We start from the raw sequence: 56,163 nt of genomic DNA, 5'->3' as shown, positions 1-56,163 counted from the left end.
AGCGGAACTGCAGCCGGTCGTGCAGCCGGTCGCGCTGGCCCTGCCAGAACTCCACGTGGTCGGCGACGATGCGGATGCCGCCCCAGTGCGGGGGCACCGGGACCTGCTCGTGGTCGGCGTAGCGCCGCGTCACCTCCGCGAGCGCGTCCTCCAGCACCTGCCGCGACCCGGCGACGGCCGACTGCACCGACGCCCAGGCCCCCAGCTGCGAGCCGCGGGGCCGGGTGGCCCAGTAGGCGGCGGTCTCCTCCTCGGAGACGTGCTCGGTGATCCCCCGCACGTGCACCTGCCGCTGCAGCGCGAACATCGGGAAGGTGGCGCTGGCGTAGGGCATCTCGCGCAGCTGGTGGGCCTTGGCCGACGTGCGGTTGGTGTAGAAGACCACGCCGCGCTCGTCCAGGCCCTTGCACAGCACGGTGCGGCTGGACGGGCGGCCCTCGGAGTCGGTGGTGGCCAGCACCATCGCGTTGGGCTCCACCACGTCGGCGTCGGCAGCCTCGCTCAACCAGCGGCCGAGCTGCTCGTACCAGGTGTCGGCGATGGTCTTCTCGTCCAGCTCGGGCACCTGCATCGTCTCCGTGTCGTATGCAATCCGCATGCTCGCCAGGTCCGGGACGACGTCGAGCCCCTCACCCGGTTCCACGGCGCAGACGGTACGCCGGACCGACCGCGCCGACGGTGCCAGGATCCCGACGTTGCACACTTACCTCGTACCAGGGCAGGGTGAGCCACGCCGCGACACGCGCGTGGTGACAGATATTGCAGTGCGACGACCAGGAGGCTTCAGCGGACATGGCAGATTCAGGGCTACCGGAGGGCTTCTCCGAGGGTCTGGAGGGCGTCGTCGCCTTCACCACCCAGATCGCCGAGCCAGACAAGGACGGCGGCGCGCTGCGCTACCGCGGGGTGGACATCGAGGACCTCGCGGGCAAGGTCACCTTCGGCAACGTGTGGGCCCTGCTGGTCGACGGTCGCTTCGGCCCCGGCCTGCCGCCGGCGGAGCCGTTCCCGCTGCCCATCCACACCGGTGACGTCCGGGTGGACGTGCAGGCCGCGCTGGCCATGCTCGCCCCCATCTGGGGCTACGCGCCGCTGCTGGACATCGACGAGGCCACCGCGCGCGACGACCTCGCCCGGGCCTCGGTCATGGCGCTGTCCTACGTCGCCCAGTCCGCCCGCGGGATCTACCAGCCGGCCGTGCCGCAGAAGGTCATCGACGAGTGCTCCACCGTCACCGAGCGCTTCATGACGCGCTGGCGCGGCGACCCGGACCCCAAGCACGTCAAGGCCATCGACGCCTACTGGGTGTCGGCTGCCGAGCACGGCATGAACGCCTCCACCTTCACCGCCCGGGTGATCGCCTCCACCGGTGCCGACGTGGCCGCGGCCATGTCCGGCGCCATCGGCGCGATGAGCGGCCCGCTGCACGGCGGCGCCCCCGCCCGCGTGCTGCCCATGGTCGCCGAGACCGAGCGCACCGGTGACCCCGTCGGTCTGGTCAAGGGGATCCTGGACCGCAAGGAGAAGCTGATGGGCTTCGGCCACCGGGTCTACCGGGCCGAGGACCCCCGCGCCCGCGTGCTGCGGCGCACCGCCAAGGAGCTCGACGCCCCGCGCTACGAGGCCGCCGCCGCGCTGGAGCAGGCTGCGCTCACCGAGCTGCGCGAGCGCCGTCCGGACCGTCCCATCGAGACCAACGTGGAGTTCTGGGCCGCCGTGATCCTGGACTTCGCCGAGGTACCCGCGCACATGATGCCGGCGATGTTCACCGCCGGGCGCACCGCCGGCTGGGCCGCGCACATCATGGAGCAGAAGCGCCTGGGCAAGCTGGTCCGCCCGGCCGCCTACTACGCCGGTCCCGCGCCGCGCCGTCCCGAGGACGTCGAGGGCTGGAACGAGATCTCGCACGCGTGAGCACCCGACACCGGGCGGGCGCCGCACTGCCCGCCCGGTGCGGGGCACCCCTCGGGGAGCCTGCGAGAATGACCACATGACGACACCGGCCATCACCATCCCCGCTGACCTGCTCCCGTCCGACGGCCGCTTCGGCTGCGGTCCCTCCAAGGTCCGCCCGGAGCAGCTGGACGCCCTCGTCGCCGCCGGCAGGACGGTGATGGGCACCAGCCACCGCCAGAAGCCGGTCAAGGACGTGGTGAAGCGGGTCCGCGGCGGTCTGCGCGAGCTGTTCGCCCTGCCCGAGGGCTACGAGGTGGTGCTGGGCAACGGTGGCACCACCGCCTTCTGGGACGCGATGGCCTTCGGCCTGGTCCGGGAGCGCACGCTGAACCTGGTCAACGGCGAGTTCAGCGGCAAGTTCGCCAGCGTGGTCAAGGGTGCGCCGTTCCTGGGCGACCCGGTGGTGGTCAACGCGGAGCCGGGCACCGCCGCCGAGCCCGTGGCCGACCCCTCCTGCGACGTCATCGGCTGGGCGCACAACGAGACCTCCACCGGCGTGATGACCCCGGTGCAGCGCCCCGCGGGCTCCGAGGGTGCGCTGGTGGCCATCGACGCCACCTCCGGTGCCGGTGGGCTGCCGGTGGACGTCCGCGACACCGACGTCTACTACTTCGCCCCGCAGAAGTCCTTCGCCTCCGACGGCGGCCTGTGGCTGGCCCTGATGAGCCCCGCCGCCCTGGAGCGCGTGGCCGAGATCGCCGCCACCGACCGCTGGTCGCCGGAGTCGCTGTCGCTCACCACCGCGCTGGACAACAGCGTCAAGGAGCAGACCTACAACACCCCGGCGGTGGCCACGCTGCTGATGCTGGCCGAGCAGGTGGAGTGGATGAACGGCAACGGCGGGCTGGACTGGTGCGTCTCGCGCACCACCGACTCCTCCTCGCGGCTCTACGACTGGGCCGAGGCCAGCTCCTACGCCACCCCGTTCGTCGCCGAGCCCGCGCACCGCTCGCTGGTGGTGGGCACCATCGACTTCAGCGACGACGTCGACGCAGCCGCCGTGGCGAAGGTGTTGCGCGCCAACGGTGTTGTGGACACCGAGCCGTACCGCAAGCTGGGCCGCAACCAGCTGCGCGTGGGCATGTTCCCGGCCATCGAGCCCGACGACGTGCAGGCGCTGACCGCCTGCATCGACCACGTCGTCGGCAAGCTCGGCTGAGCCGGCTGTAGCACAACCGGTTTCGCTGCCCGAGGCGTGTTGGGTGCCCGGACCTCTGCACGGGTGAATTACACTCGTGTCGTTAACCCTTGCAGAGGCTCCAGGAGGCCGACGTGCGCGCACTTCGAGTAATCGGTCTAGAGGCCGACGGAAAGTCCCTGGTCTGCGAGGACACCGAGAGCCAGGAGAAGTTCAGCCTGGTGGTGGACGACAAGCTCCGGGCCGCCGCCCGCGGTGAGCTGACCCCGCAGGGCAAGGCGGACACCGACCGCCAGAGCCAGCTGCGCCCCCGCGACATCCAGACCCGCATCCGCGCCGGCGCCACCCTGGAGGAGGTCGCCTCCGCCGCCGGCGTCCCGGTCTCGCGCATCGAGCGCTTCGCCTACCCCGTGCTGCTGGAGCGCTCCCGCGCCGCCGAGGTCGCCCAGGAGGGCCACCCCGTGCGCCCGGACGGCCCCGCCGTGCTCACCCTGGTGGAGATCGTCGCCGACGCGATGCAGCAGCGCGGCCAGGACCTGGCCAACGCCACCTGGGACGCCTGGCGCGGCGAGGACTCCCGCTGGGTGGTGCAGCTGCGATGGACCACTGGTCGCTCCGACAACCGGGCGCACTGGCGCTTCCAGCCGGGTGCGCACGGTGGCACCATCGTCGCCCTGGACGACCCGGCCGCGGACCTGATCGACCCGAACCCCACGCGTCCGCTGCGCACCATCCCGACGGTCTCCGAGGCCGCCGAGGCCGTGGCCGAGCCGGCGGTCAAGCCCGTCGCCGACCCCGCCCCCGCCCCCGCCCCGACCGCCGAGGTCACGGTGGAGGTGGACGTCGAGGTGGAGCAGGCTCCCGAGCAGCCCGCCCAGGAGCAGGCGCCGGCCGAGCCGGTGGCCGAGCGCGCCCCGCGCCCCAAGCAGAGCAAGGCCGCCACGTCGCGCAAGGACCGCCAGAAGGCGGCCGTGCCGTCCTGGGAGGACGTCCTGCTGGGCGTCCGCAGCCAGCGCGGCTAGCACCGCCGGTGCGTGATGCCCGCTCGAGGGCGACCTAGGCTGCAACCATGTCTACCGAGCGGCCGGTGCTGCCCCCTCAGGCCCGCGGAGCCACCCCGCCCCGGGGGCTCAGCATCGAGCAGGTGGCCGAGCGGGTCAGCGCCGGGCAGACCAACGACGTCCCGCTGACCGGTGGCCGCACCGTCGGCCAGATCGTCCGCTCCAACGTCTTCACCCGCATCAACGCGATCTACGCGGTGCTGCTGGCCATCATCCTGTCCACCGGGCACTTCCTGGACGGGCTGTTCGGCTTCCTGCTGATCGTCAACAGCAGCGTCGGCATCGTCCAGGAGATCCGCGCCAAGCGCACCCTGGACCGCCTGGCCATCGTGGGCGCGGCCCATCCCCGGGTGCGCCGCGACGGCACCAGCGCCGAGCTGACCGCCACCGAGGTGGTCCTGGACGACATCATCGAGGTCTCCGCCGGCGACCAGATCGTGGTGGACGGCGTCACCGTCGAGGCGGGCGCGCTCGAGGTGGACGAGTCGATGCTCACCGGCGAGTCCGACCCGGTGGCCAAGAACCCCGGTGACGAGCTGATGTCCGGCAGCTTCGTGGTGTCCGGCTCCGGCGCCTACCAGGCCACCAAGGTCGGCCGGGACGCCTACGCCGCCCGCCTGGCCGAGGAGGCCAGCAAGTTCACCCTGGTCAGGTCCGAGCTGCGCAGCGGCATCGACAAGATCCTCAAGTTCATCACCTACCTGCTCGTCCCCACCGGCGCGCTGACCATCTACAACCAGCTCAGCGGTGACCAGGACCTGCCGGACGCCCTGGTGGGCATGGTGGCGGCCCTGGTGCCGATGGTGCCCGAGGGCCTGGTGCTGATGACCTCCATCGCCTTCGCCGTCGGCGTGGTGCGGCTGGGCCAGCGGCAGTGCCTGGTGCAGGAGCTGCCCGCCATCGAGGGCCTGGCCCGCGTGGACGTGGTGTGCGCGGACAAGACCGGCACGCTCACCGAGGTGGGCATGCGGCTGTCCGAGCTGCGCGTGCTCGGCGGCGCGGACCGGGCCACCGTGGAAGCCGCGCTGGGCGCGCTGTTCCACGCCGACCCGCGGCCCAACCTGAGCCTGGCCGCCATCGGTGAGGCCTTCCCCACCGACCCGGGCTGGACGGTGCAGGCGCTCGCCCCGTTCTCCTCGGCCCGCAAGTGGAGCGGCAACAGCTTCGGCCCGGACCAGCGCTGCAGCGACGGCCACTGGCTGCTCGGCGCCCCGGACGTGCTGCTCGACCCGGACAGCCCCGCCGCGGCCGAGGCCGAGCAGGTGGGCGCCCAGGGCCTGCGCGTGCTGCTGCTGGCCCGCAGCGACCGCCGGGTGGACGCCCCCGACGCCCCCGGCGTGGTCACTCCCTGCGCCCTGGTGGTGCTGCAGCAGCGGGTGCGCGACGACGCGCGCGCCACCCTGGAGTTCTTCCACGCCCAGGACGTCACCGTGAAGGTGATCTCCGGCGACAACGCCGTCTCGGTCGGTGCGGTGGCGTCCTCGCTGGGCCTGGTCGACCCCCACGGACCGGTGGACGCCCGCGAGCTCACCGACGACCCGCACGCCCTGCAGGAGCTCGCCGACCGCACCACCACCTTCGGCCGGGTCAACCCGCCGCAGAAGCGGGCGCTGGTGCGGGCGCTGCAGGACTCCGGGCACACCGTGGCGATGACCGGCGACGGCGTCAACGACGTGCTCGCGCTCAAGGACGCCGACATTGGGGTGGCGATGGGCTCGGGCAGCTCCGCCGCCCGCTCGGTCGCCCAGATCGTGCTGCTGGACAACAAGTTCGCCACCTTGCCCTACGTGGTCGCCGAAGGCCGGCGGGTGATCGGCAACATCGAGCGGGTCTCCAACCTGTTCCTCACCAAGACCGTCTACTCGGTGCTGCTGGCGCTGCTGGTCGGACTGGCCCAGGTGCCCTACCCCTTCATCCCCCGCCACGTCACCATCGCCGCCTGGTTCACCATCGGCATCCCGGCGTTCGTGCTGTCGCTGGCCCCCAACCACGAGCGGGCCCGCAGCGGGTTCGTCCGCCGGGTGATGCGCCTGGCCGTGCCCTCGGGCGTGGTCGTCGGCGTCGCGACCTTCGTCTCCTACCTGCTGGTCTACCAGGGCGAGGGCGCCACCCCCGAGCAGGTCACCCAGCAGTCCACCACCGCGCTGATCACGCTGATCACCGTGGGCCTGTGGGTGCTGGTGCTGGTGGCCCGGCCGTTCGCCTGGTGGAAGGCGGTGCTGGTGGGGGCGATGTGCGGACTGGTGGTGCTGGTCTTCGCGCTGCCGCTGGGCCGGCGCTTCTTCGTCCTGGACCCCTCGAACGTGGCGTGGACGACCACCGGGCTGGTCTGCGGAGCGGTGGGGATCGTGGCGGTGACGCTGAGCTGGTGGCTGGCCAACCGCTGGGCCGCCACCCACGACGACGACCAGGACGCCGCCCACGGTGGGTCGCACGGCGGCACCCACGCCGAGGCGGCCCCGCTGCCGGTGTCCTGACTGCTCAGGACAGGGTGCTCAGCGCCAGCCCCACCCAGGCCACGCCCGCACCGACCAGCACGCCCAGCACACCCCAGCGCCAGACCGGCACCGTCCGGAACAGCCACAGCGACGGCAGCAGGCCGCCGACCACCACCAGGTTGGCCGCCACCACGAGCAGCGGGTGGACGGTGGCCAGGCCCGCGCTCATCGCGCCCAGCGCCACTGCCACCACCACCGCCACGAAGGCGGCCACGGTGAGGCCGGTGCCCCACGGGGTCGGCTCCGGCGGTCGGAACAGCCGCACCTCGTCGCCGTCCACCACCGCCAGCTCCAGCCCACCACCCACCGCGTGCCGGGCGGCCAGCTGCTCGGCGCGCCGACGCACGATGCCGCGGGCCTCCCCGCGCGCGTCCTCCAGCGCCCGGCTGACCACGGCCCACTCCGCCAGGTCGGCGGGCAGCCCGGGTGCCAGCTCGCCGGCGGGGTCCTCCACCCCACCGCCGACGCGGAGGACGACGGTCACCGCACCCGCTCGTAGAAGGCCATCGCCGCGGCGGTGGCCACGTTGAGCGAGTCGGTGCCCGGCGCCATCGGGATGCGCGCCCGCACGTCGGTGGCCCGCATGGCGTGCTCCGTCAGCCCCGGGCCCTCGGCGCCGAGCAGCACCGCCACCTTCTCCCCCGTCATGGCCTGCGACAGCGGCAGCGCCGTGGGGTCCGGGGTGAGCGAGATGAGCTGGAAGCCCTGCTGGCGCAGCGCGTCCAGCCCCCGGGGCCAGTCCGGCACCCTGGCGAAGGGCACCCGCAGCACGTGGCCCATGGACACCCGCACGGAGCGGCGGTAGAGCGGGTCGGCGCAGCGGTCGCCGAAGAGCACCGCGTCCACCCCGAGGCCGGCGGCGTTGCGGAACATCGAGCCGAGGTTCTCGTGGTCGTTGACTCCCTCGAGCACCGCCACGGTGCGGGCCTCGGCGAGCACCTCGTCCAGCCCGAGCGCGGGCGGGCGGTCGGCGGAGATCAGCACGCCGCGGTTGAGGTGGAAGCCGACCACCTCGGCCATCACCTCGGCGGTGGTGAGGACGAAGGGCACGTCCACTCCAGCCAGGTCGTCGGCCAGCTCGTCCAGGCGGCGCTGCACCCCCAGCAGGGCGCGCGGCCGGAAGCGGGAGCCCAGCAGCCGCTGGGCCACCAGCACGCCCTCCCCGATGACCAGCCCCTTGCCCGAGGGCAGGTCCGGACGCCGGTCGGAGGAGTTGAGCTCACGGAAGTCGTCGAACACGGGAGCCGACGGGTCGTCACACTCGATGATCACAGCCACCGCGGGCATCTTTCCGTTGCCACCCTGCCGCACGACGGGCGACCCCGGCATGGCACCGTTGCGCTCCGGCACCGCGATCCGGGAGGACAGATGGGCGAGGACGTCACGCACCGCAAGTTCACCCGCGGGGACCGCGCACGCTTCCGCGCCAAGGCGCAGGACTGCCTGGACGCGCTCACCACCATGCTCGCCGACGGTGCGTTCGAGCCCGGCGAGCCGCAGCTGGGCATGGAGGTCGAGCTGAACCTGGTGGACGAGCACATGCAGCCGGCGATGGCCAACGCCGAGGTGCTCACCGCCATCGCCGACCCGGACTTCCAGACCGAGCTGGGCCAGTTCAACATCGAGATCAACGTGGCACCGCGCCCGTTCCCACGGGACGAGACGCTGAGCCTGGAGCAGGACCTGCGGGCGTCGCTGAACGCCGCCGACGCCAAGGCGCGCGAGCAGGGCAGCCAGCTGGTGATGGTGGGGATGCTGCCCACCCTGCGCCAGGAGCACTTCCACAGCCAGTGGCTGTCCAAGAACCCCCGCTACGACCTGCTGAACGAGCAGATCTTCGCCGCCCGCGGCGAGGACATCGAGCTGGACATCGAGGGTGTGGCCATGCCCGGGGCGGCGCGGCCGGAGCGGCTGCGGGTGAGCACCGACACCATCCTGCCCGAGGCGGCGTGCACGTCGGTGCAGCTGCACCTGCAGGTGGAGCCGGACGCCTTCGCCGCGCACTGGAACGCCGCCCAGTGCCTGTCCGGCGTGCAGGTGGCGCTGGCGGCGAACTCGCCGTTCCTGGCCGAGACGGCGCTGTGGCACGAGAGCCGGGTGCCGGTGTTCGAGCAGGCCACCGACACCCGATCGCCGGAGCTGCGCATCCAGGGGGTGCGCCCGCGGGTGTGGTTCGGCGAGCGCTGGATCACCTCCATCTTCGACCTGTTCGAGGAGAACGCCCGCTACTTCCCCGCGCTGCTGCCGGTGTGCTCCGAGCAGGACCCACAGGCCGAGCTCGCTGCCGGGCGGGTGCCGGAGCTGCACGAGCTGAAGATGCACAACGGCACCGTGTACCGGTGGAACCGCCCGGTGTACGACACCGTCAACGGCGAGCCTCACCTGCGGATCGAGAACCGGGTGCTGCCGGCGGGGCCCAGCGTGCTGGACACCATGGCCGACGCCGCCTTCTACTACGGCACGCTGCGGGCGCTGGCCAACGACGAGCGTCCGCTGTGGACGCAGATGTCCTTCGACGCCGCCACCGAGAACCTGCACGCCGGCGCCAGGGACGGGCTGGGTGCCAAGCTGTACTGGCCCGACGCCGGCTGGATGAGCGTGAGCGAGCTGGTGCTGCGCAAGCTGCTGCCGCTGGCGCACGAGGGTCTCACCGCCTACGGGTTGTCCCAGCGCGCCATCGACCGCTACCTCGGGGTGATCGAGGGTCGCTGCGTGACCGGCCGCAACGGCGCGGTGTGGCAGCGCGAGCGAGTGGCGCAGCTGCAGCGCCAGGGCGCCGACCGGCGCAGCGCCCTCACCCAGATGCTGCACGACTACACCGAGGGAATGCACGCCGACCAGGCCGTGCACACCTGGACGCTCTAGCTCACCGGCGGTTGCGCACGATCATCAGCGGGCACTCCGCGGAGTGCAGCAGCGCGGTGCTGGTGGAGCCCAGCAGCAGCCCCCGGAAGCCCCCGCGGCCCCTCGAGCCCACCACCAGCAGCTGCGCGCCCTCCGAGCAGGCGAGCAGGTGCCGCACCGGGCGGTCCTGCACCACCACCCGCTGCACCACCACGTCCGGGTAGCGATCGGTGAAGCCGGCCAGCGACTCCGCCAGCGCAGCCTTCTCCGCCGACTCGATCGACTCCCACGGCAGACCGCGGTCGGGGGTGGCCGGGCGCAGCGACTGGTCGCTCCAGGCGTGCACCGCGACCAGCTCCGCCCCCCGCAGGGACGCCTCCTCGAACGCGATGGCCAGGGCCGGCTCGCTCGCCGCGGAGCCGTCCACGCCGACCACCACCGCGCCCTCGCCCTCGCCCTCGCCCTCGCCCTCGCCCGAGACTGCGGGCGCCACGTCCGTGTCGTGCAGGATCACCACCGGACACTCGGCGTGGTGGGAGACCGCCGAGCTCACCGACCCGACCAGGCCGCTGGTGAGCTCACCGAGCCCGCGGGCCCCGAGCACCACCATCCGGGCGCCGATGGAGAGCTCCACCAGCGCCTCGGCGGGCGCACCGGCCACCAGCTGCTTGTCCAGGCTGACGGGCTCGCCCGCCACCGAGCGCACCAGCTGCTCCGCCGCCTCCAGCTTCCGCCGGGCCTCGGCCACCTGGTCGTCGAAGAACCACTGGGGCATGCCGATCCCGCCGTAGGCGGCCATCGACACCGTCCACGCCGAGACCAGCACCAGCGGGGCGTGGTGCAGCTGGGCGGCCTCCGCCGCCCAGCGCACGGCCCGGTCTGATGCCGGCGATCCGTCGACGCCCACCACGATGCTGGGGTTAGCTGCCACCACTACCTCCTGTCCGCGCTGCACCGGTCGGTGACCGGCTCAGCTCACTCCTCGCTGCCGACCATCTGCTCGATGATGTCGGAGGCCTCGCGCAGGACGCGGCGCTGCGCCCCGGTCAGCTCGGACAGCCGGCTGTCCAGCCAGGCCTCCCGCGCGTTGATCTCCGCCTGCAGGTACTCCACACCGGGCTCGAGCACGCTGACGATCACCTGTCGGCCGTCGGTGGGGTGGGGCTTGCGCCCGATGAAGCTGAGGTCTTCCAGCACCGAGATGATCCGGGTCATCGACGGCGGCTGCACCCGCTCCTTGGCGGCCAGCGCGCCAGGAGTCATGGGTCCGTACACGTGCAAGGTGGACAACGCGGAGATGTGGGTGAGGCTGACCCGAGAGTCGGTGCGCTGGGCGCGGAGCCTCCGGTTGAGGCGCAGCACGGACAACCGGAGATCGCTGGCGAGCTGGCTGTCGCGCTCCTCGGTCATGGGCACACAGTAGCGGTGATCACACCGGGGAGGCTGTGGTTACATGCACCGGTGCCCCACCACCCACCCGCCGCTCCCCCGCTGCCCCGACGGCTGGCCGACCCCCGGCCGGTGATCGCCGTGGGCACCGCCGCCTGGGTGGTGGCCCTGGTCGTGGTGGTCGTCCGTGCCGCCACCGGACACACCAACAGCATGGTCATCGCCACCTGCGCGGTGGGCGCCGCGCTGGGCGTGCTGGGCTACGGCGTCTTCTACTGGCAGCGCCGGGCGGTGCGCAGCGGCAGCCGCGGCAGCCAGCAAGGGCTGTCCTAGGGGCGGGTGCCGCTCGCGGCGGCGCCGATCACCGCTGCACTGGGCCTGCTCGTCCGCACCCAGCCCGCCACCAGCAGGCAGAGCGTGGCCCAGGCCGCGCCGATGAGCCACCCGCCCAGCACGTCCGTCGTCCAGTGCACGGCAAGGTACAGCCGGGACGCCCCGATGATCCCCAGGTAGACCGCCGCGCCGGTCCCGGCCACGGTGCGCAGCAGCACGGAGCGGGTGCAGGTGAACACCAGCACCACCACCAGGTAGGCCGCCACCATGGAGCCCAGCGCGTGCCCGGACGGGAACGACAGCGAGTGCAGCACGTTCAGCCGGGTGTCCAGCGGCGGGCGCTGCCGGTCGAACAACCGCTTGAGTCCCACCACCAGCACCACCGCACCCAAGCCGGTGACCACGGCCTGCCCGGCCAGCACCCACCAGCGCCGCAGCGCCGCGAACCCCGCCACCGCGGTCACCACCACCGTGGCCGCGATGGTGCCCCCGAGCTTGGTGACGGTGTCGAAGAAGGTGGTGGCGCCGGGGCTGCGGTGGTCCAGGGCGAAGCGCAGCACGGGGCTGTCGACGTCGCTGAGCCCGCTGCCGGTGAGCACGCTGAGGACCACCACCGCCGCCGCACCGAGCAGGGCCAGCAGGACCGCGACGCGCACGTCCAGGCGGCTCATCGGGAGTGCAGCAGCGCGTGCACCACGCCGCTGTCCTGGGCGTGCAGCACCTCCGCGTCGTCCACCCACCAGTCCACCCGGTGCGTCTGCTCCCCCACCTGCACGCGCAGCTGCTCGTGCAGCACCACCACTCCGTCGGGCACCGGGACTGCCAGGGCGGCGCAGGCCAGGACGGCCGGGGCCAGGCTCGCCCACGGGCGGGGCTGGCCGGCGGAGCGCACGTGGCCGGCGTGGCGCTCGGAGGCCAGCGGCAGGTCCAGGACGTCGGCCAGGTCCGCGGCGAGCTCGCCGGTCGGCCCCAGGACCACGGTGTCCGCCGGGCACACCTGCACCAGCCAGGGCTGGTCGAGCACCGCGGCCCCGGCACCGTCGACCACCGTGCCGCTGAGCGCGCGCACCCGCTCCGGCGGGTCCAGCTCGTCCAGCTCCACCGCCCCCGTGCGCACTGCCGTGGCCAGGGCCGAGTGGGCACCGGCCACCACCGCCACGCTGGGCTGCCGCGAGGAGTCGGCCAGGCGCCGCAGCAGCAGCGCGGCCAGCTCGGTGGAGGTGACCTCGGCGCCGGCCAGCACCGCCGCGGGCAGCGCCGGCAGCGGTGCGGGGTCCAGCAGACCAGCGAAGGTCGCGTCGTCGTGGTGGCGCCAGCACTCCAGCGGCACCCCGTCGAGCTCGGCGTGCCGGCGCAGCCACCAGGCGGTGTAGCCGCCGGGCTGGCGCAGCGCGGCCAGCGTCTCCGGCTCGGCGCACAGCAGGGTGAGCGCCTGCTCCCACCGTGCGGGGTCCACCAGGTCGAGGTCGCGCACGGCGAGCACGGTGGCCGGCTCGGGGTCGCAGCCGGCCCACCAGCGCTGCTCGTCGTCCAGGTCGTGGTCGGGCCCGGCGGGGTCGTCGTCGGCGAGGACGGCGAAGCCGTGACCCACGCCCACTGCCTGCAGCAGCCGGGGCCCGTGCTCGTCGACCACCCGCTGGGCGACCGTGGTGAACGGCGCATCGGCGGCCAGCACCGCTGCCAGCGGTGCGTCGGGCAGCAGCAGCTCGTCGGCCGGGCGCAGCTCACCGTCGACGTCGGGCAGCAGCAGCTCACCGAGCCAGCGGTGCTCCCCCGGGCTCACCCCGGCGGCGTCCACCAGGCCCAGCACCGCGGTGGCCAGCTCGGCGGCGGCCAGCGGGTCGTCCGGGTCGGCCTCGCGGACCACCTCCTGCAGCAGCTCGTCGGCCAGCAGCTCGCCGGGTCCGGCGGGCACGGCGCCGAGGCGGCGCAGCAGCTGGTGCGCCGCGTCGGGGTGCACCACCCGAATGCCGGGCACCGCCAGCGGCACCTCGGCCAGGATGGTGCTGCGCGGGCCCAGCACGGTGCGGCCGTCCACCAGCGGGACCGGCAGGCCGGCCAGCTCGTCGGCGGCGCGCTGGTCGAGCACCAGCGGCTCCAGGGCGGCGTAGAGACGGTGCCACCACCCTGGCTCGCGGTGCACTGTGGACAGCTCCTCGGCCAGCGTCGCCAGCCCGGTGCGCGGCACCCCGAGGGCGACCAGCGCCGGGGCGTGCACGGCGGCGGACAGCTCGGCGTCGAGCAGCCCGGGCAGCACGTCGGCCAGCAGCGCGGTCAGCTCCGGGCCGGCCACGTCGAGCACCTGGGCGGCCCGGGGTGCCACCAGCCGGCGGGGACTCTCCTGCGCCGCGCCGTCCGGCCCAGCGTCCTCGGCCTGCGCGGCAGGCAGCCACGCGGCGTCGCGCAGCGCGGCCACGACCTCCTCGCGCAGCTGGGCGTCCACCGCGCTGCGGGGGAAGCCCGGCAGCGGCACCAGCCGGGTGCGCTGCTCCGGCGGCACCGCGGCCACCAGCCGCGGGTAGGTGCCGGCCACCGGGCCCAGCGAGGTGCCGGGCAGCACCCGTCGCCGGTCCGGCTGCAGCGGCACGTCGGTGATGAGCATCGCGGGCAGCGACAGCTCCTCGTCGGTGGCGGTGGGGGCGTGCAGCACGTCGTCGCCCAGCGCGACCACCGCACCGTCCGCGCCCAGCCGGGCCAGCCACCGCACGGGGGTCACGGCACCGTCAGCAGGAGCGGCAGCATCGACGCACCACCAGCGCTGCGAGCCGACGGTCAGCTCGCGCAGCCCGGGGCCGAGCTCGCGCTCGGTGCGGTGCACCACCTCACCGTCCACCGAGATGCGCTGCAGCGCGGGCAGCGCCAGGAGCAGCTGCGGGGCCTGCAGCAGGAAGTCGGTGAGCAGGGCGGCGCCGTCCACGCCCTCGCGCAGCGGCAGCACCACCTCGGTGGCGGCGCCGGCGGGCGGCTGCTCGGCCACCGGCCAGGCCAGGCGCAGCACCGGCACCTCGGTGAGCCCCAGCTCGGCACGGGTGCGGGCAGCCGAGAACGCCACCGAGCCGGTGGTGGAGAGCAGCCGCGGCTCCTCGCTGACGGCGAGCACCGCGGTGAAGCCGACGCCGTAGCGTCCCACCCCGCTGGTCTTGCCCGAGGCCCGCAGGGCCGCCAGCGCCTGCACGCCGGAGAGCTCCAGCGGCTGTCCGGTGTTGGCCACCCGCAGCTCGCCATCGACGAGGCGGACGGTCAGCTCACCGGGCACCCCGGCCCGCGCCGCCGCGTCGGCGGCGTTCTGCGCCAGCTCGGTGAGCACCCGGTCGCGGTACCCCCCGCGCACCAGGTCGGCCTCGGTGGCCGTGTCCTCGCGCAGCCGGGTGGGTGAGCGCCGCCAGGCCTGCAGCACCGCGGCCCGCAGCTCAGCCAGACCGAACGGGTCGTCGGCCGACACTGCTGGTTCCGGAGTGCTCCGGGGGCTCACTCGCCCCGCGACGCCGAGTCAGGCTCCGGCGTCGGGGTGATCTCCTCGGACGGCTGGGCAACCCCGGCCTCGGGTGCTGCGGCGTCCGGCACTGGGCTGTCCGACACTGGGCTGTCCGGCACTGGGCTGTCACCGGCGGGGCGGGTGGGCACGTCCACCAGCTCCAGGGCGGAGTCGTCGTAGACCACCTCCGAGACCGGGGTGGGCGAGAGGTCGACCACCACGGTGTCGGAGTGCGCGCCACAGCCGAACTCCGCGTGCACCACCTGGCCGTCGGCGGACATCTCGTTGCCGCACACCCCGAACGCTGCCCCCAGCGAGCCGGCGACGGGAAGGTAGTAGCCACAGGTGCCGCAGTGCAGCGGGACCACGGCGGCGCCGGGACCGTGCGGGCCGTCGTACCAGCGCTCCGCCGCGTCCAGCCGGCCCTCCAGGCTCATCACCTGGCGGCGGCCGAGCCCCACCTCGGTGGCCAGCGCCTCCACCGCGGGGTCGTCGCTGTAGAGGTAGCCCGGCACCAGGCGCGGGTCGTTCTCCGGCGGGGGCAGCAGGTCGCCGCTGCCCAGGTCACCGGCCTGGATGCGCTCCTCCCACGGCAGCCACTCCGGGGAGACCAGGGCGTCCGGGCCGGGCAGCAGCACGATCTCGCTGATGGTGACGTGGTCGGAGTCCGGCGCGGCGGCCACCACCACGGCCCACTCCCAGCCGCGGTAGCCCTTCAGCTCGGCGGCGAAGCGGTGGGTGGCGGCGCAGCCCTCGCTGTCCGGCTCGGCGTGCACCCCCAGGTGCGCACCGACCTCGCCCTCGTCGAGCTCCACGGCTGCGGCCCTGGCCAGCTCGACGGCCGCGGCGAGCACGGCACGCACCGGCTGCTCGTCGGCCGCCTGCGGCGACGCGTGCTGCTGGTCGACGGAGCTCGGGTCAGGGATGGTGCTGGTGCTGCTCACACCCCAATTGTGCCGCATCGTCTCAACCTCCTCCGCACGACCGATCCCGGACCGGCATGATGAGGCGATGTCCAGCTCGCTGCGCACCGTCGTGGCCGTGTGCTGCCTGCTGCTCACGGTGGCCGGGTGCGCCGGCCCAGCACCCGACCAGCTCGCTGCCGGCGGCGCGGGGCCGGCCCCCGAGCAGCTGCGCGTCGAGGTGCTCAGCACCCGGGCGCACGACCCGTCGGCGTTCACCCAGGGCCTGGAGGTGGCGGGCGGCCAGCTCTACGAGGGGACCGGGCTCACCGGCCGCTCCCGGGTGACCCGCAGCGACCTGGCCACCGGCACCGAGCTGGCCTCCGCCGCCCTGCCGGCCGACCTGTTCGGCGAGGGCCTCACCGTGGTGGGCGACACCGTCTGGCAGCTGACCTGGCAGGACGGGGTGGCCCTGCGCCGGGACGCCACGACGCTGGCCGAGACGGGCCGGGCCAGCTACACCGGGGAAGGCTGGGGCCTGTGCCACCAGGACGGCCACCCGGACGGCGTGCTGGTGATGAGCGACGGCACCGACACGCTCACCTTCCGCGACCCCACCACCTTCGCCCCCACCGGGTCGGTGTCGGTGCGGCTGCAGGGGGCCCCGCTCACCCAGCTCAACGAGCTGGAGTGCGTGGCCGGCGCCGTGTGGGCCAACGTCTGGCAGACCGACCGGATCGTGCGGATCGATCCCGCGACCGGCACGGTGACCGCCGTGGTGGACGCCGCGGGGCTGCTCGACCGCTCCCAGGCACCCGGCGCCGACGTGCTGAACGGCATCGCCGCTGTGGGAGATCGCTTCCTGATCACCGGAAAGCTGTGGCCCACGACGTACGAAGTCCGTTTCGTCCCAGTTGCCGACGCGCCCTGAGCGGCGCACCCCCCTGGGCTCGCGCCAGGCGTCCGCCGTTGCGGCAGAATCAACCTCGTGACTGCTCATGGTGATGACACTGCCTCTCGTGGTGGCGCACAGGCACGGCGTGGCTGGAGCGCCGGCCGCAAGCAGTCCGCTGCCGGCGGCACCGAGCCGGCCGACGCCACCGTGCCCCTGAACCCGCGCCGGCGCGCCCGGATGGGCATCCGCCGCCCACAGGCCCGCCCCGACCGCACCCCACAGCCGGAACCCACACCGCAGCCGGAACCCACCGCGGGCGTGGCGCCCCTCTTCCCGGCACCTGCCCACCCCGCGCCGGGGAACCTGGCGCCCACCGAGGTGACGCCGCACGGCGTGGCGACGGAGCTGCCCGCCCCGACCGGCTACCGCCCGCCGGCACCGCTGCCCGAGCACCACCCCGGCCACGGGCACGGAGGCGACGGGCACAACGGGCACGACGAGCCGCCCACGGAGCGCTACCCCCTGCAGGCCCCGCCGACCCCGCGGCTGGCGCCGGAGGACGTCGCCACCCGCGAGCTCGAGAGCCCGGTCGGCCGCGCCACCACCCGCCAGGCGCCACGCAAGCTCACCGTCACCCGGGTGGCGGCCATGCGCAGCAAGCAGCTCACCCGCGACGGCATCCGGCAGTTCCACCGCGCCGCCAGCGCCGACGGCGCGGACAAGTCCGGGCTCACCTCGCTGACCTACGCCTCCATGGCCAACTACGCCTCGGACGCGGCGATCGCCGTCGCGCTGGCCAACACCCTGTTCTTCGCCGCCGCCACCGGGGAGAGCAAGGGCAAGGTGGCGCTGTACCTGCTCATCACGGTGGCCCCGTTCGCGGTGATCGCACCGCTGATCGGCCCGGCGCTGGACCGCATCCAGCGGGGCCGACGGCTGGCGCTGGCCGGCTCGTTCGTCGGCCGCGCCGTGCTCGCGGTGATCATGGCGCTGAACTTCAACAGCTGGCAGCTCTACCCCGCGGCGCTGGGCGTGCTGGTGTTCAGCAAGTCCTTCGGGGTGCTCAAGTCCTCCGTCATGCCCAGGGTGCTGCCACCCGGCATCAGCCTGGTCAAGAGCAACTCGCGGCTCACCGTGTTCGGCCTGGTCGGCACCATCGTGGTGGGCGGCATCGCCGGGGCCTGGGCCAGCGTGTTCGGCTCGGGCGGAGCCCTGTGGTTCAGCGCCGCGGTCATGCTCGTCGGCGCCTGGCTGTGCATGCGGATACCCAAGTGGGTGGAGGTCACCGAGGGCGAGGTGCGCACCTCGCTCGTCTACACCCACGCCGACGAGCGCGCGGAACGCTCGCCCAAGCGCCAGGGCAAGGCGGCCAAGCAGCCGCTGAGCAGCCTGGTGCTGGCCAGCCTGTGGGGCACCGGCAGCACCAGGGTGCTCACCGGGTTCATCACCCTGTACATCGCCTTCGTGGCCAAGGCCACCGCCGAGGGCGGGCTGATGTACGCGACCACCCTGGGCGCGGTGGGCGCCGGCGCCGGGCTGGGCAACTTCCTCGGCAACGCCATCGGGGCACGGATGACGCTGGGCAAGCCGGACGTGGTGATCATCTGGTGCGCGTCGGCGACGCTGGCCATGTGCGTGGTGGCCGCGCTGCTCCCCGGCCTGCCCACCGCCGCGCTGGCCACCCTGGTGGGGGCGACGGGCAGCGCGCTGGCCAAGGTGTCCCTGGACGCCACCATGCAGCGCGACCTGCCCGAGGAGGCCCGCGCGTCGGCGTTCGGCCGCTCGGAGACCGTGCTGCAGCTGTCCTGGGTGCTCGGCGGCGCGCTCGGCGTGCTGCTGCCGCCCAACTACTGGGTGGGCTTCACCGTCATCTCCGTGCTGCTGGCGCTGGGCACCACGCAGGCAGCCCTCACCCGCAACGGCCGCACCCTGCTGCCGGGACTCGGTGGCGACCGTCCCAGCCGCACCCCGACTGCTGCATCGGTGGCCTGAGCGCTCCCCTATCCTCAAGCGGTGCTGACACGCAACGGACGGCTGGTCGCGGCAGGGCTAGGAGTGCTGGCGGTGGTGGCCGCAGGCTGCTCGTCGGACCCGCACCTGCCCGAGATCACCTTCTTCGCCGACGGCGACACGGTGGCCACCGGCCCCACCACCTACTGCTCGCTGGACTTCACCGAGTGCCGCACCGGCAGCACCGCCGAGCTCCCGGTGCGGGTGGGCTCCCCGCTGCAGGTGTCGCTGCCCACCGACATCGGTGACGCGCCCTGGCGGCTGCTGACCACCTACCGCACGCCGGCCGGTGCGGACGAGATCACCCAGCAGTACTTCCGGCCCGGCGAGCGCCTGGCCGTGACGGTGACCCCGCCCGACCCGTCGGCCCAGCTGACCGGCGTGGAGGTCCAGCTGCCGTCCGGGGCCACTGACGCGGACGGCAACCCGATCGCCCGCGCGACGTGGTCGGTGCGGACCGACCCCACGCCGGTCTCGGCGAGCTAGCTGTCCAGCTCGCGCGCCACCGCCCGGACCACCTCGGAGATGCGGTGCGCCGTCTTGCGGTCGGGGTAGCGCCCCTTGCGCAGGCTGGGCTGCACGGTGGCCTCGAGCATCGTGATCATGTCCTCGACCATCCCGTGCAGCTCGTCCGGCGTGTGCCGCTTCGCCGAGGCTGCCGGGGCCTGCTGCTTGATCGACGGCGTGGGCTCGACGATCTTCAGGCTGAGCGCCTGGGGTCCGCGCCGACCCGAGGCCATGCCGAACTCCACCTTCTGGCCTGCCTTCAGCGACTCGACGCCCTCGGGCAGCGCGGACGAGCGGACGTAGACGTCCTCGCCCTGCTCCTGGGAGAGAAAGCCGAAGCCCTTCTCCGCGTCGTACCACTTCACCTTGCCGGTTGGCACCCTGCTCACCTGTCCATCATTCGGTCGCAACTCCTGGGTCGCACCTCTAGCACGACGAACGCGCCCCTTGTCCGACTAGGGCGCGTTCGGTCCAGGATACCGGCCCAGGCCCGCGGCGGCACCACCATCAACCGGTCGCGCTACCGTGGGCGCGTGTCTCCCACCCCCGCCGGCACCACCCACGGCCGCTCCCGCCTGTTCACCACCGGCCTCGTCCTGTTCGCGCTGGGGGTGCTGGGCGTCCTCGCCATCTTCCTGAGCCGGCCGGTCGCCGACGTCGACCCGCCGCTGGCGCTGTACCTGATCGGCATGCTGGTGCCGGTGGGCCTGTTCCTCTCCGTGTTCTCCGCCTTCCGCGAGGGCCGCCGCACCCGCTGAGGCTCGCCCTCACGAGCCGGCGCGCCCCAGCAGCGCGGCGGACTGCTCGCGCATCTCGACCTTGCGCACCTTGCCGGTGACGGTCATCGGGAACTCCTCCACCACGTGCACGTAGCGGGGGATCTTGTAGTGGGCCAGGTGTCCGCTGCAGAACTCCCGCACGCTCTCCGCGGTGAGCTCGGGTGCGCCGGTGCGCAGCTGCACCCACACCATCAGCTCCTCGCCGTAGCGCTCGTCGGGCACGCCGATCACCTGGGCGTCGCGGATGTCGGGGTGGGTGTGCAGGAACTCCTCCACCTCGCGCGGGTACACGTTCTCCCCGCCGCGGATCACCATGTCCTTGATGCGGCCGGTGATCTGCAGGTAGCCGTCGTCGTCCATCACCGCCAGGTCGCCGGTGTGCATCCAGCCCTGCTCGTCCACCGCCTCGGCCGTGCGAGCCGGGTCGTCCCAGTAGCCGAGCATCACGCTGTAGCCGCGGGTGCACAGCTCGCCGGTCTCTCCGCGGGGCAGCACGTCGCCGGTGGCGGGGTCGACCACCTGCACCTGCAGGTGCGGGCCCACCCGCCCCACCGTCTGCACCCGCCGCTGCAGGGAGTCGTCGGAGCGGGTCTGGGTGGACACCGGGGAGGTCTCGGTCATGCCGTAGCAGATGGACACCTCGGCCATGTGCATCCGATCGATCACCTGGCGCATCACCTCGGCCGGGCAGGGCGAGCCGGCCATGATGCCGGTGCGCAGCGAGGACAGGTCGTGCGCGGCGAAGTCGGGCAGGGCCAGCTCGGCGATGAACATCGTCGGCACCCCGTAGAGGCTGGTGCACCGCTCCGCGGCCACCGCGGCGAGGGTCGCGGCGGGGTCGAAGCCCTCCGCGGGGATCACCATCGCCGCCCCGTGGCTGGTGCAGGCCAGGTTGCCCATCACCATCCCGAAGCAGTGGTAGAAGGGCACCGGGATGCAGACCCGGTCCCGCTCGCTGTAGTGGCAGAGCTCGCCCACCAGGTAGCCGTTGTTGAGGATGTTGCGGTGGCTGAGCGTGGCGCCCTTGGGGAAGCCGGTGGTGCCGGAGGTGTACTGGATGTTGATCGGGTCGTCCGGGTGCAGTCCCACCGCCACCGCTGCCACGGCCGCGTCGTCCCGGCCGCCTGCGGCGAGCGCGTCCCACGCGGGGGTGTCCAGCAGCACCACCTGCTCCAGCGCCACGCACCGTGGGGCCACCTCAGCGAGCATGGCGGCGTAGTCGGCGGCGCGGAAGCGCGGTGCGGCCACCACCAGGCGGATGCCGGCCTGGTCGAGGACGTACTCCAGCTCGTGCACCCGGTAGGCGGGGTTGACGTTGACCAGGATCGCGCCGACCTCGGCGGCGGCGTACTGGACGAGCGTCCACTCCGGACGGTTGGGCGACCAGATGCCGACTCGGTCGCCCACCGCGACGCCGGCCCGCAGCATCCCGGCGGCCAGCTCCAGCACCGCCGCGTGCAGCTCGTCGTAGCTCCACCGTCGGCCGGTGGGCACGTCCACCAGGGCGTCCCTGCTGCCGTGCCTGCGCACGGTGTCGGCGAGGTTGGCGCCGATGGTCGTGCTCAGCAGCGCCGGCGTGTCGGGTCCGCGCGCGAACGACGGCGCACCCGTTCCTGCTGGCTGCGCGACCCCTGGACCTGACCCCTGCTGCCGTTCCACCGGCATCCCCCTGCCCGCTGCACCCCTGCCGCCGCGCCGCGGCTGGCGGCGCCTGGTGCCATCGTGCCCGAACAGGCGGCTGCCGGGGAGACGCAGAACGCCCCGGCCGTGTGGCCGGGGCGTTCTCGTGGTTGCTGGTGGTTCTGGGTCAGTCGTCCCAGGGACCGAGATCTGATTCAGGCACTGTTGTTCCTCTCGAGCTGGCCGTCTCGACACACTTGTGGAGACGGTCTGTGACTTTCCTACTGCTTGGGGATGTCCCGCGGAGCAAGAACCGGGCGCGTGACGCGCTCTCGGGCAGCCGCTAGGTGGGCTGCTGCACCAACCGTACAGCACGGTGCGGCAAAGGGGAAGAAGGAGGGAAGAACGGACATCCGCCTACTCTGGTGGCATGAGGCTGCTGCTCAACATCATCTGGCTCGTGTTCGGTGGGATCTGGCTGGCCCTGGGCTACGTCCTGGCGGGAGCGATCTGCTGCGTGCTCATCGTGACCATCCCGTTCGGCATCGCCTCGTTCCGCATCGCCGGCTACGCGCTGTGGCCCTTCGGCAGTGACGTGGTGCGCAAGCCGACCGCGGGCGTCGGCTCGGCCGTCGGCAACGTCATCTGGTTCGTCTTCGCCGGTTGGTGGCTCGCCATCGGGCACGTGCTCAGCGCCATCGCGATGGCGCTCACCATCATCGGCATCCCGCTGGCCGTGGCCAACCTGAAGATGATCCCGATCTCGCTGACCCCGCTCGGCAAGGACATCGTGGCGGCGCCACGCAGGTGAGCACAGTGGCGGCGCCACGCCGATAGACACAGTGGCAGCGCAGGTGAGCCCCGCTCAGCCGAAGGGGCGGGCGGTGTGGCCGACCAGGTCCGCCACGGAGTCCAGCACCAGCGTGGGCCGGTAGGGGAAGCGCTCCACGCTGGCGACGGTGGAGATCCCGGTCATCACCAGGATGGTCTGCAGCCCCGCCTCCAGGCCGGAGACGATGTCGGTGTCCATCCGGTCGCCGATCATCAGGGTGTTCGCCGAGTGCGCGCCCAGCCTGCGCAACCCGCTGCGCATCATCAGCGGGTTGGGCTTGCCGACGTAGTACGGCTCGTGGCCGGTGGCACGGGTGATCAGCGCCGCCACCGCTCCGGTGGCGGGCAGCGAGCCCTCCCGCGAGGGGCCGGTGGCGTCGGGGTTGGTGGCGATGAACCGGGCGCCACGCTCCACCAGCCGGATGGCGGTGGTGATGGCCTCGAAGGAGTAGGTACGGGTCTCGCCCAGCACCACGTAGTCGGGGTCGCGGTCGGTGAGGACGTAGCCGACGTCGTGCAGCGCGGTGGTCAGGCCGGACTCCCCCACCACGTAGGCGCTGCCCCCGGGACGCTGGGAGTCCAGGAACGTCGCGGTGGCCAGAGCCGAGGTCCAGATCGACTCCTCGGGCACGTCCAGGCCGGTGACCAGCAGCCGGGCGCGCAGGTCACGCGGGGTGCGGATGGAGTTGTTGGTGAGCACCAGGAACGGGTTGCCGGCGGCCTGCAGCTCGGAGAGGAACACGTCGGCGCCGGGGACGATGGTGTCCTCGTGCACCAGCACGCCGTCCATGTCCATCAGGTAGGTCCAGGCGGCGGCGGCGTCCTTGCTGGCCTCGGGGTCGCTGGCGCTCGGGTCGGTGCTCACCGTCCCAGTCTGACCCACCACGACCATTCCTGGGCAGATCAGCGCAGGTGCACCCGGACCTCGGCTGCCTTGACCACGAAGTACGCGCGGTGCCCGGGCACCAGGTCCAGCTCGGCCACCGATGCCGTGGTGACGTCGGCCAGCAGCACCTCGCCGCCGTCCTGCACCGCACGCACCCGCACCAGCTGACCCCGTGGCTCCACCGCCGTCACGCGCACCGGGACGGCGTTGCGCGGGCTGCCACCGGGTGGCTGCACGTGCACGGCCACGGCCAGCGGGTCGAACACGGCCACCGCGGCCTGCCCCGGGCGGCAGTCCTCGTCCAGCACACCGGCCAGGGCGGTGCCGCTGGCGGTGCGCAGCCCGCGCTCGGTCACGGTGCCCAGCAGCAGGTTCAGCCCGGCGATGCGGGCCGCGAAGGAGCTGCGGGGACGGCTGAGCACCTGTGCCGCCGGACCGGCCTCCACCACCTGACCGCCCTCGACCACCACCACCCGGTCGGCGAGCACCAGGGCGTCGAGCACGTCGTGGGTGACCAGCAGCGCGCTGCGTCCGCCCTCCTCGCGCAGCACCCGGCGCAGCACCGAGCGCATGGCCGGGGCCGCGCCCACGTCCAGCGCCGCCATCGGCTCGTCCAGCAGCAGCAGCGCGGGCTCAGCCGCCAGCGCCCGGGCCACCGCCACCCGCTGCGCCTGCCCACCCGACAGCGCCGCCGGCCGACGCCCCGCCAGCTCGGTGGCCCCGACCTCCGCCAACCAGCGCGCCGCGACGGTGGCGGCCGCGCGGCGTCCCTGCCCGGCGCTGCGGGGACCGAACGCGACGTTGTCGGCCACGCTCAGGTGCGGGAACAGCAGCGGGTCCTGGGCCAGCAGCGCGACCCCGCGCCGGTGCGGTGGCACCCGGGTCCCCGTGCCGGTGTCCAGCAGCACCCGCCCGTCCAGGCTCACCCTCCCCTCGTCAGGGTGCAGCAGCCCGGCCACCACCGACAGCAGGGTGGACTTGCCTGCGCCGTTGGGCCCGAGCACCGCCACCACCTCACCGGCGCCCACCTCCAGCTCGAGCTCCACGCCGCGCGCGGCGACCTGTGCACGCACCGCCAGCGCACCGGTGCGCACCGGCCCGCCGGTCACAGCGCACCCGAGCCGGCCCGGCCGCGCGCGGCCACCACCACCAGGACGGCGACCACCACCAGCACCAGCGACAGCGCGACGGCGGCGTCGGCGTCGGTCTCGCGCTGCAGGTAGATCTCCAGCGGCAGGGTGCGGGTGACGCCCTCCAGGCTGCCGGCGAAGGTGAGGGTGGCCCCGAACTCGCCGAGCGCGCGGGCGAAGGAGAGCACCGCACCGGAGACCAGCCCGGGCAGCACCAGCGGCAGCGTCACCCGGCGCAGCACCGTCGCCGGACGCGCGCCCAGGGTGGCCGCCGCCGCCTCGTAGCGCTGCCCCGCGGTGCGCAGGGTTCCCTCCAGGCTGAGGACCAGGAACGGCAGCGCCACGAACGTCTGAGCCAGCACCACCGCGGTGGTGGAGAAGGCGATGTGCAGGCCCAGCGCGTCCAGGTGCTGCCCGAGCAGGCCCCTGCGCCCGAAGGTGTACAGCAGCGCGATGCCGCCGACCACCGGGGGCAGCACCAGCGGCAGCAGCACCAGCGCCCGCAGCACCCGCAGGCCCGGCAGCTGCACGCGAGCGAGCACCAGGGCCATTGGCACGCCCAGCAGCACGCAGAGCACGGTGGCGGCGGCGGAGGTGCGCAGGCTCAGCCCCAGCGCGGCCAGCGCCGACGGCGAGGTGACCAGGGACGGCAGCTCGCTCCAGCGCACCGTGGCGACCATGCTCACCAGTGGCAGCAGCACGAACAGCGCGCCGATCACCGCGGGGACGAAGACCCAGCGCGGCACGCCCGAGAAGGTCCGCCCCGGACGGAGGACGTTCACGGCGCGGCGAGGCCGGCCTGGGCCAGCACGGTCCGGCCCTGCTCGCTGGTGAGCAGGGTGAGGAAGTCCTCGGCCAGCGCGGGGTCCTTGGCGCCGGTGAGGACGGCCGCGGGGTAGCGGTTGACCGCCGCGCTGCTCTCGGCGAAGTCGACCCCGCTGACGCGGTCTCCCGAGGTGGTGACGTCGCTGCGGTAGACCAGCCCGGCGTCGGCCTCCCCCACCACCACCTTGTTCAGCACGTCGGTCACGGACGACTCCTCGCTCACCGGGGCGAGGCGCACGCCCGCGGCGCCGGCGGCCTTCGTGGCGGCGGTCCCGCACGGAACCTGCACGGCGCAGAGCACCACGGCGGTGCCCGGGCGAGCCAGGTCGGCCAGCCCGGTGACTCCGCGCGGGTTGCCCGGGGCGACGGCGATCTGCAGCGAGTTGGTGGCGAAGGTGGTGGGCGCGCCCGTCACCAGCCCGGCGTCGACCACTCGCTGCATCGTCGTCTCGTCGGCCGAGGCGAACACGTCGGCGGGCGCCCCCTGGTCGATCTGGGTGGCCAGCGCGGAGGAGCCGGCGAAGCTGTAGCTGACCCGGGTGCCGGGGTGGGCCTGCTCGAAGGCGGCGGCCAGCTGGGTGAAGGCCGGCTGCAGGGAGGCCGCGGCGAAGACGGTGAGCGTGCCCGGACCGTCGGCGCCGGTGCTGCACCCGGTGGCAGCGGAGACCGCCAGCACCGCCAGCCCGGCGGGCACCGCGTGGCGCAGACCCCGCCGCCGGCGCACCGTCACTGCTGCCCCTCGGGGGTCTCCACGATCACCGTCGTCGCCTTGACCACCGCGACGGCCACCCGGCCGGGCTCCAGGCCGAGCTCGCGCACCGCCTCGCTGCTCATCAGCGAGACCACGCGGTGCGGCCCACACTGCATCTCCACCTGAGCCATCACCTCGTCGGCCACCACCCGGGTCACCAGCCCGACGAAGCGGTTGCGCGCCGACCTCCCCACCCCGGACGGATCAGTGGTGGTGGTGGCGTGCGCGGTGGCGTGGGCGGCCAGCTCCGCCCCATCGACGACCATGCGTCCGGCGGTGTCGCGCTGCGCGCTGAGCGCCCCGGAGTCCACCCAGCGACGCACGGTGTCGTCACTGACGGCGAGCACTGCCGCCGCTTCACTAATCCTCAGCTGCGGCATGAATCGCACGCTATACCCGCACGTGCGGAACAGCCATCCATGGCAGCCCCTGCGCGGGCCCCTTTGTCCTTCTGCTGCCCCTCGTCGGCCTCGATAGGCTGGCCGCATGACCGTTGTCTCACTTGGCCTGCCCGTGCCGGGCCGCGGTGGCGTCACCCCGCCACGCGACCCGGCGCGCCCGCAGACCTCGGCCCTGCTGGACTCCCACGGCCGGGTCGCCACGGACCTGCGGATCTCGCTCACCGACCGCTGCAACCTGCGGTGCACCTACTGCATGCCGGCCGAGGGCCTGGACTGGCTGCCCACCTCCGAGCTGCTCACCCGCGCGGAGCTGGCCCGGCTGATCCGCATCGCGGTCACCGACCTGGGCGTGCGCGAGCTGCGCTTCACCGGCGGCGAGCCGCTGCTGCGCGGCGACCTCGCCGGGATCATCGCCGACGCCGCCGCGCTGCGTCCGCGGCCGGAGATCTCGCTGACCACCAACGGGCTCGGCCTGGTCCGCAAGGCCAAGGCCCTGCGCGCCGCGGGCCTGGACCGGGTGAACGTCTCGCTGGACACCGTCCGCCCCGCGCTGTTCCACCAGATCACCCGCCGCGACCGGCTGGCCGACGTCCTCGCCGGGATGCGGGCCGCGGCCGACGCCGGGCTGACGCCGGTGAAGGTGAACGCGGTGCTGATGCGGGGCATCAACGACGACCACGCGCCCGAGCTGCTGCAGTTCTGCCTGGAGCACGGCTACGAGCTGCGGATCATCGAGCAGATGCCGCTGGACGCCCAGCACGGCTGGGAGCGCAGCGAGATGGTCACCGCCGAGGAGATCCTGGCCTCGCTGCGCACCGCCTACGCGCTCACTCCCGACAGCGAGGCGCGCGGAGCCGCGCCCGCCGAGCGCTGGCTGGTCGACGGCGGACCCGCGACGGTCGGCGTCATCGCCTCGGTCACCCGCCCCTTCTGCGGTGACTGCGACCGCACCCGGCTCACCGCCGACGGCCAGGTCCGCAGCTGCCTGTTCTCCACCGGCGAGACCGACCTGCGCGACCTGCTGCGCTCCGACGCCGGTGACGACGCGATCGCGCAGCGCTGGCAGGACGCCATGTGGGCCAAGCTGCCGGGTCACGGGATCAACGACCCCGGCTTCCTGCAGCCCACCCGCCCGATGAGCGCGATCGGGGGCTGACTCGTGAGCACCTCCCCGGAGAGCACCAGCCCGACGACCAGCGCACCCGCCATCGAGCTGGAGGTGCGCTACTTCGCCGCGGCGCGGGCCGCGGCGGGCACCCCCACCGAGATCGTGAGCGCGCCGGCCGGCACCACGCTCAGCACGCTGCTGGCCGTCCTCGCGGAGCGACACCCGCCCCTGGTCGAGGTGCTCAAGCGTTGCTCGTTCCTGCTCGACGAGGTCGCCGTCCGCGACCGCGAGCGGCCGCTGCCCCCCGGCGGCACCGTCGACGTGCTGCCACCTTTCGCGGGCGGATAACAGTCAGATAAACGTCTGGCCAACGTGATCTCGGTCACATCACGGCGGGATAACGAGTCCGCAACGAACAGACGCGTCAGTGCTCTGACCTGGGGTTATGCCGGGATCGTCAACTGTGGCAGGGACGTTACAAGTAACAAATCGGCCACAGTGGACGAGGTGACGGCAGCCTGCGCCGCACGTACCGTTCCCCCTGGCCGGAACAGCCCCGGCCGAACCGGTCCGCCGCGCCAAACCCTGCTCCGTGGGAACCGGTTACCTCGAGAACCATCAGGAGCAGGGACGGAGGACCCACGTTCGGGCAGCCGAACGACGGGCCGAGGCGCAGATCTGCTGCCTAGGTCCTTGGGGTGAAGCGAAACCACTCGAGCCACGGGTGGGGAAGCCGGGCTACCTCTCAGCCCGAACCCGACAGCTGACTTCGCAGGCGCGTATGGAGAGGATCCACCCAGATGTCCCGTACCCAAGGCCGTCACCGCAAGCCCACCACCACCAGCCGCACCGTCGCCAAGGTCGCTCTGACCGGCATGGTCGTCGGCGCCCCCCTCACCGTGCTGGCCGCGCCCGCCTCGGCGGCCTCCGCCAGCCAGTGGGATGCAGTCGCCCAGTGCGAGAGCACCGGCAACTGGTCCATCGCCAACGGCAACGGCTTCTACGGCGGCCTGCAGTTCACCGCCAGCACCTGGAAGGCCTTCGGCGGCCACGCCTACGCCCCGCAGGCCAACCAGGCCAGCAAGGCCCAGCAGATCGCCATCGCCGAGCGCGTCCTCGCCGGCCAGGGCAAGGGTGCCTGGCCCGTCTGCGGCAAGGTGCTGACCGGCTCGGGCAACGCGTCGGCCACCGCCGGTGCCAGCGCCCCGCAGGCGTCCACCAAGTCGGCTCCCAAGGCCGCTGCTCCCAAGGCTGCCGCCCCGAAGGCTGCTCCTAAGGCTGTCGCCCCCAAGGCTGCTGCTCCGAAGGCTGCCGCCCCCAAGGTCGCGACCAAGGCCACCACCAAGACCACGACCAAGGCGGCGACCTCCTCGGCCGGCACCTACACGGTCAAGTCCGGTGACACGCTGTCCGGCATCGCCCGCTCGCAGGGCATCTCCGGTGGCTACCAGGCCATCTTCCAGCTGAACAAGGGCACCATCAGCAACGTCAACGTGATCTACCCCGGCCAGGTCCTCCACCTGGGCTGATCCACAGCACCACAGCAGAAGACCCCGGCAGCCTCCACGGTGCCGGGGTCTTTCGCTGGGGCAGGTATGGCCGCGGCCAAATGGTCTGGCTGCGCGATCACGGTTTCCGTCTACGGCTCGCCAGCCGTGGACTCCCTCAGCCTGGGAACGTCATCATCTAGCGCCTGGGCAGCACGGTAGAACCTCGAACGGCGACCGTCTCAAGCCCAGACCGTCACGGCGCTTGGCGCGCCCCAGCAGGAGGGCGCCGAAGACATGCGCCACCAGCCCATTCTCAGGAGTAGGGGTGCCAGTCGATCCTGCAGCAACCGGACCCCCAGCTCCTCCAGCTCGCGCACACTCTCGATCGAGTGCAGCGACGACCGGCCCAACCGGTCGGGTCGCCACAGCACCATGGTGTTCCCAACCTCATTAACTCGGTCAGTTGAAACCGCTCCGTCGTCGATCCCGAAGCGGTGTCAGTCCAGCTTCCCCAGCAGCCCGCGGCGCTCAACGCGTCGAGCTGCAACGCGGGATCCCGCACGGTGGTCGACACCCGTCACGTATCCCAATACTCCACCCTGCCGATCGCCTGCGTCAGAACTGGTCGACGAGATCGCTCGTGACACGCACACTGTGACCATCAGTTTTGCGACATCCAGCCGTTCCCTCGACCTGCATGACCGCTCGGCAGCCGGCTGGGCCTGGCGGTGTCTCAGAAACGACCGCATTTGACACCGCCCACAAATCGCTATCGCCAAACAGCTCAGAATCCTGCGATCGCTCAGTAGTCCGTCTAAAGATCGACGGCGACCGTTTGGCCGTGTGGTGGCGGTGGCCACCTTCGCCCTGATCATCGCAGTTATGGCGGCCCCTACCGGGACCGCAGAGACCGCCACCGCGCAGTGCGGTGGCGGCCCCCGCACCGTCTACCTCAGCAAGGCAGAGACCGCAGCCTTGGCCAAGGTCGGGCGCCGGCACTTCCCGCCGCCGCGCCGTGGCAGCTCAAGGCGAGCTACACCGCACTCGTCGAGGGCCACCGCTGGATCGCCCGGCAGTACGCCAGCAAGGGGCTGTACTCAGCCTTCTGCCTGTCGATCGACCCGCGGGAAAGCCAGGGCCACGTGAGCGTGCCGTCCGCTCGTCCACCGGTACAGGCAGTGGATCACCCAGCCCTACGGGGCGGCGACCGCGTAGCTGTTCTGTGGAACTGTGGTTCGAGTCATCGACCTACCGAAATCGACCTCCCTCCGGTGACGGTGTTCTCCCTAGGGCGGTTCTCATCACCATCCTTCAGCGACTGCGCGGAGGCTTAGCGTTAGAGAGATTCGGATGCGCCGGGCGCTGTGGCCCCGAGTGCTCTGCGCTGATCCCAGTGTTGCCCAGATGGAGAGTCCATACTCGCTGACGCCCGCCAAAAATGCCATCGTCAGTCGAGCTCGCGACCTCGCCGACCTGAGTGAAGTTCAGCGGCCGAGCTGGCGCTGGATGCGGCTCGCTGAGCGATCCCGTGACGGCCTAGACGTCGCTCAGAGAATTAACTCATTGGCCGGTCGCACCTCAGGTATGGCAAAAGTTGATCTTGGCGCTTTGACCGCGATTAACACCATCGTAGAACTGCGTCGCCACCGCAGGAGGGCCCGCAGAGCGGCCTAGTTATCAAGGTTACGGCCTCGGCAATGAACACCCACCGTATCGAAATAGGCATGAGGTGCGTGACCAACGTGTCCTCAGTGCATCTGGATCGACCAGTGAGAGCGTCAGTGGGAGGTCACTCCCATGCCTCAACTAATTGACGGGTACAATTTTACCTTTTGGAGGCCTTGGTGCGCAACATTGCGACGATGCTAGGCCGCAGAAGATCATCGGCTACTCTCGGCACACGTCCGCGGCTGATTTGTTCACAGTAACCGGCTAGGTGATGGGCATTCTTTCCCCGCCAGCCATGACCGAGTGCCCAGGCCTGCATCGCGTCTGCTCGCAGTTGGAATCCTGCATAGCGTAACGCAAGCAAGCCTCGTACTACATAACGCTGGTTATAGCCGGTCCTGATCGTGCGGCTGCCATTGATCGCAAGCGTCATGCTCCGAAGTCCGCGAACGACCACCGGATGCAGGATTGGAGGAGCATCCAACGCCCAGTCGATCCCATCTCCGAGGACCACAGGATCGACGGCCTTTACCCACCAGGCAAGTCGTTCGGGCACCCACGGCACGATACACATGGCCGTCGGCTGACCGATTGGTATCTTGGCCAAATCGTCGGTGGCATGCCAGAGTCCGAGTACCGGCCCCTCGCGCCAGTCTGAGCAGTACCGGCCCCGTGATGTTCCTAGGGCGACATCGGGCTCCTCCAAGATAGCCTTCACCCGACGATCTCTGTGAATGTCCTTGTTTCGGGGGACCCACAGCAGGATCTTCTGCCCCGGCTTCTTGTGCAGCCGCACCCAACGGTACGCAAGCTCAATAGCTGTCGGGTCTCCTGCACTGCTGTTAGTGACAGCGCGGGGATAATCAAAGCCCCTGTCCAACATCAACTGCTCTGCCGATCGTGCAGCGGCTAGTTCGTCGGTTTCAGGCTGCCACGGAGGTCGGACTAGCGTGAAGGGTTGACTGTATCTGTTCGGCGTCTTACCCATGTCTTGCCCCACTCCTTCAAACGCTTGCGAGGTCAGCGAATTCGAGCCGGAGACACTAGGTGCCCATTTCGCCCCACCAGGGCACCCTCGCTCCACACTTGCCAGACTCCCTGCCGGGGAACCTTCGACTGACCCGTGTACGTCAATTGGTCTTTCGCAAATTTGCACCTCCGATGGCGGACCATCAAGACCGTACATCGCCGTTCCGAGCGTTGGACTCAGGAGCCGACGGGCTTGCCGGTGGGCAGCTCGCCGGGGCGCACGGCCGGCCAGTGCTGCCGTCGTTGTACTTCTTCTCCAGCCGCTCCACCTCGCGCATGAGCGCGGCGCTGATGAAGTCCGACAGCGAGCGGTGCCGCTCCTGGGGCCGGGTCCAGTCGTAGGCGGCGCGGGCCCGGTCGGCGTCGTCCGGCTTGCAATAGAAGCCGAGCTTTTCCTTGCCGGCCACTCCCCCGGTACGGGCCGGCAAGGCTGGGGCAGGCTGCTCGTCGCGGCGACCACCGGCGCTGAGCACCGGGTCGGAGGCGGGGGCCTTGTTCAGCCGTCGGGCCCCCTCGGCCTTCTGCCCACCGAGTGCATCGAGGGCGGCACTGTCGGGGCTGCTGCCGCGGCGTCGGGTCGTGGCCATGGTTCTCCTTGGGTACGGGGTATCTCAGCTGGAGAGCACGCGGGCGGCGACGGCGGCCAGGGCGTCGATGACGGCCTGGGCACGGGCACCATAGGTCGACAGCGGGGCCGCCGCGGTCGCGGCGGTGGCCACGATCTTGCGCTCGGGGATGAAGGGCTCGACCAGGTAGGTGGTGTAGTCGGTGCGCAGCTGCTCGGCCTACTCGACCCGGTCGCGGCGGTCGGCGCGGTAGCGGTTGACCACGACCCCGGCCAGCTGCAGCCGGTCGTTGAAGTGCTGGCGCACGGTGTGCAGGGTGCGGGTCATTTGCGCCAGGCCCTCCACGCTGGCCGCGCGGGGCTCGCTGACCAGCAGGGCCGCATCGACGGCGGTCAGGGCGTTGACGGTGAGCTGGCCCAGGCTGGGCGGGCAGTCGATGAGCACGACGTCCCACGGTCGGTGACGCCCTCCAAAGCGGTGCGCAGTCAGTACTCCCGGCCGAGGTCTTGTTCCTGCTCGCGGCCGGCGAGCGCCAGCTCGCCGGCGACCACGTCGATGCCTTTCCACCCCTCCCCCGCGGCCACCACGGCGTCGCCGATGCTGCCCGGGATCACCTGCCCGGTGCTTGTCGACCACCAGCACGTCGTTGAGGGTGAACGGCGGGGTGTCCTCCAGCCCGAGGTTGGCGGTGGCGTTGCCCTGGGGGTCGGCGTCGATGAGCAACATACGGTGGCCCTGCTCGGCTAGGACAGCGACGAGATTGACTCAGGCGCAGCCGACCCACTCGTCGGTGCCGTCGGGGAACACCTGGCGCTTCCACACCGGGATGCGCGCCTTGACCTCGTCCACCAGCAGCGCGCAGACCTGGAACGCCTCGGCCCGGTGGTCGGCCGAGACCGCGCACGCCAGCGCGACGTCGCCGATGCCCAGTGGACCGACCCGGTGGCTCACCGCCACCGCCCGCACCCCCGGCACCCGCGCCGCGACATCAGCGGCCACCTCGGCCACCAGCGCACCCGCCGTGGGGTGCGCGGAGTACTCCAGCGCGGTGACGGTGCGGCCCCCGTCGTGGTCGCGGACCACCCCGGCGAAGCTCACCACCGCACCGGCGGCCTGCTCGGCCACCAGCGCCTCGTGCTCGGCCAGGCTCAGCTCGTCCGCGGTCACCAGCGCCCGCGCCACGTGTGCCGTCACCGGTGGTCGCCCCCCGCCAGCTGGTCCAGCGCGTGGTCGAGCACCGGCTCCAGCACCGCGAGCCCGTCCCGGACGCCGCCGGTGGAGCCGGGCAGGTTCACCACCAGGGTGCGGCCGGCCACCCCGGCCACGCCGCGGGAGAGGATCGCCGTGGGCACTGCGTCCGAGCCCGCGGCCCGGACGGCGTCGGCCAGCCCGGGCACCTCGTAGTCGAGCAGCGCGCGGGTGAGCTCGGGAGTCGCGTCGGTGGGGCTGATGCCGGTGCCACCGGTGGTGAGGACGAGGCCGGGGGCAGCGGCGAGGGCAGTCCGCAGGGCCTGGGCCACCGGCTCGCCGTCGGCAACCACCACGGGCTCGTCCACCTGGTGGCCGTGCTCGCGCAGCCAGTCCACGATGATCGGTCCGGTGCGGTCTGGGTAGACCCCGCCGGCGGCCCGGGTGGAGGCCACCACCACCACGGCGCGGCTCACGGCCGGCTCCAGTGGCCGGTCTTGCCGCCGTCCTTGGTCTCCACGCGCACGCCGTCCATGGTGGCGGCGGGGTCCACCGCCTTGACCATGTCGTGCAGGGTCAGCCCGGCCACCGCCACGGCGGTGAGGGCCTCCATCTCCACCCCGGTGCGGTCGGTGGTGCGGACGGTGGCGGTGACGGCGACGTCGGCCTCCCCCAGCTGCAGGTCCACCACCACCCCGGACAGCGCGATGGGATGGCACAGCGGAACCAGGTCGGGGGTGCGCTTGGCGGCCATGATGCCGGCGATGCGCGCCGTGGCCAGGGCGTCGCCCTTGGGCAGCCCGTCCCGGCGCAGCAGCTCGACCACCTCGGCCGTGGTGCGGAAGGTGCCGGTGGCCACCGCGGTGCGGGCCGTGGCGTCCTTGCCGGTCACGTCGACCATGCGGGCCTGGCCCGCCGCGTCGACGTGGGTCAGCTCGGGCTTGCTCATCGGAGGACCTCGTCTGCTCGGACGCGGGCGGAGCCGGTCGTCCTGCGCCGACCGACGCCGGCCGCGTGGGTGGTGCCTCCCAGGTGGGACGGCTCCCTAGCGGTTGATGACCGTCGTCGGGTGCACGTAGGGAAGCTGGTCCGCGGGCAGCGGGAACTCGGTGTCGCCGAAGGGCGAGAGCCCACCCGCGACAGTCGAGGCCAGCTCGCTCACGGCGTGCTCACCCTCCGGGACCTTCGGCCACGACGGGTCGACCCAGCGCTTGCTCTTCTTGCCATCTGCTTTCGCCACACGGACATTCTGACAGTGCGCTGCCACTGCCGTACAGGGCAGGTCACTACCGTGGGCAGTGATGTCTGACCCACGGAGCCTCGCCGCCTGGTTGAGCCGCCAGTCCGACCAGCAGCTGAGCACCCTGCTGGAGCTGCGGCCGGACCTTGCCGTGCCGCCGCCTGCCGACTCCCAGGTGCTCGCCAACCGGGCGGGCCTGCGCGCCTCGGTGGTTCGCGCCGCAGACGAGCTCACCGCGTTCGAGCTGGCGGTGCTGGAGGCCCTGGTGCTGGCCCAGGCCGACGCCGAGCCGGTGTCGGTGGCCGACGTCCGCGAGCTGCTCGGCACCTCCGTGCCTGCCACCAAGGTCAACGCCGCGCTGGAGCGGCTGCGTGCCCAGGCCCTGGTGTGGGGACCGGACAAGCAGCTCGACGGCATCCGGGTGGCCCCGGCCATGCGGGAGGTGCTGCCGCGCGCCGGCCAGGTGGGTCGCCCGTCCGCCGCACTGGTCGACGCCGACGTCCCCGCCATGCTCGCCGAGCTCGACGCCGCCCGGCTCGGGCTGCTGACCACCTTGGCCAAGGGCGCCCCCTTCGGCCGCACCCGCGACGCCGCACCGGGAACACCAGCGGATCGCCCGGTGCAACAGCTGCTGCGGGCGGGTCTGCTGCTGCCGGTGGACGACCAGACGGTGGAGCTGCCCAGCCAGGTGAGCGCGGTGCTCCGAGGCGGCAGCCCGATGGGCGAGATCAGCCCCACCGAGCCGCGGGCGACGCCGACCAGCGTGACGCGCCAGGACATGGACTCCGCCGCCGCCGGCGCCGCGCTGGAGCTGCTGCGGCACTGCACCGACCTGCTCGCGGCCCTCGGTGCCGCGCCGGCCCCCACCCTGCGCTCCGGCGGCCTCGGGGTGCGCGAGCTGCGTCGGCTGGCCAAGCAGACCGGCATCGACGAGGCGGCGCTGCCCCTGCTGCTGGAGCTGCTGGCCGCGGCCGGGCTGGTGGCCTCCGACGAGGCGGCGGACCCGGCGTGGACGCCGACGACGCACGTCGACACCTGGGCGGTGGCCGAGCCGGCGGCACGCTGGGCCGAGCTGGCCACGGCCTGGCTGGAGCTGCCACGCCTGCCCGGGCTGGTCGGGGAGCGCGACGAGCGCGACAAGGCGCTGGCCACCCTGTCCGAGGAGCTGCGCCGCCCGCTCGCCCCGCGCGACCGCCGCCGCGTGCTGCAGGTGCTCGCCGACCTGCCGCCCGGCTCCGCGCTGGACGCCGCCCAGGTAGGGACCGCGCTGTCGTGGCGCCGGCCCCGCTGGGGCGGGCGGCTGCGGGAGGACCTCATCCGCTGGACGCTGGCCGAGGCCACCACGGTGGGCGTGCTGGGCCGCGGGGCGCTGAGCACCCCGGGGCGTGCCCTGCTCGCCGGTGGCGACGTCGAGGCGGCCATGGCGGTGGCGCTGCCCGCCCCGGTGGACCACGTGCTGGTGCAGGCCGACCTGACCGTGGTGGCGCCGGGACCGCTGGAGCCCGAGCTGGAGCAGGACATCGCCCTGGTGGCCGACGTGGAGTCGGCCGGGGCGGCCACCGTCTACCGGGTGGGCCCGTCCAGCGTGCGCCGCGCGCTGGACGCCGGGCGCAGCGCCGCGGAGCTGCACGCGCTGTTCGCCGAGCGCTCGCACACCCCGGTCCCCCAGGCGCTCACCTACCTCATCGACGACGTGGCCCGCCGGCACGGCCGGCTGCGCACGGGTACCGCCGGGTCGTTCGTGCGCTGCGACGACGAGGCGCTGCTGTCGGAGGTGGTGGCCTCACCGATCGCTGACGAGCTGGGCCTGCGGCGTCTCGCCCCCACGGTGGCGGTGGCGCCGGTGTCGCTGGCCGAGCTGCTGGAGGGGCTGCGCTCGGCGGGCTTCGCCCCGGCCGCTGAGGACCCCACCGGAGCAGTGCTGGACCTGCGCCCGCGGGGTGCGCGGGTGGAGGCACGGCGCAGCCGCCGCCGCTCGCCCGTGCCCACCCCGCCCAGCGCGGAGCAGCGTGCCGCGGTGGTGCGCGGCGTGCGCGCCGGCGACCGGGCGGCCACCATGACACCGGCCAACCGGGTGGTCTCCGACGGCAGCCGAGCCAGCGGCATGGCCACCATGGCTGTGCTGCAGCAGGCCGCCCGGGAGCGGCGCAGCGTGTGGATCGGCTACGTCGACGCCCAGGGCACCGCCAGCCAGCGGGTGGTGGAACCGGTGAGCGTGGGCGCCGGAGTGCTCGAGGGCTTCGACTCCGCCGCGGCCGGCATCCGCCGCTTCGCCCTGCACCGCATCACCTCGGTGGCCCTCACCGACGAGTGAGCGCCCTGGCCGGGTCGGGCTAGGGGTCGACCAGGCAGAAGGTGCGGGCCGGCTGCGGGAAGCTCAGCACGTCGACGTCACTGATCCCGGCGCAGAGGCTCTTGCCGGCGGAGTCCTCCACGCGCTTGGCCACCTTGACCACCGCCTCCGCGCTGGCGCAGTCAGCGTTCTTGACTCCCTTGCTCATGGCGCCCTCGGCGGCGTCGGCGACGCCGTAGCAGCTGCCTTCGGTGAAGTTGGGAACCAGGCAGAGCAGCGTGCGGTCGTCGCCGTCGCCGTCGGTCAGTGTCAGGGGGACGTACTCCTTGTTCGGGCACACGTTGGGCGCCTCGAGCTTCTTGCCCACCTGGTAGAGCGCCTCGGTCTGGTCGCAGCCGGCCCGCTCCACGTCGGAGTCGGTGTCGGAGAACGTGGCGATGACCAGGCAGTCACCCTCGTCGGCCGTGCTGACGCTGCTGCCGATCACCCCGCCCACCGCCAGCCCGACCACCACGACCACCAGGAGCACCACGGCTCCCACCGCGCTGCCCAGGGTCCAGAACAGCCGCTTGCGGCTCCGGGGCGGCGGCCCCGGGTACGGGCCCGGCTGGGGGTAGGGATTTGGCTGGGCGTACGGACCCGGCTGGGGGTACGGACCCGGCGGGGGCGGCGGGCCCTGCGGGTAGCCGCCCTGGTGGGGGTAGCCGGGCCCCGGGGCCCGCGCCTGGCCGAACGGCGGACCCTGGGGCGGTCCGGGTGGCGGTGTGGTCATCGGCGTGGCCCTTCCCTGGTGACGGCACGCACAGCGTAGTCACACAAGCACCGTCTGCGAACGACTTTCGGTGTGGCTCAGCACAGCAGGTGGCACCGCGGGCCTCGCAGGGAGGAAGATGAATGGTTGCCGCAGAAACCCAGGAGGACGTGTGACCGACGGACCGTTGATCGTCCAGTCCGACAAGACGCTGTTGCTCGAGATGGACCACGAGCTGGCCGGTGAGGCCCGGCAGGCCATCGCCCCGTTCGCCGAGCTCGAGCGAGCCCCCGAGCACGTGCACACCTACCGGATCACCCCGCTGGCCCTCTGGAACGCCCGCGCCGCCGGGCACGACGCCGAGCAGGTGGTCGACGCCCTGGTCCGCTTCTCCCGCTACGCGGTGCCCCAGGCGCTCCTGGTGGACATCGTGGACACCATGGGCCGCTACGGCCGGCTGCAGCTGGTCAAGAGCCCGGCGCACGGCCTGGTGCTCATCAGCCTCGACCGAGCAGTGCTCGAAGAGATCATGCGGCACAAGAAGATCGCCCCCATGCTCGGCGCACGGGTGGACGACGACACGGTGGTCGTCCACCCGTCCGAGCGTGGCCGGCTCAAGCAGATGTTGCTCAAGGTCGGCTGGCCGGCGGAAGACCTCGCCGGCTACGTGGACGGCGAGGCGCACGACATCTCCCTGGACAGCGGCGAGCCCGGGGACGAGGGCTACTGGGAGCTGCGCGACTACCAGCAGATGGCGGCCGACTCCTTCTGGGCCGGCGGCTCCGGCGTGGTGGTGCTGCCCTGCGGCGCCGGCAAGACCATGGTCGGTGCAGCCGCCATGGCCAAGGCCAAGGCCACCACGCTCATCCTGGTGACCAACACCGTGGCCGGACGGCAGTGGAAGCGTGAGCTGGTGGCCCGCACCTCCCTCACCGAGGACGAGATCGGCGAGTACTCCGGTGAGCGCAAGGAGATCCGTCCGGTCACCATCGCCACCTACCAGGTGGTCACCCGCAAGACCAAGGGCGAGTACCGCCACCTGGAGCTGTTCGACTCCCGGGACTGGGGCCTGGTGATCTACGACGAGGTGCACCTGCTCCCGGCGCCGGTGTTCCGGATGACGGCCGACCTGCAGTCGCGTCGCCGACTGGGTCTCACCGCCACGCTGGTGCGTGAGGACGGCCGCGAGGGTGACGTGTTCAGCCTGATCGGCCCCAAGCGCTACGACGCGCCGTGGAAGGACATCGAGGAGCAGGGCTGGATCGCGCCCGCGGAGTGCATCGAGGTGCGGGTGACGCTCACCGACGCCGAGCGGCTGGCCTACGCCACCGCCGAGCCGGAGGAGCGCTACAAGCTGTGCTCCACCGCGCGCACCAAGATGCCGGTGGTCAAGTCCATCCTGGAGCGCCACCCCGGGGCGCCCACCCTGGTGATCGGCGCCTACCTCGACCAGCTCGACGAGCTCGGGGAGGCGCTGGGGGCACCGGTGATCCAGGGATCCACCCGGAACAAGGAGCGGGAGAAGCTCTTTGACGAGTTCCGCCGCGGGGAGATCCAGACCCTGGTGGTGAGCAAGGTGGCCAACTTCTCCATCGACCTGCCGGAGGCCTCGGTGGCGGTGCAGGTGTCGGGGACGTTCGGCTCACGCCAGGAGGAGGCGCAGCGACTGGGCCGGCTGCTGCGACCCAAGCACGACGGCGGGCAGGCGCACTTCTACTCGGTGGTCGCCCGCGACACCCTGGACGCCGACTACGCCGCCCACCGGCAGCGGTTCCTGGCCGAGCAGGGCTACGCCTACCGGATCACCGATGCCGACGACCTGCTGGGGCCGCCGATCCCCGAGGTCGGCTGACACCAGCCCCACGACCACGTCAGCCCCGCCGGAGCTCCGGCGGGGCTGAGGTGGTTCTGCACGTCGGACTACTTGTGCCGGCGGTGGGCGGACAGGTCGACGAGTGCCCGCTGAGGGGCGAGCACCGCCTCCAGGTACGACGGGATCACGGTGCGCGGCTTGGGCTTCGGCTTGGCCAGCCAGCCGACGATCCCGCCCACCACCAGCCCGAGCGCGACCCCGGCGATCACCGGGAGCGCCTGCTTGAGCATGGCGCTGCCGCCGGCCATCTCCATCAGGTCGATGGCCTCGGCCGAGGTGGACTCCGACGGCCACCCGTGCCCGTCCGTCCCGTCGCTGGAGGAGGTCCCTGCCGCCGCGGGTGCCGGCTGGCTGCTTGGCGGCGTCGCGCTGGGCCCGGACGAGCTGGACGGGGCCGAGGTGGCTGACGTCGGCGTGGACGGCGCGGCCGCGGACGTGCCGGCCGTGGTGGTCCCGGTGGTGGTGGCTTCGGTGGTGGTGGATGGAGCGGTGGTGGCCGCGCCGCTCGCCGCGGCGCCCTCGCTCGCCCCTGAGCCGAGCCGCTCGCTCAGGCACTGGGCGAACTGCCCGATGATCTTGCCGCCCACGTCCACGATGAGGCCGCGCCCCATCTGCGCGGGCTTGCCGGTGATGTTCAGGTCGGTCTTGACCACCACCTTGGTGCTGCCAGAGCCATTCTCGGAGAGAATGGCCGTCACCTTGGCACTGGCTTGCCCGTTGCCACGAGAATCCTTGCCCTTGGCGTCGATCACCGCAGTGTGGGTGCTCTCGTCGGCGCTGACGTAAGTCCCGGTTCCCTTGTACAACATGGCAATCGGTCCCAGCTTGACCTTGACGGTGCCGGTGAAGGACGTGTCGTCGGAGCCGGTCAGCGTGGCGCCGGGAAAGCACGGCGCCACCCGCGGCGGCTCGAGAAAAGCCGTCCAGACCTCGCCAATAGGTGCGTCGACCGTGAAATCGTGTTCCATCTCCATCAAATCACCCTATCCATTCAGGCCACCGCGTTCCTCCGCCAAGTTACGCCGTGGCTGTGACGGCAACCACACCCGGGCACGACCGCCCGCTCAGCGCCGCCGCAGCCACCAGAGCACGAACGTGCCCACCGTCAGCGCGACCAGCACGGGCGCGAACCAGGCCATCTCGCCGCCAGCCGGCGAGGACTGCACCGGCGCGCCACGGCCGGGTCCGGACCCGCTCGCAGCGGGTCCCGCGGGGCCCGGCTCGTCGCCCTCGCCGGACGCCCCCTGGGCGGTCTCGGTGCCGGTGGCCGAGCGCGGGGTGGGGGTGGGCGCCCCGATGGCCCCGGGCATCTCCGCCCCCGTGGGCTCGGGCCCGGCTCCCTTGCCGTCGGCCGCGCTGGTGGCGCCTGAGTCGGTCGTCCCTGAGTCGGACACGTGCCTCTCCTGTCTGCTGTGGATGGACGAGCTGGGTCAGGAGATGCCGGCGGCCGCCGACACCGCCCGACGGGTGAGCACCCCGGCCAGGTGGGTGCGGTAGGCCGCGTCGGCACCGACGTCGCTGCCCGGTGAGGTGCCGACCCCGGCCTGCGCCGCGGCGGCGCGGACCGGCTCGGCGGTGGCCGGCTGGCCGAGCAGCGCGGCCTCCACCGCGGCCGCCCGCACGGGCGTGGACGCCATGTTGGTCAGCGCCACCTTGGCCTGCGCGATGGTGCCGCCCTCCAGCCGCACGGCTGCCGCGACCGCCACCACCGACCACGCCTGCGCCACCCGCTGGAACTTCTCGTAGCGGGCCCCCCAGCCGGTGTGCCGAGGGAGGCGGACCTGGGTGAGCAGCTCGCCCGGCTGCACCGCGGTGGTGAAGAGGTCCTGGAAGAAGTCCGCCGCGGCCACGGTGCGGGTGCCCGTGGGCGAGGCGAGCACCAGCGACGCGTCCAGGGCCAGCACCGGCGCGCCGAGGTCACCGGCGGGGTCGGCGTGCACCAGAGCCCCGCCGAGCGTGCCGCGGTGACGGATCTGCGGGTCGGCCACGGTGGCGGTGGTGAGCGCGAGCAGCGCCGCGTGCTCGGCCACCAGCGGGCTGTGCAGCACGTCGTGGTGGGTGGTCATCGCGCCGATCACCAGCTCGTCGCCCTCCACCGCGATGCCCCGCAGCTCGGCCACCTTGTTCAGGTCCACCACCAGGGTGGGGGCGGCCATCCGCAGCCGCAGCACCGGATTCAGGCTCTGCCCGCCGCCGAGCACCTTGGCGTCCTCGCCGCCGGCGGCCAGCACCTGCAGCGCCTCGGCGACCGTCGTCGGCGCCACGTAGTCGAAGCTCCCGGGGATCATGCGAGTCCTCCCTCGTCGGTGGTGCTGGTGGACTCGTCCACCGAGCCGGAGGCGTCGGTGGTGCCCAGGCCGCCGCCAGCCTCGGGGGTGTTGCGCCCCGCGGGCCCGCCGGCGTCCAGGCCGCCCCTGGCCTGCTCCAGCGCCCGCCACACCCGCTGCGGCGAGCACGGCATCTCGATGTCGCGCACGCCGTGCTGGCGCACCGCGTCGAGCACGGCGTTGACCACGGCCGGCGTGGAGGCGATGGTGCCCGCCTCGCCCACTCCCTTCACGCCCAGCACGTTGGACGTCGCGAGGGTCTCGGTGCGCTCGGTGGTGAAGTGCGGCAGGTCCATCGCCGAGGGCAGCAGGTAGTCGGCCATGGTGCCGGTGAGCAGGGTCCCGCCGTCGTCGTAGATCGCCTCCTCGTACAGCGCCTGGGCGATGCCCTGGGCCAGCCCACCGTGGATCTGGCCCTCCACGATCATCGGGTTGACCACCTGCCCCACGTCGTCCACGCAGACGTAGCGGTAGATCTGCACGAACCCGGTCTCGGTGTCCACCTCCACCGCGCAGAGGTGGGTGCCGTGCGGGTAGCTGAAGTTCTCCGGGTCGAAGGTGGCCTGGGAGTCCAGGCTGGGCTCCACCCCGTCGGGCAGGTTGTGCGCGGTGAACACCGCCAGGGAGATGTCGGCGATGCCCAGGCCCGCCTCGGTGCCGCGCACGGTGAACCGGCCACCGGCGAACTCCAGGTCCTCCGGGGCACACTCCAGCAGGTGTGCAGCGATCGGCCGGGCCTTGTCGATCACCTTGTCGGCGGCCTGCACGATGGCGACGCCCCCGACCACCAGCGAGCGGGACCCGTAGGTGTCCAGGCCCTTGGGCGAGGACTGGGTGTCGCCGTGCAGCAGCTCGACGTCCTCGAAGGCCACGCCGAGCCGGTCGGCGACGATCTGGCTGAACGCCGTCTCGTGCCCCTGCCCGTGCGGGGTGACGCCGGTGACCACCTCGACCTTGCCGGTGGGCAGCATCCGGATGGCGGCGTGCTCCCACCCGCCCGAGCCGAAGTTCAGCTGACCCAGCACCCGCGAGGGCGCCAGCCCGCACATCTCGGTGAACGTGGAGATGCCGATGCCCAGCTGCAGGGTGTCGCCGGACTCCCGGCGGCGCTGCTGCTCCGCGCGCAGCCCCGCGTAGTCGAACAGCTCCATCGCCTTGTCGGTGGACGCCTCGTAGTTGCCGGTGTCGTAGGTGAGCCCGGCGACCGTGGTGAACGGGAACTCCTCGTGCGTGATCCAGTTCTTCCGGCGCAGCTCCATCGGTTCCATGTCCAGCTCGACCGCCAGCTCGTCCATGATCCGCTCGATGCCGAAGGTGGCCTCGGGCCGGCCCGCGCCGCGGTAGGCGTCCGTCCACGCCTTGGTGGTGAAGACGTTGGTGCAGCTGAAGTGGTACGCCGGGAACTTGTAGATGGAGTTGAACATGAACGCGCCGAGGATGGGCACGCCCGGGGTGACCAGGCCGAGGTAGGCGCCCATGTCGGCCATCAGCTCCACCGTGAGGCCGGTGACGGTGCCGTCCCGCCGGGCGGTGATGGTGATGTCCTGGATCTGGTCCCGGCCGTGGTGGGCGGCCAGCAGCGACTCCGAGCGCGACTCGGTGTACTTGACCGGCCGGCCGAGCCGACGGCCCAGCATCACCGCGAGCACCTCCTCCGGCGTGATCTGCAGCTTGCCGCCGAAGCCGCCGCCCACGTCGGGGGCGATCACCCGCAGCTTGTGCTCGGGGATGCCCAGCGTCATCGCCATCATGGTGCGCACCAGGTGCGGCACCTGGGTGGACGTCCACAGGGTGAGCTGCTCGCCGGTGGGGTCGCACACCACCGAGCGCGGCTCCATGAACGCGGGGATGAGCCGCTGCTGGCGGAAGCGCCGGGTGACGGTGACCTCGGCGAGGGCGTCGGTGACGCTGCTGCCGGTGCCGGCCTCGGCGGAGTCGAAGGTCCACACCGCACACTTGTTGGTGCCCAGCGCGGGGTGCACCAGGTCGGCACCCTCGGCCAGGGCGGCCTCCATGTCCAGCACCGCGGGCAGCTCGTCGTAGTCGATGTCGATGCCGTCCAGGGCGTCGGCGGCCTCGTAGGCGCTGCGGGCCACCACCACCGCGACGATCTCCCCGGCGAAGTTCACCGTGTCCACCGCGACCGCCGGGTGGTCGGGGGTCTTCATGTCCGGCGTGATCGCCCACGCGCACGGCAGGCTGCCCTGCTCGGCGGCGAAGTCGGCACCGGTGTACACCGCGTGCACGCCCGGCCGGCTGCGCGCGTCGCTGGTGTCGACGGAGGTGATGGTGGCGTGCGCGAAGGGGCTGCGCAGCACCGCCACGTGCAGCATCCCGGGCAGCACGATGTTGTCGGTGAAGCGGGTGCGCCCGGTGATCAGCCGGGCGTCCTCCTTGCGCAGGCGCTCGCGCCCGAGCTCGGGGTCGGTGCCGGTGGGCGAGTCGACGGTGGTGGTCATCAGGCACCTGCCGGCTTCAGCGTCTGCGCGGCGGCCTGCACGGCCTTGACGATGTTCTGGTAGCCGGTGCAGCGGCAGAGGTTGCCCTCCAGCCCTTCCCGCACCTGTTCCTCGGTGGGGTCGGGGTTCTCCTTGAGCAGGTCGACGCTCTGCATGATCATCCCCGGGGTGCAGAAGCCGCACTGCAAGCCGTGGTTCTCGTGGAAGGCGCGCTGCACCGGGTGCAGCTCGCCGCCGGTGGCCAGGCCCTCGATGGTGGTCACCTCCGCGCCGTCGGCCTGCACCGCCAGCACCGAGCACGACTTCACGCTCACCCCGTCCAGGTGGACCGTGCAGGCCCCGCAGTTGCTGGTGTCGCAACCCACGAGGGTGCCCACCTTGCCGAGGCGCTCCCGCAGGTGGTGCACCAGCAGCGTCCGCGGCTCCACCTCGTCCGCGTAGCTGACGCCGTCGACGACCATGTTCACTCGGGTCATCAGGTCTCCTCCTCCAGAGCGGCTCCCCGGCACCGCCCCGCCAGGGGGCGCAACGTGACCGGGCTCACAGCCCACCCTTGCGCAGAGCGGCGGCTGCGGCAAGTGCGGGCGGGGAGACCGGTTCGCGCCGTTGGCTCGGCCGACCTGCGAGCGCTAGACCAGCAGCGCAGCGAGCACGGCCGGCGCGTCGGCCACACCGCGCAGCGCGGCCACCCGCGCCCCGCTGCGCCGCCCCAGCGCCACCGCCTCCTCGTCGTCGTCGGCCGGGGCGAGCACCACCAGCTCCGGCAGCCGCGCCGCCACCAGGGCGGGGTCCTCGGTCTCGCTGGTGCGGCAGTCGCTGAGCAGCACCACCACCCGTCGCTCGGCGCTGCTGCGGGCCAGCTCCTCCCCGGCCGCGCGCAGCCCCGCCGCCAGCGAGGTGGTGCCGTGCCCGCGCAGGGTGAGCACCGAGTCGACCACCGCCGAGGCCGGCGCCTGCGAGGTGATCGCGCGCAGCACCGTCACCGTCCGGGCGAAGGAGACGATCGCGTGCTCCCCCGGCGCCCGCAGCGCGCACGCGGCCGCGGTGAGGGCGGCCGCGGCGAGGCGGGCCCCACCCATCGACCCGGAGGTGTCCACCAGCAGGCACAGCGCCAGCTCCGGGCGGCCCCACTGGCGGGCGGTGAGCTCGTCCAGCCCCGGCTGCCTGCCCTGCGCGCGGGCGTCGAGCACGGCGTCCAGGGAGGCGTCCACGTCCAGGTCGCCGCCGCGGTCGGCCGGCACCGGGCGCAGCCGGCGCACCCCGCGGCTGCGGGCCAGGCCGGTGCGGGCACGGTCGAGCACCACCCGGGCGGCCAGCCGCCGCGCGGCGGCACGCAGGCCCTCGTCGGTGGCGGTGGCCATGTCCGCCAGCAGGGTCAGCGCCGCGTCGGGATCGGCGGCGGCCGCGGCGTCGAAGGCCTCCTCGTCCAGCTGGCCCACCTCCGGGGAGACCTGCTCGAACTCGGGCGCGCGGGAGAGCTCGGAGCGCGGGGTGGTGCGCTGGCGCGGACCGCGGTCGCGCCGGGCTGGTGGTGGCTCCTCGCCCGCGCTGGGCGGGCTCACGCTCCCCCCGACGCACCACCGTCCCCCGTGGGCTCGGACTCGTCGGCGGGGTCGTCGTCGGTGGGCTCGGCGCCGAACACCGCCACGTAGAGCTCGCGGACGATCTCCTCCGGCGCCCGCCCGCACGACTCCTGCAGGCGCACCCGGCCGGAGAGCGCCACCAGGGCCGCGTCCAGGCCCACCAGCCAGCTGGTGGGCTCCTGCCCGCGCAGCCCGGACAGCGACACCGCCAGCCGCACCAGGTCGATGGCGCCGCGCACCGAGGAGCCGATCCGCACGTCCGGGTGCTCGCGGGTGCGGCGCACCAGGTCCACCACCTGCGCGCGCCAGGGGTCGGGCACGGCCGGGCCGCGCAGCACCACGATGTCGGCCTCGTCCTGCGCCGACTGGTAGCCCATGGTGATGCGGCAGCAGCGGTCGTAGACGGCGGCGGAGATGCGGGCGGTGCCCACCGCGTCGAACGGGTTCATCGCGGCCACCAGCCGGAAGCCCGCGGCCGCCGGCACCCGGCCCAGCCGCGGCACGTGCAGCTCGCCCTCGCTCATCACCGTGATGAGCACGTTCAGGGTCTCCTCCGGGACGCGGTTGACCTCCTCCACGTAGAGCAGGGACCCGGCCCGCATCGCCTGCACCAGCGGGCCGTCGACGAAGACGTCCGGGCTGTAGCCCTCGCTGAGCACCTGGGCGGGGTCGAAGTGCCCGATCAGCCGACCGGGCGTGAGCTCGGCGTTGCCCTCCACGAAGACGAACGGCACCGACCCGGCCGCGGCCACCGAGCGCAGCAGGGTGGTCTTGCCGGTGCCGGGTGGGCCCTCCAGCAGGACGTGGGCGCCGCAGTCCAGGGCGGCCACGAGCAGCTCGACCTCCCGGTGGCGGCCCACCACCGCAGCGGCGGGGCCTGTCGCAACAGGCCCCGCCGCAGTGAGCAGAGTGCTCACGTGTGCTCGTGCACGATCACGCCGCGCACGTTCTTGCCCTCGAGCAGGTCGCTGTAGCCCTCGTTCACCTGGTCGAGGGTATAGGTCCTGGTGATCAGCTCGTCCAGCTTGAGGTCACCACTCTGGTACAGCCCCAAGATTTTTGGGATGTCGGTGGTGGGGTTGCAGTCGCCGAAGAGGCTGCCCTTCACGCTCTTGCGGAACAGCGTCATGATCGAACCGGGCAGCTGCACGTTCTGCACGTCCAGCCGGTTCAGCCCGGTGAGCACCACGCTGCCGCCCTTGCCGATGGCGTTGAACGCCTCGCTCACCACCTGCTGCTCCACCAGGCCGACGGTGACGATGGCGCTGTCCGCCCCCACGCCCCTGGTGAGGTCGACGGCCAGCTGCTGCGCCTCCTCGCCGGTGGCCACCGCGTGCGTGGCGCCGAGCTCCATCGCCTTCTCCCGCTTGTTCTCCAGCGGGTCGACGGCGATGAGGTTCTTGGCGCCGGCGTAGGCCGCACCCTGCACGGCGTTGATGCCGATCCCGCCGATGCCGAAGACCACCACCGTGTCGCCGGGGCGCACGTTCGCGGTGTTCACCGCCGAGCCCCACCCGGTGGGCACGCCGCAGCCGACCAGCACCGCCTTGTCCAGCGGCAGGTCGTCGTCCACCTTCACCACGGAGTTCTGGTGGATGACACCCCACTGGGAGAACGTGCCGAGCATGCACATCGCGCCGTAGTCGCCGTCGGGTCCGGTGTACGGGAAGCGGGGCCCGGGCAGGTAGCCCTCCAGGATGTTGGCGCCCATGTCGCAGATGGACTGTCGGCCGGAGGCGCACCAGTGGCACACCCCGCAGTTGGGGATGAACGAGCAGACCACGTTGTCCCCGGCCTTGACCCGGGTGACGCCGGGGCCGACCTCCTCGATGACGCCTGCGCCCTCGTGGCCGAGCACCATGGGCAGCCGGGCCTCCAGGTCGCCGTGCTGGATGTGGACGTCGGAGTGGCACAGGCCCGCGTGGGTGTAGCGGATGAGCACCTCCCCCGCTCTGGGCCCGTCCAGGTCGAGCTCCATCAGCTCGATGGGCTTGCCGGTCTCGACGACTACTGCGGCCTTGGTCTTCATCTGGGGTTCTCCTCGCTGACCAGGACCCGCGGCTGCGGTGACGCGAGTCACACTCACCCTGCGCCGCGTGGACGTTCCCGGCAACTCCGGCGCTCAGGCCGGGGCCAGCTCCACCCGCAGCCGCTCCAGCAGCACCGCCACCGGCTCCGCCCGGGAGAACAGGAAGCCCTGCGCGCGCGAGCATCCCAGCTCCAGCAGCTTCTCCTGCTGCTGCGCGGTCTCCACCCCTTCGGCGATCACCTCCAGGCCCAGCGTCTGGCTCAGGGTGAGCAGGGCGGTGACGATGGCGGCGTCCTCGTCCTGGTCCAGGTTCTGCACGAAGCTGCGGTCGATCTTCAGCCCGCGCAGCGGCAGCTGCTTGAGGTAGCTGAAGTTGGAGTAGCCGGTGCCGAAGTCGTCCACCACCACCCCCACCCCGAGCGAGCGCAGGTCGCGGAGGCTGCCCATGGTGCGGGCGGGGTCCCACAGCGACGCCGTCTCGGTGATCTCGAGGGTGAGCGCCTGCGGGCTCACCCCGTGCTCCTTGAGCAGCCCACGGATGCGCGCGGGCAGCGTCGGCTCGTGCACGTGCAGCGCCGAGAGGTTGACGTTGACGCCGATCTCGGGCCACTCCTGGCGCACGCGGGCGACGTCGCGCAGCGCGGTCTCCAGCACCCACTGGTCCAGCCGCCGGATCAGGCCGGTGTCCTCGGCCAGGGAGATGAACTCGTCCGGCGGCACCGCGCCGCGGGTGCAGTGGTTCCACCGCGTCAGCGCCTCGATGCCCACCGGCCGGCCGGTGCCCACCTCCACGATGGTCTGGTAGTGCACCTCCAGCTCCTGGCGGTCCAGCGCGTGGCGCAGGTCGCTCTCCATGTCCAGCAGGCCGGCCACGCTCATGGACGGCTCGTACACGGCGACCTGCGCCTTGCCCGCGGCCTTGGCGCGGTACATCGCGATGTCGGCCTCGCGGAGCAGGCTCTCCGCGTCGTGCTCACTGCCGTGCGCCACGGCCAGGCCGATGCTGGCGGAGACGAACACCGAGCGCTGGCCCACCGGGAAGGGCTCGGTCAGCGCCGCCAGGATGCGTCCGCCGACCAGCTCGGCCTCGGCCGTGGCGGTGGGTCGGGCCAGCCGGTTGAGCAGCACCACGAACTCGTCGCCGCCGAGGCGGCCCACCACGTCCTCCGGGCGCACCGCCGCCTCCAGGCGCTGACCCACCGCGGTGAGCAGCTCGTCGCCGGCGGCGTGGCCCAGGCTGTCGTTGATGGTCTTGAACCGGTCGAGGTCGAGGAACACCACACCGAGGCAGTGCTCCTGATCGGTGCGCCGCAGGGCCTCTCCCAGCAGGACGCCCAGCCGGGTGCGGTTGGCCAGGCCGGTCAGCGGATCCACCGAGGCCTGCTCGCGCAGCTGGCGCTCCAGCGAGCGCCGGGCCTCGAGCTCACGGTGGTTCTCCACGGCCAGGCCGGTCTCGGTGGCGAAGCGCTGCAGGATCGGCAGGCACGAGCGGCTGAGGAAGTACGGCTCGGGGTGGCGCAGGGACAGGAACCCCAGCGAGGTGCCGCCGCGGCCGGGCAGCGGCACCACCACCACACAGCCGGGAGTGCGGTCGAACAACCACTCGGCCGCCTCCGGTGGCTCGCTGATGCCGGCGGCGGTGTTGGGCACCCAGGCCGTCCTGGAGTGCGCCACCGCCCAGCCCCCGATGTTGCGGTGCATGTTGGCGGTGGTGCCGCCCCGGACGGTGCTGTCCTTGATGATGTCGGGGTCGCCGACGACGGCCACGTGGGTGGCCCCCACCCCGTCGGGGTCGACCAGGGTGATCCAGCCGGTGCGGGCCCCGGTGATCTGCAGCGTGGACTCGGCCACCCGCTGCAGGGTGGCGCCGAGGTCGTCGTCGTTGTTCATGGCCACCGCCACGTCGTGCAGCGCCGCCAGCTGCAGGCCGCTCTGCTCGGCGCGCTCGAACAGCCGGGCGTGCTGCAGCGCGGTGCCGGCCATGTCGGCGATGAGGCCGAGCATCTCCTGCGGCTGCGGCCGGTCGGCGGCGAACCACTCCAGCAGCACCACCCCGACGGCGGCGCCGTGCACCACCAGGGGTTGGGCGTGCAGCCAGCGGACAGCACCGCTGGCGTCGTCGGTGACGGCGGCCGTCACCGCGCGCAGACCGGTCACGGCCTGCTGCAGGGTGGGGTGCTCGTCCACCATGATGCAGCCGAGCGGGCCGCGGAAGCGCGCCAGGAAGCCGCCCTCCTGCTGCGGGGACACACACATCGGGACCAGCCGGGTGCTGTCGTCGTCCAGCAGCAGCAGCGCGGAGCGGTCGGCGCCGGAGTGCTCCACCATGGCGGCACAGAACCGGCTCGCCACCTCGGCGGCGCTGAGGCTGGAGTTGAGCGCCGAGGACAGCGCACCGAGCGACTCGGCGGCCTGCCGACGCCGCTCACCGGTGAGCACCGCCCGGGCGTTGGTCATGGCGGAGGCGACCTGGCTGGCGAGCAGCGTCAGCACGTACTCGTCGTCGGAGCTGAACTCCCAGCCGCTGCGCCGGAAGGCCCCGAGCAGGGCCACCACCGTGCCGTCCACCTCCACCGGCACGGTCACCCCCGCGCGGGGACGCCAGCCGGCCCGCTCGGGGAGCTGGTTGCGGATGTCGGCCAGGCGCAGCGGCCGGCGCTCCTGCGTCAGCTGGTGCAGCAGGTCCGGGCGCAGGTGTCCGCTCCAGGTGGAGAGCAGCTCGGCGTTCAGGCCACGCTGGGCCACGCAGCGGGCGATCCTCCCGTCGTCGAGCAGCACCACGCAGGCGGCATCGGCCTCCAGCAGCGGCAGGATTCCCTCCACCGCGAGGTCCAGCACGTCCTGCTCGCTGCGGCGCGTGCCGATCCGGACGCTGTGCTCGGCCAGGTTGCGCAGCTGGGCCACCCGCTGCAGCCGGCGCATCACCAGCGACAGGTAGCTGGCCACGATGGTCACCAGCTCCGCCTCGGCCGTGGTGAACGGGGTGCCGGACTGGCGGTACAGGGAGAGCACCGTGGTGTCCGCGCTCGGCACGCAGATCCCCACGTGCGGCAGCCCGGCGGCGAGTGCCTGGGGCAGCACGTCGGGTCCGGCCAGGTGCACTGCCCGACCGGTGCGCACCGCCTCCTCGAGCGCGGCGTGGTTGGCGACCTTCTCCTCGGCGGCCGGCACCAGCACGAGCGGCGTGATGCTGGCGGACCCGTCGGTCACCACCACCTTGTCGATCGCCACCACGGCGCTGGCGAAGAGCGCGCCCAGGTGCTCGGCCACGTCGCGGACGAGGTCACGCCAGTCTCGGTGCTCCTCGACCACCACGGCCAGCAGGCGGGCCAGCCGGGCGAGGTCGATCTGCGCCGCGACGCCTCGGCCCGCGGGACGGTCCGGCCCCGCGTCCGCTCTCGTGTCCGTGGACAACCCCAACCCCCCGGTTCAAGCCCGCAACCAGCTGCACGATGCCGCCGTGGGGGCGGTCTACGACTGGCGAAACTCACTCGCGCGCTTCATCATGCACGGCCAGTGACCTGTCTCATCGGCTTGCCGGGTCGATCTCTTAGCGTGGCGACCCCGGCTCCTGCGCTGAGACCGCCCGGGCGACCGACCGGGCGACACAGCGCAATTTCGCTTGGAGGCAACGCAATCTCCGGCGATGGCCCGGTCAGCGCCGGCGCAGCACCGGCGCGGAGAGGTCGGTGGGCACCCCGCCGGGCAGCGCCGCGCTCAGTTCCCGGGCCCACGCCACCAGGCCGGCCACGTCCACCCCGTGCGGGCCGGGCGCGGGCTGCTCGGCCAGCACGGCGGCCGCGCGGGTGAGCAGGGCCTGGGCTCCGCGGACGTTGCCGCGCAGGCAGTGGGTGTGGCCCACCGCCAGCTGGGCCAGGCCTCGCCACAGCGCCCGCTCCGGCTCCGGCGCCAGCTTCCAGGCGTCCTCGAGCACCTCGTGGGCGTGAAAGGGCATGCCCGCGTCCAGCAGCTCCTGCGCCTCCGCCAGGGTCTGCTCCGGCGTGCGGTGCAGGCCCTCGGGCGCACGCTCCACCCCGGCGGCGCCGTAGGGCAGGGGCCGGCCAAGGCCGTCGCGGGGACGGGCGTTGCGGGCCCGGCCCTCCTCGTCGCGGTCGCGCCCCGGCCGCTGTCCCGTCATGGGTGTCACGGTAGCGACCGGCCTGCTCACCGGGTGAGCTCCGGGCGCAGCGCCGCCGGCTCCCCCGCCCGCAGCGCACCCCACCACAGCCCCGTGCCGTAGGCCAGGTCGTCGAGCCGCTTGGCCCCCAGGTAGCGCAGCGGGTCGAGCCGGGAGGGTGCTGACCCGTCCCGGCGGGGGGTGGTGTCCCGGTGGGTGGCCCAGTCCGCCAGCCCGTCCAGCACCCCCGCGGCCAGCAGCACCCGCCGGGCCCGCGGGGAGAGCGCCGCCACCAGCAGCGTCACCGGCCAGTACGACCGCCACGCCGCCGACGCCAGCTGGGTGAGCGCGCCGTAGAGCCCGCGCGGGGCCAGCACCGCCGCGGTCGCCAGCGGGTGGTGCAGCCCGGTGAGGCTGCGGGACAGGCGCACCGTGGCCACCGCCGTCACCACCGCCGCACCCGTGACGCCCGTGCGCCGTCCGGTCAGCAGCAGCGCCGCCGCCACCGCCGTCCACGGCGCCAGCACCACCGGCGGCACCTGCCCGGGGTGCCGAGCCGCCAGCGGGGCGGCACCGGTGCCGTAGAAGGCCTTGCGGCGCAACCAGGTGCCTACTCGCGTGCGGTGCTGGTGGGCGACCCGGGCGGCAGGCTCGTAGCGCAGCCGCCAGCCGCGGGCGTGCAACCGCCAGCACAGGTCCACGTCCTCGGCCACCGACATCTCCGCGGCGAAGCAGCCGCGCTCGTCGCCGCTGACCGCGGCCACCCGCACCAGCAGCGCGGCGCTGGGCACGTAGGCCACCCGGCTGCGCGGCAGCACGCCCGCCTCGCGCGGGCCCAGGTCCAGCGAGGACCGCAGCGTCTCGTAGCGGGCCACCCAGCCGCGCCCGGCCGGCAGCGCCACGATCCGCGGGGCCACCAGCGCCACCGCCGGGTCGGCCAGGTGCGGCAGCAGCGCGGTCAGCCAGCCGGGGGTGGGCACCACGTCGGAGTCCAGGAAGGCCACGAACGGGGTGCGGGCCCGGGCCAGGCCGGTGTTGCGGGCGGCGGCCGGGCCGCGGCTGGTGGGGTGGCGGACCAGCTCGGCGCCGTGCTCGGCCACCACCGTCGCCAGCTGCCGCCGGTGGGCGCTGTCGGAGCCGTCGTCGACCACCACGACCGGGGTGCCGGGCGTCAGCGCGGCCAGCAGCCGCTGCACCCCGGCGGCGTTGTCGCGCACCGGGACCACCACCGTCACCTGCTCTGGCGTGGGTCCGCCGACGGGGCGCGGGTGGGCCACCCCGGCGTCGAGCAGGGTGCGGGCCAGCGCCGCGCTGGCACTGTCGCGCACCGTCATCGGCTGCTCGGCCAGCCGCTCTCGGGCGGCCGGGCGCAGCCGCAGCAGCCGCGGCGGGGACCCACCGAGGACGGCCGCACCCCGGTCGAGCCACCACAGCCGGCGGTCGAGCTGCACCCGGAAGCCCAGCGGCAGGGCCGGGGTGCTCACAGCGTGCGGGTGGAGCCCGGCGAGACGGCGCTGGCGTTGATGCCGGTGCCGGTCACCACCGCCACCCGGCTCACGACAGCATCCCGTTGGTGTCGGGCGCCCAGCGGCGCACCGCCCCAGCGGCCTGCTCGGCCAGCGCGGCCAGCAGCTGCTCGCCCTCCGCGGCGTGCGCGCCCGCCGGATCACCCAGCACCCCGTTGGCGCTCACCGCGCGCACCCCGCCGGCTCGCAGCGCGGGCATCAGGGTGGCCACCGGGGCGGTGGCTCCGGCGGCCGCGACGGCGGTGCGCACGTCGGCGGGGTGCAGCGCCAGCAGCAGGGAGGTCTCGGTGCGCCCGGCGTGGGCGTCGGGGACGTGGGCGGCGGAGGCGGGCACCGCGCAGGGCAGCCAGGCGACGTCGCGGGACTCCTGGCGCAGCAGCCGCACGGCCTGCACCAGCGCCTGGGCGTTGCCGCCGTGGCCGTTGACCAGCACCAGCCTGGGCGCCCACCGGCAGGCGGAGCGACCCAGCTCGACGAGCAGGGTGCGCAGCGCCTCGGTGCCGATGGAGATGGTGCCGGGGAAGCTCTCGTGCTCCCCGCTCGCCCCGTAGGGCACCGCGGGCGCGAGCACCGCGCCGGCGGTGGTGCGCACCAGCTCCCGGGCCACCGCACTGGCCACCCGAGCGTCGGTGTCCAGCGGCAGGTGCGGGCCGTGCTGCTCCACCGAGCCCACCGGCACCACCAGCAGCGCGTCGGCGGGCACCTCCGGCCAGGTGAGCCCGGCCAGGTCACCCGCGGTGCTGAACGTTGGCCCGGTCACGGTGCTCACGCTAGCTGGCGGGGTGCCCGGCACGGACTTCCGCTGGCCTCGCCGGTGGTGCTGGACTCGCTGCGCGCCCAGGCCGTCACCGAGGCCGCCGAGCAACGGCTACTGGCTCGCGGCGGCCTGGCCCGCGCGGCGGCCGAAGAAGCTGCCGTCGCCCAGGGAGATGCCGCTGGCGTAGCCGCCGGCGGAGAGCCCGGAGGTGCAGCGCCCCGCGGCGAACAGGCCGGGGATGGGCTCGCCGGAGACGTGCACCACCGCCGAGTCGACGGTGGTGCGCAGCCCGCCCAGGGTGAACCCGCCGGTCATGTTGCGCAGGTCGATGGCGGCCACCGGGGAGCCGATCGGCTTGAGCCACTCCGCCTTCTTGCCCAGCACCGGGTCGGTGCCGGTGGCCGCGTGGGTGTTGTAGACCTGCACCGTCGCCTGCAGCGAGCCCTCGGGCAGCCCCATCTCGCCCTCCAGCTCGGCCACCGTCTCGCACACCCACTTGGGCCGGTGGCGCAGCAGCTCGGTGGAGCTGGGCGTGGTCAGCGCCTCCTCGTAGGCGGCCTCGTCGATCACCAGGAACGCCTGGTTGCCGTTGTCCTGCAGGGTGGCCTGCCCGACGCGGCCGGGGTAGGTGTCCTCGGTGACGTAGCGCTGGCCGCGGGCGTTGACCAGGATGCCGCGGATGAACAGCTGCGGGTCGCAGAAGAAGGCGACCTCGGTGGCGTCCATGTGCGCCAGGTCCGCGCCCAGCGCCTGGGCCATCTGGATCGCCCGCCCGTCGTGCTCCTCGATGGAGGCGGCCGGCCGGCCCACCAGGCGCGGGGCGTAGGCCTGCACCATCTGCTCGTTGTAGGCGAAGCTGCCCATGGCCAGCACCACGCCCTTGCGGGCGCGCACGGCCACCTCCTCGCCGTACTGCTTGGCGATCAGCCCGACCACCCGGCCGTCGTCATCGACCACCAAGCTCTGCACGCGCATGTCGTAGGCGCTGCGCACGCCCAGCTCGGTGGCGAGGTCGGTGAGCGGCTTCATCAGCATGTAGCCACCGCCCTTCTCGCCGGTGCGCTTGTCGCTCATCTGCGGCACGTGCCCGCGGGGGGCGGGGGTGGCGATGGCGTTGAGCGGCGCGGCATTCTCCCCGCCGGTGTACTGCAGCCCGTCGTCGCCCGGCGGCTCCCAGCCCGGCTGGTCCCAGAAGGTCGGCTTGAACGGCACCCCGCACTGCACCAGCCAGTCGAAGTGGGCGACGCTGCCGGAGCAGTAGGCGTCCAGCTTGGCCTCGTCCACCCCCTCACCCATGGCGGCGGCCAGGAAGGCCTTCATGTTCTCCGGGCTGTCCTCGAACCCGCACGCCTGCTGCACCGAGGTGCCGCCGCCGAGGTAGATGAAGCCACCGGACAGCGACGCGGCCCCGCCCCAGCCGCTGGTGCGCTCCAGCACCAGGACGTCGGCCCCGGCCTGCGCGGCCCCCACCGCGGCACTGGCCCCGGCCACGCCGTACCCGGCGACCACCACGTCGGCCTCGTGGGCCCAGGTGGTCACGTCGCGGGCGAGCCGAGGGCGCACAGAGCTGTTGTCAGACATGGCCCGACTCTCTCGCCAGCACGGGCGACGGTGGCCACGGGTCCCGGTGAGCGGGATCACTCAGGCCGGTGCCGGATCCAGCGCCAGCCGCCGCCGGCTGGTGAACGTCCGGCGCACCCCGGTGGCCGGGTCGGTGAAGGACAGCTCGCGGGCCAGCAGCTGCAGCGGGGAGGAGTAGTCGTCCACCGGCACGTCGTGCACCACCGGGTAGAAGCTGTCGCCGACGATCGGGATGCCCAGCGAGCACAGGTGCACCCGCAGCTGGTGGGTGCGCCCGGTGGTGGGGCGCAGCCGGTACCGGGCCCGATCACCGTGCACCGCCACCAGCTCCACCCGGGTCTCGGCGT

At 73.0% G+C, this 56,163-nt stretch carries 53 protein-coding genes and 1 riboswitch (2 of these 54 cut by a window edge); of the genes, 16 read left to right on the top strand and 37 right to left on the bottom strand.

Annotated elements, in window-relative coordinates:
* On the bottom strand, nt 1-598 hold the 5' portion of the coding sequence (gene pdxH / locus AC3YNX_RS07485; RefSeq protein WP_489995487.1) for a pyridoxamine 5'-phosphate oxidase. 47 nt of this gene lie to the left of the window's left edge; the window shows 598 of its 645 coding nt (coding positions 1-598); the start codon lies at nt 596-598; its stop codon lies off the left edge, out of view.
* A gap of 194 nt (nt 599-792) precedes the next feature.
* Here pdxH and AC3YNX_RS07480 point away from each other — a divergent pair, with 194 nt between their 5' ends.
* The 4 genes from AC3YNX_RS07480 (at nt 793) to AC3YNX_RS07465 (ending at nt 6,632) form a co-directional block, all read left to right on the top strand.
* On the top strand, nt 793-1,914 hold the full coding sequence (locus AC3YNX_RS07480; protein WP_127782021.1) for a citrate synthase 2: 1,122 nt from the start codon (nt 793-795) through the stop codon (nt 1,912-1,914).
* A gap of 76 nt (nt 1,915-1,990) precedes the next feature.
* Complete coding sequence (gene serC, locus AC3YNX_RS07475; RefSeq protein WP_127782020.1) at nt 1,991-3,115, top strand: phosphoserine transaminase; 1,125 nt, start codon at nt 1,991-1,993, stop codon at nt 3,113-3,115.
* Nucleotides 3,116-3,228: 113 nt separating this feature from the next.
* Complete coding sequence (gene sepH, locus AC3YNX_RS07470) at nt 3,229-4,116, top strand: septation protein SepH (RefSeq protein ID WP_489995074.1); 888 nt, start codon at nt 3,229-3,231, stop codon at nt 4,114-4,116.
* A gap of 47 nt (nt 4,117-4,163) precedes the next feature.
* Nucleotides 4,164-6,632: an HAD-IC family P-type ATPase gene (locus tag AC3YNX_RS07465; RefSeq protein WP_489995073.1), complete on the top strand. Its 2,469-nt coding sequence runs from the start codon at nt 4,164-4,166 to the stop codon at nt 6,630-6,632.
* 4 nt (nt 6,633-6,636) lie between these two features.
* Here the strand turns inward: AC3YNX_RS07465 and AC3YNX_RS07460 are convergent, their stop codons facing one another.
* Together AC3YNX_RS07460 and AC3YNX_RS07455 are read right to left on the bottom strand one after the other, a co-directional pair.
* Entirely contained in the window at nt 6,637-7,137 is a 501-nt protein-coding gene (locus AC3YNX_RS07460; RefSeq protein ID WP_489995072.1) for a DUF2537 domain-containing protein, read from the bottom strand.
* Complete coding sequence (locus tag AC3YNX_RS07455) at nt 7,134-7,940, bottom strand: TrmH family RNA methyltransferase (RefSeq protein ID WP_489983578.1); 807 nt, start codon at nt 7,938-7,940, stop codon at nt 7,134-7,136. The genes AC3YNX_RS07460 and AC3YNX_RS07455 overlap by 4 nt, the downstream gene beginning before the upstream one ends.
* A gap of 81 nt (nt 7,941-8,021) precedes the next feature.
* Here AC3YNX_RS07455 and AC3YNX_RS07450 point away from each other — a divergent pair, with 81 nt between their 5' ends.
* A complete protein-coding gene (locus AC3YNX_RS07450; protein ID WP_489995071.1) occupies nt 8,022-9,518 on the top strand; it encodes a glutamate-cysteine ligase family protein in 1,497 nt (498 codons plus the stop codon).
* A 1-nt stretch (nt 9,519) separates the two neighbouring features.
* On the opposite strand, the gene AC3YNX_RS07445 is transcribed toward AC3YNX_RS07450, so the two are convergent.
* Both AC3YNX_RS07445 and AC3YNX_RS07440 read right to left on the bottom strand, forming a co-directional pair.
* Nucleotides 9,520-10,428: a universal stress protein gene (locus tag AC3YNX_RS07445; RefSeq protein ID WP_489995070.1), complete on the bottom strand. Its 909-nt coding sequence runs from the start codon at nt 10,426-10,428 to the stop codon at nt 9,520-9,522.
* A gap of 44 nt (nt 10,429-10,472) precedes the next feature.
* A complete protein-coding gene (locus AC3YNX_RS07440) occupies nt 10,473-10,907 on the bottom strand; it encodes a MarR family winged helix-turn-helix transcriptional regulator (protein WP_127782015.1) in 435 nt (144 codons plus the stop codon).
* Nucleotides 10,908-10,958: 51 nt separating this feature from the next.
* Between AC3YNX_RS07440 and AC3YNX_RS07435 the strand changes: the two genes are divergently transcribed.
* Entirely contained in the window at nt 10,959-11,219 is a 261-nt protein-coding gene (locus AC3YNX_RS07435) for a DUF2530 domain-containing protein (protein WP_489995069.1), read from the top strand.
* On the opposite strand, the gene AC3YNX_RS07430 is transcribed toward AC3YNX_RS07435, so the two are convergent.
* Genes AC3YNX_RS07430 through AC3YNX_RS07420 form a run of 3 tightly spaced genes read right to left on the bottom strand, consistent with a single transcriptional unit; the run spans nt 11,216 to nt 15,638 of the window.
* Complete coding sequence (locus AC3YNX_RS07430; protein ID WP_489995068.1) at nt 11,216-11,890, bottom strand: phosphatase PAP2 family protein; 675 nt, start codon at nt 11,888-11,890, stop codon at nt 11,216-11,218. The genes AC3YNX_RS07435 and AC3YNX_RS07430 overlap by 4 nt on opposite strands.
* Nucleotides 11,887-14,661, bottom strand: a complete 2,775-nt coding sequence (locus AC3YNX_RS07425) for a sacsin N-terminal ATP-binding-like domain-containing protein (RefSeq protein ID WP_489995067.1) — start codon at nt 14,659-14,661, stop codon at nt 11,887-11,889. The genes AC3YNX_RS07430 and AC3YNX_RS07425 overlap by 4 nt, the downstream gene beginning before the upstream one ends.
* A 26-nt stretch (nt 14,662-14,687) precedes the next feature.
* Entirely contained in the window at nt 14,688-15,638 is a 951-nt protein-coding gene (locus AC3YNX_RS07420; protein WP_489995066.1) for a DUF3027 domain-containing protein, read from the bottom strand.
* 67 nt (nt 15,639-15,705) lie between these two features.
* On the opposite strand from AC3YNX_RS07420, the gene AC3YNX_RS07415 reads away from it, so the two are divergent.
* Genes AC3YNX_RS07415 through AC3YNX_RS07405 form a run of 3 tightly spaced genes read left to right on the top strand, consistent with a single transcriptional unit; the run spans nt 15,706 to nt 18,987 of the window.
* Nucleotides 15,706-16,527, top strand: a complete 822-nt coding sequence (locus tag AC3YNX_RS07415) for a glutaminyl-peptide cyclotransferase (RefSeq protein ID WP_489995065.1) — start codon at nt 15,706-15,708, stop codon at nt 16,525-16,527.
* Between the two features lie 57 nt (nt 16,528-16,584).
* Entirely contained in the window at nt 16,585-18,483 is a 1,899-nt protein-coding gene (locus tag AC3YNX_RS07410) for an MFS transporter (RefSeq protein ID WP_489995064.1), read from the top strand.
* Nucleotides 18,484-18,504: 21 nt separating this feature from the next.
* Nucleotides 18,505-18,987 carry a DUF2771 domain-containing protein gene (locus AC3YNX_RS07405; RefSeq protein WP_127782011.1) on the top strand — a complete coding sequence of 161 codons (483 nt, stop codon included), beginning with the start codon at nt 18,505-18,507 and terminating at the stop codon, nt 18,985-18,987.
* Here AC3YNX_RS07405 and AC3YNX_RS07400 read toward each other — a convergent pair.
* On the bottom strand, nt 18,984-19,388 hold the full coding sequence (locus AC3YNX_RS07400; RefSeq protein WP_127784618.1) for a cold-shock protein: 405 nt from the start codon (nt 19,386-19,388) through the stop codon (nt 18,984-18,986). The two genes, AC3YNX_RS07405 and AC3YNX_RS07400, sit on opposite strands and share 4 nt — an antisense overlap.
* Nucleotides 19,389-19,541: 153 nt before the next feature.
* On the opposite strand from AC3YNX_RS07400, the gene AC3YNX_RS07395 reads away from it, so the two are divergent.
* The gene (locus AC3YNX_RS07395) at nt 19,542-19,766 is read left to right on the top strand and encodes a hypothetical protein (protein ID WP_489983571.1); all 225 of its coding nucleotides are present in this window, start codon (nt 19,542-19,544) and stop codon (nt 19,764-19,766) included.
* Nucleotides 19,767-19,775: 9 nt separating this feature from the next.
* Here AC3YNX_RS07395 and AC3YNX_RS07390 read toward each other — a convergent pair whose 3' ends face one another.
* Nucleotides 19,776-21,452, bottom strand: coding sequence for an AMP-binding protein (locus tag AC3YNX_RS07390; protein WP_489995063.1), 1,677 nt, complete (start codon nt 21,450-21,452; stop codon nt 19,776-19,778).
* Nucleotides 21,453-21,837: 385 nt separating this feature from the next.
* Between AC3YNX_RS07390 and AC3YNX_RS07385 the strand changes: the two genes are divergently transcribed.
* Nucleotides 21,838-22,218 carry a YccF domain-containing protein gene (locus tag AC3YNX_RS07385; RefSeq protein WP_127782009.1) on the top strand — a complete coding sequence of 127 codons (381 nt, stop codon included), beginning with the start codon at nt 21,838-21,840 and terminating at the stop codon, nt 22,216-22,218.
* 54 nt (nt 22,219-22,272) lie between these two features.
* Here AC3YNX_RS07385 and AC3YNX_RS07380 read toward each other — a convergent pair whose 3' ends face one another.
* The 5 genes from AC3YNX_RS07380 to AC3YNX_RS07360 form a co-directional block, all read right to left on the bottom strand.
* A complete protein-coding gene (locus tag AC3YNX_RS07380) occupies nt 22,273-23,034 on the bottom strand; it encodes an HAD-IIA family hydrolase (RefSeq protein WP_127784616.1) in 762 nt (253 codons plus the stop codon).
* A 107-nt stretch (nt 23,035-23,141) separates the two neighbouring features.
* Nucleotides 23,142-24,233, bottom strand: coding sequence for a sulfate/molybdate ABC transporter ATP-binding protein (locus AC3YNX_RS07375; protein ID WP_489995062.1), 1,092 nt, complete (start codon nt 24,231-24,233; stop codon nt 23,142-23,144).
* Nucleotides 24,230-25,036, bottom strand: a complete 807-nt coding sequence (locus tag AC3YNX_RS07370) for an ABC transporter permease (RefSeq protein WP_489995061.1) — start codon at nt 25,034-25,036, stop codon at nt 24,230-24,232. Before AC3YNX_RS07370 ends, AC3YNX_RS07375 begins: the two co-directional genes overlap by 4 nt.
* The gene (gene modA / locus AC3YNX_RS07365; RefSeq protein WP_489995060.1) at nt 25,033-25,809 is read right to left on the bottom strand and encodes a molybdate ABC transporter substrate-binding protein; all 777 of its coding nucleotides are present in this window, start codon (nt 25,807-25,809) and stop codon (nt 25,033-25,035) included. The genes AC3YNX_RS07370 and modA overlap by 4 nt, the downstream gene beginning before the upstream one ends.
* The gene (locus AC3YNX_RS07360; protein WP_127782006.1) at nt 25,806-26,210 is read right to left on the bottom strand and encodes a TOBE domain-containing protein; all 405 of its coding nucleotides are present in this window, start codon (nt 26,208-26,210) and stop codon (nt 25,806-25,808) included. The genes modA and AC3YNX_RS07360 overlap by 4 nt, the downstream gene beginning before the upstream one ends.
* A 106-nt stretch (nt 26,211-26,316) precedes the next feature.
* Between AC3YNX_RS07360 and moaA the strand changes: the two genes are divergently transcribed.
* From moaA to AC3YNX_RS07345, 3 genes are all read left to right on the top strand, one after another.
* Entirely contained in the window at nt 26,317-27,387 is a 1,071-nt protein-coding gene (gene moaA, locus AC3YNX_RS07355) for a GTP 3',8-cyclase MoaA (RefSeq protein WP_489995059.1), read from the top strand.
* Nucleotides 27,388-27,390: 3 nt separating this feature from the next.
* Entirely contained in the window at nt 27,391-27,687 is a 297-nt protein-coding gene (locus AC3YNX_RS07350) for a MoaD/ThiS family protein (protein ID WP_489995058.1), read from the top strand.
* 255 nt (nt 27,688-27,942) lie between these two features.
* Nucleotides 27,943-28,133, top strand: a riboswitch (cyclic di-AMP (ydaO/yuaA leader).
* Between the two features lie 6 nt (nt 28,134-28,139).
* A complete protein-coding gene (locus AC3YNX_RS07345; RefSeq protein WP_489983564.1) occupies nt 28,140-28,868 on the top strand; it encodes a transglycosylase family protein in 729 nt (242 codons plus the stop codon).
* Nucleotides 28,869-30,654: 1,786 nt separating this feature from the next.
* On the opposite strand, the gene AC3YNX_RS07340 is transcribed toward AC3YNX_RS07345, so the two are convergent.
* The 7 genes from AC3YNX_RS07340 to AC3YNX_RS07310 form a co-directional block, all read right to left on the bottom strand.
* Complete coding sequence (locus AC3YNX_RS07340) at nt 30,655-31,485, bottom strand: DUF1889 family protein (RefSeq protein WP_489995057.1); 831 nt, start codon at nt 31,483-31,485, stop codon at nt 30,655-30,657.
* A 184-nt stretch (nt 31,486-31,669) separates the two neighbouring features.
* Nucleotides 31,670-32,113 carry a ParB family protein gene (locus AC3YNX_RS07335; RefSeq protein ID WP_489995056.1) on the bottom strand — a complete coding sequence of 148 codons (444 nt, stop codon included), beginning with the start codon at nt 32,111-32,113 and terminating at the stop codon, nt 31,670-31,672.
* Between the two features lie 198 nt (nt 32,114-32,311).
* Complete coding sequence (locus AC3YNX_RS07330) at nt 32,312-32,818, bottom strand: ParA family protein (protein WP_489995055.1); 507 nt, start codon at nt 32,816-32,818, stop codon at nt 32,312-32,314.
* 39 nt (nt 32,819-32,857) lie between these two features.
* Entirely contained in the window at nt 32,858-33,286 is a 429-nt protein-coding gene (locus tag AC3YNX_RS07325; protein ID WP_489995054.1) for a molybdenum cofactor biosynthesis protein MoaE, read from the bottom strand.
* A complete protein-coding gene (locus tag AC3YNX_RS07320) occupies nt 33,283-33,741 on the bottom strand; it encodes a MogA/MoaB family molybdenum cofactor biosynthesis protein (RefSeq protein ID WP_206518173.1) in 459 nt (152 codons plus the stop codon). The genes AC3YNX_RS07325 and AC3YNX_RS07320 overlap by 4 nt, the downstream gene beginning before the upstream one ends.
* A gap of 11 nt (nt 33,742-33,752) precedes the next feature.
* Nucleotides 33,753-34,229 (bottom strand): cyclic pyranopterin monophosphate synthase MoaC, encoded by a 477-nt coding sequence (moaC, locus tag AC3YNX_RS07315; RefSeq protein WP_127782001.1) that lies wholly within the window; start codon nt 34,227-34,229, stop codon nt 33,753-33,755.
* 96 nt (nt 34,230-34,325) lie between these two features.
* A complete protein-coding gene (locus AC3YNX_RS07310) occupies nt 34,326-34,520 on the bottom strand; it encodes a hypothetical protein (RefSeq protein WP_206518083.1) in 195 nt (64 codons plus the stop codon).
* Between the two features lie 61 nt (nt 34,521-34,581).
* Between AC3YNX_RS07310 and AC3YNX_RS07305 the strand changes: the two genes are divergently transcribed.
* On the top strand, nt 34,582-36,834 hold the full coding sequence (locus AC3YNX_RS07305; RefSeq protein ID WP_489995053.1) for a helicase-associated domain-containing protein: 2,253 nt from the start codon (nt 34,582-34,584) through the stop codon (nt 36,832-36,834).
* A gap of 19 nt (nt 36,835-36,853) precedes the next feature.
* Here the strand turns inward: AC3YNX_RS07305 and AC3YNX_RS07300 are convergent, their stop codons facing one another.
* Nucleotides 36,854-37,585, bottom strand: coding sequence for an LppU/SCO3897 family protein (locus AC3YNX_RS07300; RefSeq protein WP_489995052.1), 732 nt, complete (start codon nt 37,583-37,585; stop codon nt 36,854-36,856).
* A gap of 151 nt (nt 37,586-37,736) precedes the next feature.
* Here AC3YNX_RS07300 and AC3YNX_RS07295 point away from each other — a divergent pair, with 151 nt between their 5' ends.
* Complete coding sequence (locus tag AC3YNX_RS07295) at nt 37,737-39,416, top strand: DNA repair helicase XPB (protein ID WP_127781997.1); 1,680 nt, start codon at nt 37,737-37,739, stop codon at nt 39,414-39,416.
* Between the two features lie 68 nt (nt 39,417-39,484).
* Here AC3YNX_RS07295 and AC3YNX_RS07290 read toward each other — a convergent pair whose 3' ends face one another.
* The 14 genes from AC3YNX_RS07290 to AC3YNX_RS07225 all read right to left on the bottom strand — a co-directional run.
* On the bottom strand, nt 39,485-40,411 hold the full coding sequence (locus AC3YNX_RS07290) for an SRPBCC family protein (RefSeq protein WP_489995051.1): 927 nt from the start codon (nt 40,409-40,411) through the stop codon (nt 39,485-39,487).
* 90 nt (nt 40,412-40,501) lie between these two features.
* A complete protein-coding gene (locus AC3YNX_RS07285; protein WP_127781996.1) occupies nt 40,502-40,831 on the bottom strand; it encodes a hypothetical protein in 330 nt (109 codons plus the stop codon).
* 36 nt (nt 40,832-40,867) lie between these two features.
* The gene (locus AC3YNX_RS07280) at nt 40,868-41,725 is read right to left on the bottom strand and encodes an FAD binding domain-containing protein (RefSeq protein ID WP_489995050.1); all 858 of its coding nucleotides are present in this window, start codon (nt 41,723-41,725) and stop codon (nt 40,868-40,870) included.
* Nucleotides 41,722-44,223, bottom strand: a complete 2,502-nt coding sequence (locus AC3YNX_RS07275; protein WP_489995049.1) for a xanthine dehydrogenase family protein molybdopterin-binding subunit — start codon at nt 44,221-44,223, stop codon at nt 41,722-41,724. Before AC3YNX_RS07275 ends, AC3YNX_RS07280 begins: the two co-directional genes overlap by 4 nt.
* A complete protein-coding gene (locus tag AC3YNX_RS07270; protein WP_127781993.1) occupies nt 44,223-44,699 on the bottom strand; it encodes a (2Fe-2S)-binding protein in 477 nt (158 codons plus the stop codon). Before AC3YNX_RS07270 ends, AC3YNX_RS07275 begins: the two co-directional genes overlap by 1 nt.
* A 153-nt stretch (nt 44,700-44,852) precedes the next feature.
* The gene (locus tag AC3YNX_RS07265; protein ID WP_241249674.1) at nt 44,853-45,785 is read right to left on the bottom strand and encodes a vWA domain-containing protein; all 933 of its coding nucleotides are present in this window, start codon (nt 45,783-45,785) and stop codon (nt 44,853-44,855) included.
* Complete coding sequence (locus AC3YNX_RS07260; protein ID WP_127781992.1) at nt 45,782-46,723, bottom strand: AAA family ATPase; 942 nt, start codon at nt 46,721-46,723, stop codon at nt 45,782-45,784. Before AC3YNX_RS07260 ends, AC3YNX_RS07265 begins: the two co-directional genes overlap by 4 nt.
* A complete protein-coding gene (locus tag AC3YNX_RS07255; protein WP_489995048.1) occupies nt 46,720-47,835 on the bottom strand; it encodes an NDMA-dependent alcohol dehydrogenase in 1,116 nt (371 codons plus the stop codon). Before AC3YNX_RS07255 ends, AC3YNX_RS07260 begins: the two co-directional genes overlap by 4 nt.
* A gap of 93 nt (nt 47,836-47,928) precedes the next feature.
* Nucleotides 47,929-51,249, bottom strand: coding sequence for an EAL domain-containing protein (locus tag AC3YNX_RS07250; RefSeq protein ID WP_489995047.1), 3,321 nt, complete (start codon nt 51,247-51,249; stop codon nt 47,929-47,931).
* Nucleotides 51,250-51,490: 241 nt separating this feature from the next.
* Complete coding sequence (locus tag AC3YNX_RS07245) at nt 51,491-51,973, bottom strand: DUF309 domain-containing protein (protein ID WP_489995046.1); 483 nt, start codon at nt 51,971-51,973, stop codon at nt 51,491-51,493.
* 26 nt (nt 51,974-51,999) lie between these two features.
* The gene (gene mftF, locus AC3YNX_RS07240; RefSeq protein WP_489995045.1) at nt 52,000-53,436 is read right to left on the bottom strand and encodes a mycofactocin biosynthesis glycosyltransferase MftF; all 1,437 of its coding nucleotides are present in this window, start codon (nt 53,434-53,436) and stop codon (nt 52,000-52,002) included.
* Between the two features lie 70 nt (nt 53,437-53,506).
* Nucleotides 53,507-54,238, bottom strand: a complete 732-nt coding sequence (gene mftE, locus AC3YNX_RS07235) for a mycofactocin biosynthesis peptidyl-dipeptidase MftE (RefSeq protein WP_489995044.1) — start codon at nt 54,236-54,238, stop codon at nt 53,507-53,509.
* A gap of 108 nt (nt 54,239-54,346) precedes the next feature.
* On the bottom strand, nt 54,347-55,816 hold the full coding sequence (locus tag AC3YNX_RS07230; protein WP_489995043.1) for an FAD-dependent oxidoreductase: 1,470 nt from the start codon (nt 55,814-55,816) through the stop codon (nt 54,347-54,349).
* Nucleotides 55,817-55,876: 60 nt separating this feature from the next.
* Nucleotides 55,877-56,163, bottom strand: partial view of a pseudouridine synthase gene (locus AC3YNX_RS07225; protein ID WP_489995042.1) — the 3' portion only. The gene runs 646 nt beyond the window's last position; 287 of the gene's 933 nt are visible here — the last part of the coding sequence; its start codon lies off the right edge, out of view; the stop codon is at nt 55,877-55,879.

It is taken from the genome of Rhodococcus sp. Z13_19A, from assembly GCF_058133575.1.
The sequence above is the reverse complement of the archived record's forward strand: the minus strand, read 5'-3'. Positions and strand labels throughout refer to the sequence as shown.

Excerpts from the sequence above, each read along its gene's own strand:
- AC3YNX_RS07480 (WP_127782021.1), top strand. The coding sequence starts at position 793 with ATGGCAGATTCAGGGCTACCGGAGGGCTTCTCCGAGGGTCTGGAGGGC.
- serC (WP_127782020.1), top strand. The coding sequence starts at position 1,991 with ATGACGACACCGGCCATCACCATCCCCGCTGACCTGCTCCCGTCCGAC.
- AC3YNX_RS07465 (WP_489995073.1), top strand. The coding sequence starts at position 4,164 with ATGTCTACCGAGCGGCCGGTGCTGCCCCCTCAGGCCCGCGGAGCCACC.
- AC3YNX_RS07455 (WP_489983578.1), bottom strand. The coding sequence starts at position 7,940 with ATGCCCGCGGTGGCTGTGATCATCGAGTGTGACGACCCGTCGGCTCCC.
- AC3YNX_RS07450 (WP_489995071.1), top strand. The coding sequence starts at position 8,022 with ATGGGCGAGGACGTCACGCACCGCAAGTTCACCCGCGGGGACCGCGCA.
- AC3YNX_RS07440 (WP_127782015.1), bottom strand. The coding sequence starts at position 10,907 with ATGACCGAGGAGCGCGACAGCCAGCTCGCCAGCGATCTCCGGTTGTCC.
- AC3YNX_RS07430 (WP_489995068.1), bottom strand. The coding sequence starts at position 11,890 with ATGAGCCGCCTGGACGTGCGCGTCGCGGTCCTGCTGGCCCTGCTCGGT.
- AC3YNX_RS07415 (WP_489995065.1), top strand. The coding sequence starts at position 15,706 with ATGTCCAGCTCGCTGCGCACCGTCGTGGCCGTGTGCTGCCTGCTGCTC.
- AC3YNX_RS07390 (WP_489995063.1), bottom strand. The coding sequence starts at position 21,452 with ATGCCGGTGGAACGGCAGCAGGGGTCAGGTCCAGGGGTCGCGCAGCCA.
- AC3YNX_RS07385 (WP_127782009.1), top strand. The coding sequence starts at position 21,838 with ATGAGGCTGCTGCTCAACATCATCTGGCTCGTGTTCGGTGGGATCTGG.
- AC3YNX_RS07380 (WP_127784616.1), bottom strand. The coding sequence starts at position 23,034 with ATGGACATGGACGGCGTGCTGGTGCACGAGGACACCATCGTCCCCGGC.
- AC3YNX_RS07360 (WP_127782006.1), bottom strand. The coding sequence starts at position 26,210 with ATGCCGCAGCTGAGGATTAGTGAAGCGGCGGCAGTGCTCGCCGTCAGT.
- moaA (WP_489995059.1), top strand. The coding sequence starts at position 26,317 with ATGACCGTTGTCTCACTTGGCCTGCCCGTGCCGGGCCGCGGTGGCGTC.
- AC3YNX_RS07345 (WP_489983564.1), top strand. The coding sequence starts at position 28,140 with ATGTCCCGTACCCAAGGCCGTCACCGCAAGCCCACCACCACCAGCCGC.
- AC3YNX_RS07340 (WP_489995057.1), bottom strand. The coding sequence starts at position 31,485 with ATGGGTAAGACGCCGAACAGATACAGTCAACCCTTCACGCTAGTCCGA.
- AC3YNX_RS07335 (WP_489995056.1), bottom strand. The coding sequence starts at position 32,113 with ATGGCCACGACCCGACGCCGCGGCAGCAGCCCCGACAGTGCCGCCCTC.
- AC3YNX_RS07330 (WP_489995055.1), bottom strand. The coding sequence starts at position 32,818 with ATGTTGCTCATCGACGCCGACCCCCAGGGCAACGCCACCGCCAACCTC.
- moaC (WP_127782001.1), bottom strand. The coding sequence starts at position 34,229 with ATGAGCAAGCCCGAGCTGACCCACGTCGACGCGGCGGGCCAGGCCCGC.
- AC3YNX_RS07305 (WP_489995053.1), top strand. The coding sequence starts at position 34,582 with ATGTCTGACCCACGGAGCCTCGCCGCCTGGTTGAGCCGCCAGTCCGAC.
- AC3YNX_RS07300 (WP_489995052.1), bottom strand. The coding sequence starts at position 37,585 with ATGACCACACCGCCACCCGGACCGCCCCAGGGTCCGCCGTTCGGCCAG.
- AC3YNX_RS07290 (WP_489995051.1), bottom strand. The coding sequence starts at position 40,411 with ATGGAGATGGAACACGATTTCACGGTCGACGCACCTATTGGCGAGGTC.
- AC3YNX_RS07280 (WP_489995050.1), bottom strand. The coding sequence starts at position 41,725 with ATGATCCCCGGGAGCTTCGACTACGTGGCGCCGACGACGGTCGCCGAG.
- AC3YNX_RS07275 (WP_489995049.1), bottom strand. The coding sequence starts at position 44,223 with ATGACCACCACCGTCGACTCGCCCACCGGCACCGACCCCGAGCTCGGG.
- AC3YNX_RS07270 (WP_127781993.1), bottom strand. The coding sequence starts at position 44,699 with ATGACCCGAGTGAACATGGTCGTCGACGGCGTCAGCTACGCGGACGAG.
- AC3YNX_RS07255 (WP_489995048.1), bottom strand. The coding sequence starts at position 47,835 with ATGAAGACCAAGGCCGCAGTAGTCGTCGAGACCGGCAAGCCCATCGAG.
- AC3YNX_RS07245 (WP_489995046.1), bottom strand. The coding sequence starts at position 51,973 with ATGACGGGACAGCGGCCGGGGCGCGACCGCGACGAGGAGGGCCGGGCC.
- AC3YNX_RS07230 (WP_489995043.1), bottom strand. The coding sequence starts at position 55,816 with ATGTCTGACAACAGCTCTGTGCGCCCTCGGCTCGCCCGCGACGTGACC.